General features: G+C 43.9%; 56 protein-coding genes and 1 tRNA gene (2 of these 57 running past the window's edge). 24 read left to right on the top strand and 33 right to left on the bottom strand.

What is annotated here, in order from left to right:
- From rpoB to deoC, 10 genes are all read right to left on the bottom strand, one after another.
- Window positions 1–635 carry the 5' portion of a DNA-directed RNA polymerase subunit beta gene (rpoB, locus tag CTT31_RS01630; RefSeq protein ID WP_010607819.1) on the bottom strand. The gene continues 3,391 nt to the left of window position 1, outside the view, so the window shows 635 of its 4,026 coding nt (coding positions 1–635); the start codon lies at window positions 633–635; its stop codon lies off the left edge, out of view.
- A 350-nt stretch (window positions 636–985) separates the two neighbouring features.
- The gene (gene rplL / locus CTT31_RS01625) at window positions 986–1,348 is read right to left on the bottom strand and encodes a 50S ribosomal protein L7/L12 (RefSeq protein ID WP_070982798.1); all 363 of its coding nucleotides are present in this window, start codon (window positions 1,346–1,348) and stop codon (window positions 986–988) included.
- Between the two features lie 71 nt (window positions 1,349–1,419).
- Window positions 1,420–1,914, bottom strand: a complete 495-nt coding sequence (gene rplJ, locus CTT31_RS01620) for a 50S ribosomal protein L10 (protein ID WP_010376227.1) — start codon at window positions 1,912–1,914, stop codon at window positions 1,420–1,422.
- A 337-nt stretch (window positions 1,915–2,251) separates the two neighbouring features.
- A complete protein-coding gene (rplA, locus tag CTT31_RS01615; RefSeq protein ID WP_010376228.1) occupies window positions 2,252–2,956 on the bottom strand; it encodes a 50S ribosomal protein L1 in 705 nt (234 codons plus the stop codon).
- A gap of 6 nt (window positions 2,957–2,962) precedes the next feature.
- Entirely contained in the window at window positions 2,963–3,391 is a 429-nt protein-coding gene (gene rplK / locus CTT31_RS01610; protein ID WP_010376229.1) for a 50S ribosomal protein L11, read from the bottom strand.
- A gap of 167 nt (window positions 3,392–3,558) precedes the next feature.
- The gene (gene nusG / locus CTT31_RS01605) at window positions 3,559–4,116 is read right to left on the bottom strand and encodes a transcription termination/antitermination protein NusG (RefSeq protein ID WP_010376230.1); all 558 of its coding nucleotides are present in this window, start codon (window positions 4,114–4,116) and stop codon (window positions 3,559–3,561) included.
- A gap of 4 nt (window positions 4,117–4,120) precedes the next feature.
- Window positions 4,121–4,498 (bottom strand): preprotein translocase subunit SecE, encoded by a 378-nt coding sequence (secE, locus tag CTT31_RS01600; RefSeq protein WP_260491830.1) that lies wholly within the window; start codon window positions 4,496–4,498, stop codon window positions 4,121–4,123.
- Between the two features lie 133 nt (window positions 4,499–4,631).
- Window positions 4,632–4,708: transfer RNA gene (locus tag CTT31_RS01595), tRNA-Trp, on the bottom strand.
- Between the two features lie 96 nt (window positions 4,709–4,804).
- Window positions 4,805–5,305 carry a hypothetical protein gene (locus tag CTT31_RS01590; RefSeq protein ID WP_017219218.1) on the bottom strand — a complete coding sequence of 167 codons (501 nt, stop codon included), beginning with the start codon at window positions 5,303–5,305 and terminating at the stop codon, window positions 4,805–4,807.
- Window positions 5,289–6,038 (bottom strand): deoxyribose-phosphate aldolase, encoded by a 750-nt coding sequence (gene deoC, locus CTT31_RS01585; RefSeq protein WP_253106443.1) that lies wholly within the window; start codon window positions 6,036–6,038, stop codon window positions 5,289–5,291. Before deoC ends, CTT31_RS01590 begins: the two co-directional genes overlap by 17 nt.
- Before the next feature lie 401 nt (window positions 6,039–6,439).
- Here deoC and cysG point away from each other — a divergent pair, with 401 nt between their 5' ends.
- The 6 genes from cysG to cysQ are packed head-to-tail and all read left to right on the top strand — an operon-like array spanning window position 6,440 to window position 13,358.
- Window positions 6,440–7,861, top strand: a complete 1,422-nt coding sequence (cysG, locus tag CTT31_RS01580; RefSeq protein ID WP_260491829.1) for a siroheme synthase CysG — start codon at window positions 6,440–6,442, stop codon at window positions 7,859–7,861.
- 42 nt (window positions 7,862–7,903) lie between these two features.
- Window positions 7,904–8,803, top strand: coding sequence for a sulfate adenylyltransferase subunit CysD (gene cysD, locus CTT31_RS01575; protein ID WP_010376235.1), 900 nt, complete (start codon window positions 7,904–7,906; stop codon window positions 8,801–8,803).
- Entirely contained in the window at window positions 8,803–10,218 is a 1,416-nt protein-coding gene (gene cysN / locus CTT31_RS01570) for a sulfate adenylyltransferase subunit CysN (RefSeq protein ID WP_211859096.1), read from the top strand. The genes cysD and cysN overlap by 1 nt, the downstream gene beginning before the upstream one ends.
- 33 nt (window positions 10,219–10,251) lie before the next feature.
- Window positions 10,252–11,979 (top strand): SLC13 family permease, encoded by a 1,728-nt coding sequence (locus CTT31_RS01565; RefSeq protein ID WP_260492391.1) that lies wholly within the window; start codon window positions 10,252–10,254, stop codon window positions 11,977–11,979.
- An 8-nt stretch (window positions 11,980–11,987) separates the two neighbouring features.
- Complete coding sequence (gene cysC / locus CTT31_RS01560) at window positions 11,988–12,584, top strand: adenylyl-sulfate kinase (RefSeq protein ID WP_010607813.1); 597 nt, start codon at window positions 11,988–11,990, stop codon at window positions 12,582–12,584.
- Window positions 12,585–12,587: 3 nt separating this feature from the next.
- Entirely contained in the window at window positions 12,588–13,358 is a 771-nt protein-coding gene (cysQ, locus tag CTT31_RS01555; RefSeq protein ID WP_260491828.1) for a 3'(2'),5'-bisphosphate nucleotidase CysQ, read from the top strand.
- 48 nt (window positions 13,359–13,406) lie between these two features.
- On the opposite strand, the gene CTT31_RS01550 is transcribed toward cysQ, so the two are convergent.
- Both CTT31_RS01550 and CTT31_RS01545 read right to left on the bottom strand, forming a co-directional pair.
- The gene (locus CTT31_RS01550) at window positions 13,407–14,237 is read right to left on the bottom strand and encodes an arylamine N-acetyltransferase family protein (RefSeq protein WP_130125753.1); all 831 of its coding nucleotides are present in this window, start codon (window positions 14,235–14,237) and stop codon (window positions 13,407–13,409) included.
- Between the two features lie 133 nt (window positions 14,238–14,370).
- Window positions 14,371–17,028, bottom strand: coding sequence for a putative bifunctional diguanylate cyclase/phosphodiesterase (locus CTT31_RS01545; RefSeq protein WP_260491827.1), 2,658 nt, complete (start codon window positions 17,026–17,028; stop codon window positions 14,371–14,373).
- Window positions 17,029–17,184: 156 nt separating this feature from the next.
- On the opposite strand from CTT31_RS01545, the gene CTT31_RS01540 reads away from it, so the two are divergent.
- Window positions 17,185–18,165 (top strand): extracellular solute-binding protein, encoded by a 981-nt coding sequence (locus tag CTT31_RS01540; protein WP_260491826.1) that lies wholly within the window; start codon window positions 17,185–17,187, stop codon window positions 18,163–18,165.
- Here the strand turns inward: CTT31_RS01540 and CTT31_RS01535 are convergent.
- Window positions 18,142–18,804, bottom strand: a complete 663-nt coding sequence (locus CTT31_RS01535) for a hypothetical protein (RefSeq protein ID WP_260491825.1) — start codon at window positions 18,802–18,804, stop codon at window positions 18,142–18,144. The genes CTT31_RS01540 and CTT31_RS01535 overlap by 24 nt on opposite strands.
- Window positions 18,805–18,888: 84 nt before the next feature.
- Entirely contained in the window at window positions 18,889–19,158 is a 270-nt protein-coding gene (locus CTT31_RS01530) for a hypothetical protein (protein ID WP_010376248.1), read from the bottom strand.
- Window positions 19,159–19,356: 198 nt separating this feature from the next.
- Between CTT31_RS01530 and CTT31_RS01525 the strand changes: the two genes are divergently transcribed.
- Window positions 19,357–19,725: an RNA-binding S4 domain-containing protein gene (locus CTT31_RS01525; protein ID WP_088529661.1), complete on the top strand. Its 369-nt coding sequence runs from the start codon at window positions 19,357–19,359 to the stop codon at window positions 19,723–19,725.
- A 267-nt stretch (window positions 19,726–19,992) separates the two neighbouring features.
- Window positions 19,993–22,728: an aconitate hydratase AcnA gene (acnA, locus tag CTT31_RS01520; protein ID WP_260491824.1), complete on the top strand. Its 2,736-nt coding sequence runs from the start codon at window positions 19,993–19,995 to the stop codon at window positions 22,726–22,728.
- Window positions 22,729–22,777: 49 nt separating this feature from the next.
- Here the strand turns inward: acnA and CTT31_RS01515 are convergent, their stop codons facing one another.
- Window positions 22,778–23,539 (bottom strand): hypothetical protein, encoded by a 762-nt coding sequence (locus CTT31_RS01515; protein WP_260491823.1) that lies wholly within the window; start codon window positions 23,537–23,539, stop codon window positions 22,778–22,780.
- Window positions 23,540–23,634: 95 nt separating this feature from the next.
- Here CTT31_RS01515 and CTT31_RS01510 point away from each other — a divergent pair, with 95 nt between their 5' ends.
- The 3 genes from CTT31_RS01510 to CTT31_RS01500 all read left to right on the top strand — a co-directional run bounded on the left by CTT31_RS01510 (window position 23,635) and on the right by CTT31_RS01500 (window position 25,525).
- A complete protein-coding gene (locus CTT31_RS01510) occupies window positions 23,635–24,072 on the top strand; it encodes a PaaI family thioesterase (RefSeq protein ID WP_010376255.1) in 438 nt (145 codons plus the stop codon).
- A 77-nt stretch (window positions 24,073–24,149) separates the two neighbouring features.
- Window positions 24,150–24,368, top strand: coding sequence for a hypothetical protein (locus tag CTT31_RS01505; RefSeq protein ID WP_039494584.1), 219 nt, complete (start codon window positions 24,150–24,152; stop codon window positions 24,366–24,368).
- A gap of 71 nt (window positions 24,369–24,439) precedes the next feature.
- On the top strand, window positions 24,440–25,525 hold the full coding sequence (locus CTT31_RS01500; RefSeq protein ID WP_260491822.1) for an NAD(P)/FAD-dependent oxidoreductase: 1,086 nt from the start codon (window positions 24,440–24,442) through the stop codon (window positions 25,523–25,525).
- On the opposite strand, the gene CTT31_RS01495 is transcribed toward CTT31_RS01500, so the two are convergent.
- The 5 genes from CTT31_RS01495 to CTT31_RS01475 form a co-directional block, all read right to left on the bottom strand.
- The gene (locus CTT31_RS01495) at window positions 25,522–26,061 is read right to left on the bottom strand and encodes a DUF4124 domain-containing protein (protein ID WP_039494586.1); all 540 of its coding nucleotides are present in this window, start codon (window positions 26,059–26,061) and stop codon (window positions 25,522–25,524) included. The genes CTT31_RS01500 and CTT31_RS01495 overlap by 4 nt on opposite strands.
- Window positions 26,062–26,074: 13 nt before the next feature.
- Window positions 26,075–26,842, bottom strand: coding sequence for an amino acid ABC transporter substrate-binding protein (locus CTT31_RS01490; RefSeq protein WP_240701580.1), 768 nt, complete (start codon window positions 26,840–26,842; stop codon window positions 26,075–26,077).
- A 104-nt stretch (window positions 26,843–26,946) separates the two neighbouring features.
- On the bottom strand, window positions 26,947–27,687 hold the full coding sequence (locus CTT31_RS01485; RefSeq protein WP_260491821.1) for a phosphoadenylyl-sulfate reductase: 741 nt from the start codon (window positions 27,685–27,687) through the stop codon (window positions 26,947–26,949).
- A 38-nt stretch (window positions 27,688–27,725) separates the two neighbouring features.
- Window positions 27,726–29,447, bottom strand: a complete 1,722-nt coding sequence (gene cysI / locus CTT31_RS01480; protein WP_211859089.1) for an assimilatory sulfite reductase (NADPH) hemoprotein subunit — start codon at window positions 29,445–29,447, stop codon at window positions 27,726–27,728.
- A gap of 44 nt (window positions 29,448–29,491) precedes the next feature.
- On the bottom strand, window positions 29,492–31,309 hold the full coding sequence (locus CTT31_RS01475; protein ID WP_260492390.1) for an assimilatory sulfite reductase (NADPH) flavoprotein subunit: 1,818 nt from the start codon (window positions 31,307–31,309) through the stop codon (window positions 29,492–29,494).
- A 300-nt stretch (window positions 31,310–31,609) separates the two neighbouring features.
- On the opposite strand from CTT31_RS01475, the gene CTT31_RS01470 reads away from it, so the two are divergent.
- Window positions 31,610–33,220: an endonuclease gene (locus tag CTT31_RS01470; protein ID WP_045990439.1), complete on the top strand. Its 1,611-nt coding sequence runs from the start codon at window positions 31,610–31,612 to the stop codon at window positions 33,218–33,220.
- 58 nt (window positions 33,221–33,278) lie between these two features.
- On the opposite strand, the gene CTT31_RS01465 is transcribed toward CTT31_RS01470, so the two are convergent.
- Window positions 33,279–34,448: a DUF3103 domain-containing protein gene (locus tag CTT31_RS01465; protein ID WP_260491820.1), complete on the bottom strand. Its 1,170-nt coding sequence runs from the start codon at window positions 34,446–34,448 to the stop codon at window positions 33,279–33,281.
- Window positions 34,449–34,566: 118 nt separating this feature from the next.
- Window positions 34,567–34,947, bottom strand: a complete 381-nt coding sequence (locus CTT31_RS01460) for a hypothetical protein (RefSeq protein ID WP_010376275.1) — start codon at window positions 34,945–34,947, stop codon at window positions 34,567–34,569.
- Window positions 34,948–35,102: 155 nt separating this feature from the next.
- Here CTT31_RS01460 and CTT31_RS01455 point away from each other — a divergent pair, with 155 nt between their 5' ends.
- The 4 genes from CTT31_RS01455 to CTT31_RS01440 all read left to right on the top strand — a co-directional run bounded on the left by CTT31_RS01455 (window position 35,103) and on the right by CTT31_RS01440 (window position 38,561).
- A complete protein-coding gene (locus CTT31_RS01455) occupies window positions 35,103–35,813 on the top strand; it encodes a hypothetical protein (RefSeq protein ID WP_260492389.1) in 711 nt (236 codons plus the stop codon).
- 85 nt (window positions 35,814–35,898) lie between these two features.
- Window positions 35,899–36,519, top strand: a complete 621-nt coding sequence (locus tag CTT31_RS01450; protein ID WP_260491819.1) for an endonuclease — start codon at window positions 35,899–35,901, stop codon at window positions 36,517–36,519.
- Window positions 36,520–36,582: 63 nt separating this feature from the next.
- Window positions 36,583–38,175, top strand: a complete 1,593-nt coding sequence (locus tag CTT31_RS01445; RefSeq protein ID WP_260491818.1) for a S41 family peptidase — start codon at window positions 36,583–36,585, stop codon at window positions 38,173–38,175.
- The gene (locus tag CTT31_RS01440) at window positions 38,175–38,561 is read left to right on the top strand and encodes a hypothetical protein (RefSeq protein ID WP_211859084.1); all 387 of its coding nucleotides are present in this window, start codon (window positions 38,175–38,177) and stop codon (window positions 38,559–38,561) included. The genes CTT31_RS01445 and CTT31_RS01440 overlap by 1 nt, the downstream gene beginning before the upstream one ends.
- 23 nt (window positions 38,562–38,584) lie before the next feature.
- On the opposite strand, the gene CTT31_RS01435 is transcribed toward CTT31_RS01440, so the two are convergent.
- Window positions 38,585–39,472 carry a LysR family transcriptional regulator gene (locus CTT31_RS01435; protein ID WP_010376285.1) on the bottom strand — a complete coding sequence of 296 codons (888 nt, stop codon included), beginning with the start codon at window positions 39,470–39,472 and terminating at the stop codon, window positions 38,585–38,587.
- A 107-nt stretch (window positions 39,473–39,579) separates the two neighbouring features.
- On the opposite strand from CTT31_RS01435, the gene CTT31_RS01430 reads away from it, so the two are divergent.
- On the top strand, window positions 39,580–40,146 hold the full coding sequence (locus CTT31_RS01430; protein ID WP_010607787.1) for an NADPH-dependent FMN reductase: 567 nt from the start codon (window positions 39,580–39,582) through the stop codon (window positions 40,144–40,146).
- A 121-nt stretch (window positions 40,147–40,267) separates the two neighbouring features.
- Entirely contained in the window at window positions 40,268–40,954 is a 687-nt protein-coding gene (locus tag CTT31_RS01425) for a 4'-phosphopantetheinyl transferase family protein (protein WP_260491817.1), read from the top strand.
- 157 nt (window positions 40,955–41,111) lie between these two features.
- Here CTT31_RS01425 and CTT31_RS01420 read toward each other — a convergent pair whose 3' ends face one another.
- The 4 genes from CTT31_RS01420 to CTT31_RS01405 form a co-directional block, all read right to left on the bottom strand.
- Window positions 41,112–41,627, bottom strand: coding sequence for a DUF2489 domain-containing protein (locus CTT31_RS01420; protein ID WP_010376294.1), 516 nt, complete (start codon window positions 41,625–41,627; stop codon window positions 41,112–41,114).
- Window positions 41,627–42,214 carry a Der GTPase-activating protein YihI gene (yihI, locus tag CTT31_RS01415; RefSeq protein WP_260491816.1) on the bottom strand — a complete coding sequence of 196 codons (588 nt, stop codon included), beginning with the start codon at window positions 42,212–42,214 and terminating at the stop codon, window positions 41,627–41,629. Before yihI ends, CTT31_RS01420 begins: the two co-directional genes overlap by 1 nt.
- Before the next feature lie 24 nt (window positions 42,215–42,238).
- Window positions 42,239–42,892 (bottom strand): class I SAM-dependent methyltransferase, encoded by a 654-nt coding sequence (locus CTT31_RS01410; RefSeq protein WP_260491815.1) that lies wholly within the window; start codon window positions 42,890–42,892, stop codon window positions 42,239–42,241.
- 636 nt (window positions 42,893–43,528) lie between these two features.
- A complete protein-coding gene (locus tag CTT31_RS01405) occupies window positions 43,529–44,161 on the bottom strand; it encodes a c-type cytochrome (RefSeq protein ID WP_039494612.1) in 633 nt (210 codons plus the stop codon).
- A gap of 453 nt (window positions 44,162–44,614) precedes the next feature.
- Here CTT31_RS01405 and yihA point away from each other — a divergent pair, with 453 nt between their 5' ends.
- Window positions 44,615–45,253, top strand: coding sequence for a ribosome biogenesis GTP-binding protein YihA/YsxC (gene yihA, locus CTT31_RS01400; RefSeq protein WP_260491814.1), 639 nt, complete (start codon window positions 44,615–44,617; stop codon window positions 45,251–45,253).
- A 26-nt stretch (window positions 45,254–45,279) separates the two neighbouring features.
- Here yihA and CTT31_RS01395 read toward each other — a convergent pair whose 3' ends face one another.
- From CTT31_RS01395 to polA, 3 genes are all read right to left on the bottom strand, one after another.
- Complete coding sequence (locus tag CTT31_RS01395) at window positions 45,280–45,810, bottom strand: DUF1285 domain-containing protein (protein WP_253106409.1); 531 nt, start codon at window positions 45,808–45,810, stop codon at window positions 45,280–45,282.
- Window positions 45,797–46,366, bottom strand: coding sequence for a YceI family protein (locus CTT31_RS01390; protein ID WP_069018828.1), 570 nt, complete (start codon window positions 46,364–46,366; stop codon window positions 45,797–45,799). The genes CTT31_RS01395 and CTT31_RS01390 overlap by 14 nt, the downstream gene beginning before the upstream one ends.
- Window positions 46,367–46,981: 615 nt before the next feature.
- On the bottom strand, window positions 46,982–49,738 hold the full coding sequence (gene polA, locus CTT31_RS01385; protein ID WP_260491813.1) for a DNA polymerase I: 2,757 nt from the start codon (window positions 49,736–49,738) through the stop codon (window positions 46,982–46,984).
- A 432-nt stretch (window positions 49,739–50,170) separates the two neighbouring features.
- On the opposite strand from polA, the gene elbB reads away from it, so the two are divergent.
- From elbB to CTT31_RS01370, 3 genes are all read left to right on the top strand, one after another.
- The gene (gene elbB / locus CTT31_RS01380; protein ID WP_239979682.1) at window positions 50,171–50,821 is read left to right on the top strand and encodes an isoprenoid biosynthesis glyoxalase ElbB; all 651 of its coding nucleotides are present in this window, start codon (window positions 50,171–50,173) and stop codon (window positions 50,819–50,821) included.
- A gap of 245 nt (window positions 50,822–51,066) precedes the next feature.
- The gene (locus CTT31_RS01375; RefSeq protein WP_088529636.1) at window positions 51,067–51,459 is read left to right on the top strand and encodes a c-type cytochrome; all 393 of its coding nucleotides are present in this window, start codon (window positions 51,067–51,069) and stop codon (window positions 51,457–51,459) included.
- A gap of 221 nt (window positions 51,460–51,680) precedes the next feature.
- Window positions 51,681–54,251 (top strand): sensor domain-containing diguanylate cyclase, encoded by a 2,571-nt coding sequence (locus tag CTT31_RS01370; RefSeq protein ID WP_260491812.1) that lies wholly within the window; start codon window positions 51,681–51,683, stop codon window positions 54,249–54,251.
- Here the strand turns inward: CTT31_RS01370 and rep are convergent.
- Window positions 54,237–56,252 carry a DNA helicase Rep gene (gene rep, locus CTT31_RS01365; protein WP_010607774.1) on the bottom strand — a complete coding sequence of 672 codons (2,016 nt, stop codon included), beginning with the start codon at window positions 56,250–56,252 and terminating at the stop codon, window positions 54,237–54,239. The genes CTT31_RS01370 and rep overlap by 15 nt on opposite strands.
- Window positions 56,253–56,446: 194 nt before the next feature.
- Between rep and ubiK the strand changes: the two genes are divergently transcribed.
- Complete coding sequence (gene ubiK, locus CTT31_RS01360; protein WP_010376312.1) at window positions 56,447–56,716, top strand: ubiquinone biosynthesis accessory factor UbiK; 270 nt, start codon at window positions 56,447–56,449, stop codon at window positions 56,714–56,716.
- A gap of 66 nt (window positions 56,717–56,782) precedes the next feature.
- Here the strand turns inward: ubiK and can are convergent, their stop codons facing one another.
- Together can and CTT31_RS01350 are read right to left on the bottom strand one after the other, a co-directional pair.
- On the bottom strand, window positions 56,783–57,451 hold the full coding sequence (gene can, locus CTT31_RS01355; RefSeq protein WP_010607772.1) for a carbonate dehydratase: 669 nt from the start codon (window positions 57,449–57,451) through the stop codon (window positions 56,783–56,785).
- A protein-coding gene (locus CTT31_RS01350; protein ID WP_260491811.1) for an SAM-dependent methyltransferase crosses the window boundary here: on the bottom strand, window positions 57,451–57,671 show its 3' end. The gene runs 976 nt beyond the window's last position; 221 of the gene's 1,197 nt are visible here — the last part of the coding sequence; its start codon lies off the right edge, out of view — the gene reads right to left on this strand; its stop codon occupies window positions 57,451–57,453. Before CTT31_RS01350 ends, can begins: the two co-directional genes overlap by 1 nt.

Raw genomic sequence — 57,671 nt, 5'->3', positions numbered from 1 at the left:
AGCGCACGTAAGATGATAGATGCTGGTAGTTTACGGCGACGGTCAATACGAACGTAAAGGTTATCTTTAACGTCGAATTCAAAGTCAAGCCATGAACCACGGTAAGGGATCACACGTGCGTTATATAACACTTTACCAGATGAGTGTGATTTACCACGGTCGTTATCAAAGAATACACCAGGTGAACGGTGTAGCTGAGAAACGATAACACGCTCAGTACCATTGATTACAAAAGTACCGGTGTCTGTCATGAGCGGGATTTCGCCCATGTAAACTTCTTGCTCTTTTATGTCTTTGACTGTGCCAGGTGCATCTTTGTCCATTAGCACAAGACGTAGTTTAACGCGAAGTGGAGCAGAATATGTCACACCGCGAATTTGACATTCTTTAACGTCAAATACTGGCTCGCCAATACGATAACTGACGTATTGAAGTTCAGAGTTGCCCGAGTAGCTCTTGATAGGGAATACAGAACGGAAAGCAGCTTCCAATCCAGTATCGCCATCGGCATCAGGCGCAATGAACTTATCGAACGATTCCAACTGCATTTGCAGTAGGAAAGGTATGTCCAAAACCTGTGGACGTTTACCAAAATCCTTACGGATACGTTTCTTTTCAGAATAAGAGTAAGCCATGGGGTTCCTCAGCTTGCTGATCTTTGACCCAACCTGTCCAAAATTGAACAGACTTCACTGGCATCTAAGCCATGATAACAACATCTAAATTGTCACACTAACTTGCTTAACTAACGGCTTAAATGAGCACAATTCAGGCTATATTCAAATCGTTAATGTTACCAAATTAGTGTTACTTCAAATGCCATTGCGATTTTCAACAAAAACTTCTAAGTTATTGAAAATTACAGTGAAATTCGAAGATTTATGCACGATAGAAATGTATATCTCTATAGCGCAAAAGGGCCGGTGATTAAATAATCACCAGCCCTTGCCTGATTTCTCAGGCAGCGAACCTAGCGGGAGCTAGATTACTTGATCTCAACTTCAGCACCAGCTTCTTCAAGATCTTTCTTAAGCGCTTCAGCTTCTTCCTTAGATACACCTTCTTTGATAGGTGCAGGAGCAGACTCAACTAGCGCTTTAGCTTCTTTAAGGCCTAGACCTGTTGCGCCACGTACCGCTTTGATTGCAGCAACTTTGTTACCGCCAGCAGCAGCTAGGATTACGTCGAACTCAGTCTTTTCTTCAGCAGCTTCAGCAGGACCAGCAGCAACAACAGCAGCAGCAGCAGTTACACCGAACTTCTCTTCCATAGCTTCAACTAGTTCAACAACTTCCATTACTGACATTTCAGCAATAGCGTCAAGGATTTGGTCTTTAGTTACAGACATTTCAAATTTCCTAATTATTTACGAACCCATGCGGTTCAAAAAATTTATTAAAGAAAGGAGCGTTGCTTAAATTAAGCAGCTTGCTCAGCTTTCTGTACACGTACCGCTTCAATTGTTTTACACAATTTGCCAGCAGACGCTTCTTTCATAGCGCTCATTAAGCGTGCAACAGCTTCGTCGTAAGTAGGTAGCTTAGCAAGCATATCTACGTCAACGATTTTGCCTTCGAATGCAGCAGTTTTAAGCTCAAATGCTTCGTTCTTTTTCGCGAAATCTGCAAAGATACGCGCAGCAGCACCAGGGTGCTCTGAAGAGAAAGCGATTAGGCTTGGACCAACTAGTGATTCATTAAGGCATTCGTAATCAGTGCCTTCAACCGCACGTCTAGCTAGGGTGTTACGAACAACTTTCATCCATACACCAGCTTCACGAGCTTCTTTACGAAGAGCAGTGATTGCACCTACTGTTACACCACGAGAATCAGCAACAACTGCTGAAAGAGCACCTTTGGCAGCTTCGTTGACTTCAGCAACAATTGCTTTTTTGTCTTGAAGATTTAAAGCCATGGGTGTTACTCCTGGTTTATAGAAAAACAAACATGTTTTTCAGTTCTACTCTACCCTGCTAAAAACTTTAGCAGAGATGCTTTTTACGGCGAGAGCCAGAAGATTAGGAAAATCTAGCTGGGATTCACACCGTCTACGTAGGACGATTAAGGCCGAGGCCACCTACGGTCTTGGACGGAAGCGCAATTTATCGATTCATTGTAGACCATGATGGAAACAATTTTCGAAATTATGCGCTTCAACCCGAATTCTTTGCTTTGTAAAGAAGTACACTTCTCTACAAAATGGCGCAAAATTATAGTCTAATTTTTACGCCATGTAAACGCTAAACTCTAAATTATACTACTTGAGTATTTAGAGTAGCTTGGTCTAAAGCAACACCAGCACCCATCGTAGTAGAGATGCTAACTTTCTTCACGAAAGTACCTTTTGCAGTAGAAGGCTTAGCCTTCTTAAGCGCGATGATTAGCGCTTCAAGGTTTTCTTGAAGTTGGTTAGCGTCAAAGTCTACTTTACCGATAGTAGTGTGGATGATACCGTTCTTATCGTTACGGTAACGAACCTGACCAGCTTTAGCGTTCTTAACAGCTTCTGCAACGTTAGGCGTTACAGTACCTGTCTTAGGGTTAGGCATAAGACCACGTGGACCTAGGATTTGACCTAGTTGACCAACAACGCGCATTGCATCTGGAGAAGCAACAACAACGTCAAAGTTCATTTCGCCTTTCTTAACTTGCTCTGCAAGGTCTTCCATACCTACTAAATCAGCACCTGCTTCTTTAGCAGCTTCAGCATTTGCACCTTGAGTGAATACCGCTACGCGTACATCACGACCAGTACCGTGAGGTAGTACAGTTGCACCACGTACGTTTTGGTCAGATTTACGAGCATCGATACCTAGGTTTACAGCAACGTCAACACTTTCAACGAACTTAGCAGTAGCAAGTTCTTTTAGAAGAGCAACAGCTTCGTTGATTTCGTACTCTTTAGTCGCATCCACTTTCTCGCGGATAGTACGCATACGCTTAGTTAATTTAGCCATTCTCAATTACTCCTCTACGTTCAAGCCCATTGCACGTGCAGAACCTGCAATCGTGCGTACAGCTGCGTCCATATCAGCAGCAGTAAGATCTGGACGTTTCGTCTCAACGATCTCTTCAAGTTGAGCACGAGTAACTGTACCAACTTTTTCAGTGTTAGGACGACCAGAACCAGACTTGATACCAGCAGCCTTCTTAAGAAGGTATGCCGCAGGTGGAGTCTTCATTTCAAAAGTGAAAGAACGGTCACTGTAAACAGAAATAACAACAGGAACAGGTGCGCCTTTTTCGATAGACTCTGTACGTGCGTTGAACGCTTTACAGAATTCCATGATGTTTACACCGTGTTGACCTAGTGCAGGACCTACTGGAGGACTAGGGTTAGCCATACCAGCAGCAACTTGTAGCTTGATTAGAGCTTCAACTTTCTTAGCCATGATAATACCTCAATTGTGGGTCTTTGCCTCGTGCGCGCGAGGACGCGTACTCAAACGGCTTCCCAGTTAAAAAATTCAGTCTTTTTGCCGCATATTTTTGCGTACAACAAAAAGGCCGCTGATTATAGATTAATCAGCGGCCTTTGACAACTTTTTCAAGTTAGAATTTATTTGTCTTTCTCAACCTGACCAAATTCTAGGTCTACAGGCGTTGAACGACCGAAAATAAGTACCGAAACTTTCAGGCGACTCTTTTCGTAATCCACTTCTTCAACCACACCGTTGAAGTCAGCAAATGGACCATCTGTAACACGAACCACTTCACCCGGCTCAAATAAAGTAGCAGGTTTCGGTGCTTCAGCATTCTCTTGCAGACGGTTAAGAATACGATCCGCTTCTTTTTGACTGATTGGTGCAGGACGGTCTGACGTACCACCAACAAAGCCCATTACACGCGGAGTACTATTCACCAAGTGCCAAGACGCATCGTCCATTACCATTTGAACTAATACATAGCCTGGGAAGAATTTACGCTCAGATTTACGTTTCTGACCTGCACGCATTTCAACCACTTCTTCAGTCGGCACAAGGATCTCACCGAATAGGTCTTCTAACCCTTCGATTTTAATATGCTCGATAATGGTTTGTGCTACGCGTTTTTCAAAACCTGAAAACGCTTGGATCACGTACCAACGTAATTTCTTTTCTTTGTTCTCATCCGACATGGGATCAGATCTCCAATCCAGTTAAAAAGCCTACTGCACGGAAAAGTATACCATCTAATCCCCATAGGATTAATGCCATAATCACCGTTGCAATGATCACGATGAAAGTAGTGTGAGTCGCTTCCTGACGCGTTGGCCAGATAACTTTACGTACTTCAATACGTGATTCTTTAGCAAAAGCGATAAAGGTACGGCCTTTTTCAGTCGTTACCAAAATGCCCAAAGCCGCAGCGATAGCTGCAACCACGCCAACAGCGCGTACTAAAACAGATAAATCGGCATATAGATAATTACCAACTACGGCACCAGTTAGAAGTGCAATAGCAGTTAGCCACTTTACCGTGTCCATCGAGCTCGACGAGTTTTCAACATTAGTGCTCATAATCAATTTTACCTTAAATACAGACACAACAACCCTGCATAGAACAGGGTAAATCCATTCAATCCAAATTTACAAATAAGCGACTTAAGTGGTTTTGGGTCACGTTATTTTAAATGTGGACTTGTTGCTGAATTGGCAGGGGCGGCAGGACTCGAACCCGCAACCATCGGTTTTGGAGACCGCTGTTCTACCAATTGGAACTACGCCCCTGCAAAGTGGATGCCCATTATACTGACGAAGCAAACGAAAACAAGTGTAAAAGATATGCAAAGTAACATTTAATCTAAACTTAGTTTTGCGACGTCTTCAGAAAAGACGCAATAAATCTCCGTGATAAAAATCACAAAGCACCCAAACTTGTTCAAATGGGTGACAATCAGGGATCTCCCAAGTGGCTTTTAAGCGCTTAAAATCGTCAAGATGATAAATGGGGCTAGCATTTCGAATTAACAACCAAACGCGTTGTGAATCATAGTGTTTTTTGGCTTTTTGATTGAGCAACCGCTGTAAACCGATACTCAGTTGATCGGAGTCAGCGGCTTGACTCATTGCTGCCAGCTCTCTTTGCGTGGAGAGAGACAGCGGACGCCCAAGCACAGCCATCGCTTCTTTCTCACTGGCATAAAAATGGGCTATTTCTATATCGAGCTGTGTTTTTCCTTGATAACAACTGACGTCCGGTTTATTGGGCTCATTGTGCCAAATATGGCGCATATGCACTGCAAACTGCTTTTCATAACTGCGTAAAAACAGTTTAGCCGCGTCATGCTCAAGTTTTATCTTTTCTGCTTCACTCGCTCTGTCCATTCACAACCACTGCTACATCACTCAATAGGCTTGAAGCACCGAATCTAAAATTCTTGGCATTGAGCCACTCGGCCCCCATAATTTCTTCGGCCAATCGTAAATATCGTTGCGCTTCTACTACTGACTTTACTCCACCGGCCGCTTTAAATCCAACCGATTTACCACTGCTTTTGATTGTCTTAAGGATAACTTCAGCCGCTTCAGGTGTAGCATTGACAGCAACCTTTCCTGTACTTGTTTTAACAAAGTCCGCGCCCGCCATAATGGCAAGCTGCGCGGCTTCCGCAATGAGCTTTGGCTTAGCCAATACGCCACTTTCGATGATGACCTTGAGCTTTGCTTTACCTTGACAAGCAAGCTTGCTTGAATGGACATATTGCCAAGGTGTATCTGGGTCACCCGCCATCAGCTGCTGATAAGGAAGCACGAGATCAATTTCGTCAGCACCATCTGCGATTGCTGAATGAGTTTGTGCAACGACCTGCTGGAGCTTTTGCTCTCCAGATGGGAAGTTGGTCACCGTTGCTACTTTTATCTGCGACCACTCACGCTTTTCCAACTCTTCTTTTACTAACGTCACAAACTGCGGATACACACAAATAGCCGCTGGTAGTCCAATATCAGGGTTAATGCTATTCAATAACGCGAGAATACTTGCCGGCGTATCGTCCTCTTTCAAAGAGGTCAAATCCATTAAACTCAGCGACAACCGAGCATCAGATTGTAAAGTCATTACCGTGTTCCTTTTCATTCTATGTAATAAGCCGAGGGCCTGTTCATCTTTCAAGTTTGTTTTTGCAGCAAAGGTCAACAGACCCTAGTTAAATGCATACAGCAGCACCAGCAATAGGACAAATGTCCGCATACAATTACCTGTCGGATACGGTTTTTACTATTGTTCATTAAATGAATATCTCATAACCAAACACTATAATCGTCAAATCACAGCAAAAACTTAAGCTAACCCAATGAAATAAATAGAAAATTAGATTTACCCACTTTCTTTATAACTTTTGGTTATATTGAGTCGGTTTAAATTATTTTTTCCCACATTTGCAACTCTATATGCTGCGCTCTATTACCGATATCAATCAATATTGATATCAACCGTCGTGATGTTTAGCAGAGGTTATCGTGCAATACTTGCCAATTTTTACCAAACTAGAAAATAAACCTGTATTGATTGTAGGTGGTGGTGAGGTTGCGCTGAGAAAGTGCCGCGCCTTTTTAAAAGCCAATGCAGCAGTCACTTTGGTTTCACCTGAGTTTTGCACTGAGCTTTTATCACTAGCAGCGGATGCAAGCGTTGCACTTCGACATAAGCCATTTGATGCATCAGACCTAGACAATACCATGTTAGTCGTTGCGGCAACGGATATTGAAGCCGTAAATGCAGAAGTGGCAGAGCTTGCTGAAGCGCGCAACCTTTTCGTTAACGTAGTCGATGACCAACCAAAGTGTAATTTTATTTTTCCTTCAATCGTGGATAGAAACCCTATAACGATTGCCATATCTAGTGCTGGAACTGCGCCCGTCCTTGCAAGACGATTACGAGAGAAGTTAGAAACCCTTATTCCACAGCATATTGGTCCGCTGGCAACGCTTGTTGGTCAATTCAGACATAAAGTGAAAGCGCGCTTTAAACACTTTGCTGACCGCCGACAGTTTTGGGAATCTGTCTTTGATTCAAATGTGGTAAGTGAAGTACAAGCTGGTAACAATGAAAATGCACAAATTCAACTTGAAGCCATGCTAAAAAGCACTCCCTCCCCTGAAGGCGAGGTTTATGTCGTCGGTGCCGGCCCTGGCGACCCAGAGCTACTGACACTTAAGGCATTACAACTAATGCAACAAGCCGATGTGGTAGTGTATGATTATCTGGTATCTGACGAAATCATGGATCTTGTACGTCGTGACGCTGATTTAATCTGCGTGGGCAAAAAAGCCGGTAATCATAGTGTTAAACAAGAACAAACCAACGAGATTTTGGTTGATTTAGCCAAACAAGGTAAAAAGGTTTGTAGAATAAAAGGCGGCGACCCATTTATTTACGGTCGCGGTGGCGAAGAAGTGCAAGTATTGGCCGAAAATAACGTGAAATATCAAATTGTTCCTGGTATTACTGCTGCTGCAGGATGTAGCGCATACGCTGGTATTCCACTAACTCATAGAGATCATGCTCAAGCCATTCAATTCGTTACGGGACATTGTAAGCAGGATGGACAGGAACTCGACTGGGAAGGCTTAGCTAAGACGAATCAAACGCTTGCCGTATACATGGGAGTGATTAAATCGCCGCATATTCAGGCGCAATTACTCGCTCATGGTCGCTCGCCGAATACACCTGTGGCAATTGTTGAAAATGGCACGCGCAAATCTCAGCGTGTCGTAAGAACACAATTAGATCAACTTGCACAGACTATTACTGCGCATGATATTCAGTCGCCAGCACTATTGATTATTGGTGAAGTAGCAGCATTACATGAGCAATTAGCTTGGTTTAATAAGAACAATCAAATCAGTAGCTTTGCTCAACCCATTACGCAAGTCGCGTAATTAAAGTACAAGATAGTTAAATTTATAAGTAGGACATTAATCATGGCTTTAACCCATCTCCAGCAACTCGAAGCTGAGAGCATAAAGATCATCCGAGAGGTTGCCGCAGAGTTTGAAAACCCGGTAATGCTGTATTCGATAGGTAAAGACTCGTCGGTACTGCTTCACCTTGCTCGTAAGGCTTTCTACCCAGCGAAAATTCCTTTTCCTCTACTCCACGTTGATACCAATTGGAAATTTAGAGAAATGATCGAGTTTCGCGATAGATTAGCAAAAGAGTACGGGTTTGAACTGCTTGTGCACAAAAACCCAGAAGGACTAGAGATGAACATCAGTCCATTTGTTCATGGTTCATCTAAGCATACTGATATCATGAAAACACAAGGCCTGAAGCAAGCGCTAGATCAATATGGCTTTGATGCGGCCTTTGGTGGTGCCCGCCGTGATGAAGAAAAATCTCGCGCAAAAGAACGGGTTTATTCATTTAGAGATAAGCACCACCGCTGGGATCCTAAAAACCAACGTCCGGAGTTATGGAATACGTATAACGGTCAAGTGAACCCTGGCGAAAGCATTCGTGTTTTCCCATTATCAAACTGGACAGAGCTCGATATTTGGCAATATATCTACCAAGAAGGTATTGAGATAGTGCCACTTTACCTCTCGAAGCCAAGACCGGTTGTTGAGCGTAACGGGACGTTAATTATGGTCGATGACGACCGCATGCCACTTGCTGAAGGTGAAGTGCCAGAAATGAAATCAGTACGCTTCAGAACGCTTGGCTGTTACCCACTAACGGGTGCAGTTGAATCAGAAGCCGATACGCTCACTGGAATTATCGAAGAAATGTTGTTATCTACGTCGTCAGAACGTGAAGGACGAGTGATTGATCATGATTCATCAGGATCAATGGAGAAGAAAAAGCGCGAGGGGTATTTCTAATGTCAACAGCAAATGAAGTGAAAGAATTAGGCATTGAAACCTACTTAGCGCGTCAGCAAGACAAGAGCTTGTTGCGTATGATGACCTGCGGCAGCGTAGATGACGGTAAATCAACGCTGATCGGCCGTCTCCTGCACGATAGCCATCAAATCTATGAAGACCAATTAGCTGCACTACACAAAGACAATGAAAAAGTCGGCAATGCGGGTGAAGATCTAGATTTAGCGTTACTTGTTGATGGCTTACAGGCAGAGCGTGAGCAAGGCATTACCATTGATGTGGCTTACCGCTATTTCTCAACTGCGAAGCGTAAATTTATTATTGCCGATACGCCGGGACACGAGCAATACACACGTAATATGGTTACAGGTGCTTCGACCAGCGATTTGGCGATTATCCTTGTCGATGCCCGTTATGGTGTACAAGTTCAGACTAAACGCCATAGCTTTATCTGTGATTCACTGGGTATCAAACAGTTCGTTGTCGCGATAAACAAGATGGATATTGTTGACTTTGATGAGGCCGTATTTGAGCGCATAAAGGCCGACTACTTGAAGTTTGCTGAGCAACTGAATGTACAAGATATTCGCTTTGTGCCAATGTCAGCACTTAAAGGCGACAATGTTGTAAACCGCTCAGAAAAAACGCCTTATTATCAAGACAAACCATTGCTGGAACTGCTGGAAGATTCTCCAGCAGCAGAGCCTAACCATGGTTTTGAAGCGCGCTTCCCGGTGCAATATGTTGTGCGTCCTAACCTAGATTTTCGTGGTTTCCAAGGCACATTAACCTCTGGTAGCTTAAGCGTTGGCCAAGCGGTTAAAGTATTGCCATCAGGTAAGACTTCAACCATTAAAGAACTCGTGACTTTTGATGGCAATCTAACCCAAGTGGAAACCGGACAAGCATTCACTATCACCCTAGCAGATGAAGTCGATGTGAGTCGTGGCGATGTGATTGTGCCTGCAGAGTCGACTGCTCAGGTGACGAATCAGATCACTGCTAAGCTGGTATGGATGCACGAAACACCACTACAATTGGGTAAAAGTTATAACCTTAAATTGGGTAGCAAGAAAACCGCGGCAATCGTGAAAAATATCGAGCATACTATTGATGTGAATACACTTGAGCACGGTCAAGCCGATTCATTGTCATTAAATGAAATTGCTATCGTGACCATCGAGCTGACAGAAAATGTCGTTGCGGATGAGTATTTAAATAATCGTGAAACTGGCTCGTTTATCTTAATTGATCGCCTATCAAACCTAACCATAGGTGCGGGTATGGTGGAAACGGTTGAAGCAGCAACAGCAACGTCCTCAAGTCAGTTTAGTGAATTTGAGATTGAGTTTAATGCATTAGTTCGCAAGCACTTCCCTCATTGGCAAGCGCTTGATATTTCGAAGCTAAAATAATGCAATTTGGCCTGTTAGTCGAGGTATGACGTCATTATGGAACAAGTCATTTTAACAGGCATTATGCTAGCGTTAGTCGTGTGTCTTTTTGCCACACGCATTAACGCTGCATGGCTATTCACAGGCGCAATCGCCACCAGTTATTTGACTGGCCTTATCGATCTTGAATCGATGTTGGTGAATTATGCAAACCCGTCTTTAATCACGCTTGTGCTACTTATTCTAGTTTCTATTGCGATTGAAAAAACAACCTTAGTCAAAAAACTCGCCCACTCAATGGCGCAAGGTAGTCTCGCAAAAGCGGTGATTAAACTGGGTTTATCCACTGCCTTTTTGTCTTCTTTTACCAATAACACGGCGGTGGTTGCTTCGCTGATCACCACCGTTAAAGAGAGCAAAACACATGCGCCTTCTAAGCTGCTATTACCGCTTTCTTATACCGCTATTTTAGGTGGTACGTTAACGCTGATAGGTACTTCTACCAATCTTATTGTTAATGGCTTTGCCGTAGAAGCAGGGATGGCGCCGCTGGGCTTTTTTGACTTTACCTTAGTTGGTCTCGCCGTCCTGAGTGTTGGTTTATTGACCATCACGGTTATGCTCAAATATTTGCCCGACAACGGCAAAAATAATGATGAGGTCGTGCCGTTTTATTTAGAAGGGAAAGTTGAGCCAAGCTCCAAACTAGTTGGTCGCACGGTTGAAGAAAACGGCCTGCGCGACCTCAAAGACTTATTCCTTGCTGAAATCATTCGTGGTGAACGACGGATCTGCGCCGTAACGCCACAACAAGAAATTCTTGCTGGTGATGTTCTGCTATTTGTGGGCGACATCAACTCAGTGCCACTGTTACAGCGTTTCGATGGATTAAAGATAGTCCATGATAAGCACGAGAAAGACGTTGAGCACTTAGTGGAAGTGGTCGTCAGTCAGTCTTCCCGTTTTCTTGGAAAAACCATTAAAGAGATCCGTTTTAGGGAGCAGTTTCATGCCGCTATTATTGCGATCCGTCGTGGTCATGACCGCCTACAAGGTGGGATCGGTCAGGTCGAATTACAAGCGGGCGACTCTTTAATACTAGCACCAAGCAGCGATTTTTATGCACTCCCCAATCTCAAACGCGAATTTGTGTATATCTCGGGCCTAGATTTACAAACACATCTATCTCGTAATAAGTCCAACACCGTACTTGCAAGTTTTGCGACAGTGGTTGGCCTTAGCATCTTTGGGGTTGTACCGTTGGTCAAAGGGTTAATTGTGTTACTCGCCGCCCTTGTGGTGCTCGGTACAATCAAAGTCCCTGAGATGAAACGTCGCTTTCCTATTGAGCTTGTCGCTATTGTTGGCAGTGCGATAGGGCTGGCTAAGTTAATGATTGAAACCGGACTAGCGGCAGAGATTTCCTCGAGCTTATTGTGGTTGTTAGGGGATTTTGGTCCTTACGGCGCATTTATCGCCATTTTTGTGATGACTGTGATATTTACCGAGCTCATCACTAACAATGCCGCGGCAGCACTTTCATTCCCAGTAGCTTATGCGCTGGCGAGTGGCTTTGATGTAAGTCCATTACCATTTGTAATGGCGGTAGCCTTTGGTGCATCCGCGAGCTTTATCTCACCTTTTGGCTATCAAACTAACCTCATGGTGTATAGCGCAGGCAACTATCGAATTCGTGATTACGTCACCATGGGACTGCCCTTGTCGTTGATTTATTCAGCGACGGTACTGACTGTTATTCCATTTGTCTTTCCATTTCAATAGAGCAAAGTATGGACGAAAATATTGTTTGGCATAACTATGCCGTAGATAAAACAAAACGTAGCGAATTAAAAGGTCATAAGCCTTGCGTGCTTTGGTTTACAGGCTTTTCAGGCTCAGGTAAAAGCACCGTAGCCAATGCACTTGAGCATGCACTGCAAGCAAAAGGCATACATACCTACCTCCTTGATGGGGATAATGTCAGGCATGGACTGTGTAAAGACTTAGGGTTCAGCGATGAAGACCGCGTCGAAAACATTCGTCGAGTGGGTGAACTCAGCAAACTCATGGTCGATGCGGGACTAATGGTACTCACCGCTTTTATCTCTCCTTTTCAAGCAGAACGAGACATGGTGCGTAACTTAGTCGCAAGCGGCGAGTTTATTGAAGTATATCTAGATACGCCGCTTGCAGTTTGCGAGCAACGAGACCCTAAAGGTTTGTATAAAAAAGCGCGTGCTGGAGAAATAAAACATTTTACTGGCATAGATTCGGCGTATGAGCCCCCAATTAGTCCAGAAATATGTTTAAATACTTCCGAGCAGTCGCTGGAAGAATCTGTCCAGCAGCTAATACACTATCTACTGTCAAAAAATTTAATAGGGTAAGTCATGAATCATACGGATCTGCTGGAAGAAGTATTAAATCTGAGTATTCGCGCTGGTGAAGCGATTATGGAGATTTATGCCAAGGACTTTAATGTTGAATATAAAGAAGATGAAAGTCCCGTCACTGAGGCAGATCTCGCTGCACATCAAATTATTGTTGCAGGCCTTAAAACCCTCACTCCCGAAATGCCGATATTAAGCGAAGAAAGCGCAGGAATAGATTGGCAAGAGCGCCAACAATGGCAAGAGTATTGGCTGGTTGACCCCATTGATGGCACCAAGGAATTCATCAAGAAAAATGGCGAATTTACGGTAAATATTGCACTTATTAATAACGGTGAACCCATTCTTGGTGTTGTTCATGCTCCAGCACTTAATGAAAGCTACCTTGCAGAAAAAAGTATTGGCGCGTTCAAGCAAACGGGTGAAGCTCGCATAGAGCTCAAAGTCACCACCAAGCCCAATCAGGGTTTAATCAAAGTAGTTGGCTCGCGCTCACACCCTTCACCAGATTTAGCCGAGTACCTTACCCGCTTCGAGCAAGTCGACATGGTGCCTAAAGGCAGTTCACTTAAGTTATGCTTAGTGGCCGAAAGTAAAGCCGATGTTTACCCTCGTCTTGGCCCAACTTCAGAGTGGGATACCGGAGCAGGACACGCGGTGGCAAGTATCGCAGGGGCAAAGGTCAACCAAGTGAATGGAGAGCCTCTGCGCTACAATCAAAAAGCCGAGTATCTTAACCCCTATTTTGTGGTTTCTAGGTTGGAAGACTAAGCTAGAAGGTGGTAATACCGTAAACTAATTCACGTACAACCAGTCGAATTAACGTTCGACTGGTTTATTTGCGGCGCGAGTTAGGACTTTATCGTATACGCTTTTTAAAACTGCTCTTGGCGTTTCAAGCAAAAATGTCTCTTTTACTAACTGCTCTAGCTGAGCAAAGCTCTCCACTTTAGTTTCAGTAACACTGCCATCACATTCATGCCATTCGAAATAACTCTGATTACGCAGTAAATAACGGTGGCAATCTGTAATTCGAGAGACCACTAAGTTATTCACAAACGCCGCTTCGGGATGTTGATGGGAATAAAAGTGTGCCACTTCACAATCGGATTCGAACACTTCAGCAAGATCGACATGATATAAAGTGAGCGGTGCTTCTCCTTCCTCTAACAGAGTCACTTTGACTGTGTCTGCTGTTTTTTGTACTTGATAAGTCTGCCGACCTTGGATAGTTAAGGCCTGATTGATGTTAATCGGTACACGAGGCGACTTCACTCCAAAGCCTACATCAACCAAGTACTGCTCACCATCCAAATTAAGCAATGTCATCCGGTGAGAACGAGGATTGGAGGAGCTACCATTTAGCATTACTCTCGCAAGAACCGGCCTTACTGTAAACCCAAGCTGTTGCAGCGCTAAAAATGCCACCTTGTTATGCTCAAAGCAGTAGCCACCTTGTTTGTTGGTCACTAAACGGCTAAATAGTGGTAATGGGTCAAGCAACAGACGCTCACCATACATGGCATTAATACTTGAGAAGGCGTAGCGAGAAAGGTGTTTTTGTTGTAACTCGGTGACCAGCTCAACCCCAGCAAAGTGCTGTAACGATAAGCTGCTAAGATATTGATTGATATTCGCTTCTAATTCCATGACTGACTCCTAAAGTTGATGGAGGCAGGTTAAAACCTCAACCCATGTTAAGGTCAATAGGTATTTTCACTTTTTCAGCCATTATTTCTATCACCTAATGAGATGTCACTTTGTTATCCAAACCTCAGGTTAACTAGGCAAATAACTGATGCACTTTTTTGTTCGGCAAAGCGAGGTGTTTAGCTTCTGCCACAACCAGCGGCTTCGACATAAAATAGCCTTGCGTTTGATGACAATAAAGCCTTGATAACGTATCAAGCTGCGCTGCCGTTTCAATACCCTCGGCTGTCACGACAAGGTTAAAGCTGTGCGCAATCGCACAAATCGCTTCAATGAGTTGCGTCGCCTTACCGCCCAGCTCAATGCCGGACATAAAAGCCCTATCTATTTTAATGCCATCCACGGGAAGATGATTGAGCCGGGCAAGGCTGCTATAACCTGTGCCAAAGTCATCAATATAGATGCCAAATCCCGCTTGATGAAGTTGTTCCAGCGGCCCTATAAGCATGTTTTCCTCTGCCATCATGGCGGATTCTGTCAACTCAAGCTTAATTTGTTTCATCGCAACATTTTCGTCCTCACAGCGAGACACTAACCAATCGATAAATTCCTGCGACTGGAGTTGCAACGGAGAAACATTAACAGCAACAAAAAGGGTGCTGTCTCCTACGGCATTGATAAAATTGAGCGCCTGATCAAATACCCAGCGACCAAGCTCTGAAATCTTCGCGCATTGTTCTGCGATGGGAATAAATTCCGCAGGACTTACTTCTCCAAGTGTTGGGCTATTCCAGCGTAGTAGCGCTTCGAACCCTTTTAAATTCTGCCCTTTTTGACAATAAACGGGCTGCAAATTCAGGCTTAGTTCGCGAGACATGACTATTGCCTGTAGCGCTTGCTCAATCTGGATCTTTCGACCTGCTTCGCATGCGATAGCATTAGTGAATATATGATAAGTGTTCTTGCCTCGCTTCTTTGCCTCATACATTGCAATATCGGCATCATGTAGTAGCTTCTCAGCATCGCAATGTAGACACGGAACGGTAAAGTGGCGTACGCCAACGCTACCACTAACACAGTGGCTGTTACCCTGATACAGAAATGGCGCTCGGATCCGCGCAAGAATATCTTCAAGCACCCCCTCAATTGGTTCATGTAGATGCTCATCGTAAATAAGGACGGCGAATTCATCACCGCCAAGCCGAGCAATATCGGCATAGCTACTAAGCAGCATACGCATTCTTGTTGCAAATTCGATAAGTAGCTTATCGCCGGCTTGATGGCCTAAGGTATCGTTTATTAGCTTAAAGCGGTCTAAGTCAATATATAGCAAAGTAAACTTGGCGCGTTTTCGCTCACGGAGCTTATCAACCAAAGACACGAAGCTCTGACGATTTAGCAGATCGGTCAAGCTGTCATGTTGCGCTTTATATCGCAATTGTTCTTGGAACAGTTTAGCCTGAGTAATGTCCGTCACTCTCCCCTCATACAGACAACTATCCGGTTGATACAGCCAATGCCCAGAATGTCTAAGCCAGATATGCTCTCCTGATTCTGCTTTTGCTAACCACTCCATTTCTTGGTGAGCTTGCTTAGTGGCAACAATCTGGTTCCACTGCTCATGACACTCAGAGTCTTGCATAAGTGCACTAAAGTCTGTGTTTGGCGAAGGAATACGCCCACCAAAAAGTAACGCATTGAAAGCGGGGTTGGAGTCAATGATGTAGCCCCGGCGGTCTAGTACAAATAAGCCTTCATGGCTATTAACGAATAAACTTTTATATTTACGCTCTGCAGCGACCTGTTGCTGCAAAGCCCCTAACCGTTTATTAGATTCGACTTGTAACCTGTGCTTAGACACCTCTAGGCTTTTAGTTCTTTCAACAACTAAATTATTGACGGTGTCATTGCGATTTTTCAGTTGTCTTAGCTGGAGCCACACCAATAAAATACAGGCGGCCAGAATACCTAAAAAGAGTACAATCAGTACGCTATGGTTATTTAACCAACTTGGATGTAAACACGCCTCATCATACAACTGCATGGTAATGGGCAAACCATAAAAATTAATGGTGTGCACCGCACTTGGCGTTAAACTCTGAAGGTCGAAGCGCTTCTGCCAATCGGAGCTATAAATAATTTCTTTTTTTGAAGAGACCAATAAGTGTTGTTTGCGCTGCTGATATAATTGGCCAAATAATGAATCCAATAAAAAAGGTAACTCAAAACTTAATCCCAGTAGCGTTTTAAACTCTCCAAAACGCGGTTGCTCAATCAATACACTGAGTTTTTGCCTATTTGGCCAGACATAGGTCGTTAAGTCATTCTCATCCCGCTCTGCAAAAATATCTCTCTCAAGCACCTCCGCCTGCCCGACGGTCTGACCAACTTCAGACACAGGTGCAGCACGCGTAACCACCAACCATTGGTTAGCCTGTTTATCTAGATTGCCTCTAATTTTAAAGTCAAAATAGCCTCTTTCTCGCTGCACTTTCTCTAATATGGAGAATTGATCAGGTGAAACCACTGCGTATGTTTCCATACTCAACCCTAAGTTCGCCGTGGTAAGCTGTGATTGCGCTATCTCATAAAAGTCTGCATCTTGATGGGTATTGAGGTAGGCGTCTATCGAATACAGTAGGTGAGCAACGTGTTGCAACTTACTATCCAGTAAGTATTCTAATCGTGTCAACTCCTGCGCACTTTTGCTTTCTGATTGGTTTTGGTAGTAAACATTCGCTATCAAGCCAACATATATCAAACAGGCGAACAGCAAGATGAACCCCAGCACAGGAAGCCTTCGCTTAAAAACCTGTTGAGTACTCTGGAGAATGGCATTTGTAAAAACGCGTCGTTTAATTCTGGACATCTTCATCGAACATTGTATGCTACACCCATTCGATAATAATTCTTATTTGCAATGAATAAAAGTAAACTTTTCCTTTTTTTGCTCTTTTGGGTACATTTTGGTCAAGCGGTTGCAAAGCAGCCCCACACCTCGCAAGTAAACGTCTATTCATTTAGAAAATATGAATTAATTCAACCTGTCCTCCAGGCATTTGAAAAAGAGACTGGGATCACCGTAAACCTAGTAAATGGTAAATCAGCACAACTGCTTGAGCGTCTCAAAAGCGATGGCGCCGACTCAAAGGCCGATGTGTTGCTCACCTCCGATCTAATTCAGTTGCATGATTACAAAACACTACTGCGTCCTATCGACAAGATCACAAATTGGCAAGCAGTAAATCATGAACTCAAGGATGATGATAAGCGGTGGATCAGTGTTTCGATAAGGACACGCGCATTATTCCGTAAAAAAGGCGTTTCTACACCCTTGCCCGAGCACTTTTCGGATTTAGATAAAGCGCTTTATCAGGGTAAGTTTTGCATTCGCCAGTGGTCTCATAGTTATAACTTGACGTTAGCATCGAGCCTCTATGCTTCTTCAAATAGCAATGACTCCTCATGGCTCAACCACGCTAATACGCTATTAGCAAAACGCCCAGTGGGAGGAGATAGAGATCAACTGCGAGCGCTTGCACAAGGTCAATGTGAATTTGCGCTGGCGAATCACTATTACTGGAGCATGATGCAGCACTCCGAAAATAAGCGCGATAAGGCACTTGCCGAACAGCTAGAGATCCACTTTCTGAAAATGCACTCGGGAAAAACGCCTATTTCTACCACCACGGTTGCGATAGCAAAGCACTCACCCAATGTACACAATGCCGAGCTATTTATTGATTTCTTGCTGAAACCGAGTACTCAGTCCATGTATGCTAATTTGCTTCATGAATATCCTGTGATTCAGAGCTCACAAACGGCTCCGGCTCCGTTTGCCCCCGCCACGAAACTGGTGAAACTCGGCCTGCAGCAAGTGTCACGAGCCCAGCGAGTTATCAACTCACTCAGCAAAGATCACTTGTAAGTCACAGTTAAATACAGGCACTGGTCCATCGAAAAGCTGCTGGCGGGTAAATGTTTTTGCAGGCTTGGGCCCCTGTAATGTCTGCACTGTATGTTCGCGCTCAGCATACACTTGCTGGTAGCGGTGCTGCTCGGATTTCTCATGCCACGTGAGCGTAAGAGAATTACTTTTATAGATCCAACGCCCCCGATACTCAGTGCCAACCTGCTGCCAATGACCATTGGGTTTCAGCTGCAATTGGATAGAATCATCTTTACATTGGTGGGCAAACAATAGATCTGGCAATGCTTGAGCAGCTCTGTTTTGCACCAGATACAACCCCGCGTTATTCGGAGTATAACGGTGCCCTTCCATATTAAATTCTGAAATTGTCAGCGTATCAAAACCAATCTTTTTCACCACATATTCGATATCCCTAAGCCACTTGTCGCCTGAAGTCATCGGTGGAATATTTAATTGTGCGCTCTCATATTGTAGCGGTACGGGAAGCTCGGTAAAACGATAATGAATATCTCGCCTTTCTAGCGCTTGAACTAAGTTAGCTCTAGTACCTTCATCAAGACCGGATTCAAAGATATGTAGGGTTTGGGTGCTGCAGCCACTCAATAATAAAGTAGCAATTGCGAAAATACGTTGCATTGTCATCCTTGGTGTTACGCCTCAGTTTGAAATGCACCTAATCAGGGAAGTACACTTCAACCTCAGTCTTATTAATACTTCAAATTAACACCTAGACAACCAATTTTCAACAGACGCTTTTGGGTAGAGAATATCTTTAAACAATCGATGCTGTTGATGACGTAGATGCCGCTCCTGACTTGGCAGCCCGGCTTGCACCTGGCTATGATGCTCATTAAATCGAGAGATGACAGAGAGCTTATCCTTGGCTTGCGTGAGAGACTCATTGACATAGTGACGTACATCATCCGCGGTCATTAGATCTGTCTTATCAACGTTCATAAGCTCTTTTCTTAATGCTGTGCGAATACCCATCGTTGCCTCCAAAAAATACTGATAAAAACAAATCGCGTGGTCGGCCTGCAAGATACACACCAAATGCTTCAATAATGTTAAAGACCCCGGATTTAACGAAAAAGTTTCGTCATTCACCGCAGTAATTTTATATACTGTCGTATAAGGCAATAAGACACTGGCTGTGTTAGGTAAATACGGCATGTTGAGGTTATAAAAATGCAAGATGGGTTTATTGAAATTGAGCTCGAAGAAGAGCCGATAGAATTGTGTAACCTTTTGAAAGTGCTCGACTTAGCAGAAACTGGCGGACATGCTAAGTTATTGATCACTGAAGGTTATGTAGCAGTCAACGATGAAATATGTACGCAAAAACGTAAAAAGATTTATTCAGGCGATATTCTGCATTTTGATGGTGATGAATTTCATTTAACCTTAGCACCTGATGCAACGCCGCAACCGCGAGCAGTCGCCACTCCACGCGCCGAAACGGCACCAATGCCGAGTAAGAAAAAACGACAAAAGTCAGGAAAATCTTACACACAAGTGGACAAAAATACAGGCCGAAAACCCATCTCCTTCGGCTAGCAATCCCAGACGCTGACGTATTTAATTACAAAAATGCTCACCTTTTTAGTGCACTGATGCCTCGCGAAAGTGCACTTCCCCCTTGAAAAAGTCCCCAATCAACACTAGGACTATAGCAGTACAAAAAAACGGCAAGTCTGCAACTGGTACATTCTATGCACCTTGTTTTGCATTTTTAGAACAAACCAATTCACTTAATTGGATGCTCTACTTCCCTCTTATATAGAGCAAATCTTAAGTGCAGTTGGTATAAGGAAAGGGTCAAGCATGAATAATTCATATAACACCCTGACTCAGCTTACCGTCGGCGAGCGTCAGGTCCATATTCACTCACTTCCAGCTTTAAGCGATAGAGCAAGAAGATTACCGTTTTCGCTTAAAATTTTATTAGAAAATTTACTGCGCCATGAAGATGGCAAAAACGTGACTGCACAAGACATCGATGCCTTACTCAACTGGAAGCCGGAAGATAAACCAAGTAAAGAAGTTGCTTTCACGCCCGCGCGCGTCGTGATGCAAGATTTTACAGGCGTACCAGCCATCGTGGATCTTGCTGCAATGCGTGACGCTATGGCAAAACTCGGTGGCGATCCAAATAAAATCAACCCTTTATCACCCGCTGAAATGGTCATAGACCACTCTGTACAAGTAGACGAATATGGCCACGATGGCGCCTTTGATCTTAATGCTAAGTTAGAGTACCAACGCAACAAAGAGCGCTATGAATTTTTGCGCTGGGGGCAAGGCGCGTTTGACAATCTAAAAGTGGTGCCACCCGCAACTGGGATCGTGCACCAAGTTAACCTAGAGTATTTAGCACGTGTCGTATTCGAAAAAGAAATCGACGGTATGCCATTCGCCTACCCTGATACGTTAGTGGGAACCGACTCTCATACCACAATGATCAACGGCCTTGGCATTTTAGGTTGGGGCGTAGGCGGCATTGAGGCCGAAGCCGCCATGCTGGGTCAGCCAATCTCACTGCTCATTCCTCAGGTCGTTGGTTTTAAACTGGAAGGACAGTTGCCTGAAGGCACAACCGCAACCGATCTGGTACTCACCGTGACACAAATGCTACGTGAACACGGCGTAGTGGGTAAGTTTGTCGAGTTCTTTGGCGATGGTTTAGCAGACTTACCACTTGCCGATCGTGCCACCATCGCCAACATGGCACCTGAATATGGGGCAACCTGCGGTATTTTCCCCATTGATAACGAGACCTTGGAATATCTACGACTAACCAATCGTGATGAAGAAAAAATTGCATTAATTGAAGGTTATGCCAAGCATCAAGGCATGTGGCGAGAACCTGGAGATGAACCACTTTACACCGACGTACTGACACTAGACTTAGCGACAGTGGTTCCGAGCCTTGCAGGTCCGAAGCGCCCACAAGATAGAATTCCTCTCAATGACGCAGGCAAAACAATTCAAGCCCATTTGGGTGAATTCCAGCATGAGCGCAGTGAAAAAAATGCCGTGTCAGATCAAGATGAAGCCCGCACTGTTGGTGAAGGCGGGACTTCTCGAGTTGATCAAGATGAGCCCGCAACGCTTGGCGTCGGTAAGGTTAGATTTAAAGATCAAGAGTTTGAGTTGGTCGATGGCGCCTGTGTTATTGCCGCCATCACAAGTTGCACAAACACCTCTAATCCAAGTGTTATTCTTGCCGCAGGCCTTGTTGCACAAAAAGCAAAGGCACTTGGCTTAAAACCTAAGCCTTGGGTGAAAACCTCATTGGCTCCTGGCTCAAAAGTAGTTACCGACTACCTCAAACAAGCCGACCTATTGGAACCACTTGCTAAACTAGGCTTTGATTTAGTGGGCTATGGTTGTACGACTTGTATCGGCAACTCAGGCCCTTTACCAAAAGAAATTAACGAAGCCATCGTTAAACATCAGCTTGTTGTCAGTTCCATCTTATCAGGAAACCGCAACTTTGAGGGGCGGATCCACCAAGATGTAAAAATGAACTTCCTTGCCTCGCCGCCACTTGTCGTTGCGTATGCACTTGCAGGTCGCACAGATATCGATGTCTACAATGAGCCATTGTGCCAAACCGATGATGGCCAAGATGTGTTCTTAAAAGACATTTGGCCATCGGTCTCTGAAGTCAGTGAACTTGTATCTCAGACAGTCACACAAGCTATGTTTGAGAAGAATTATGCAGACGTTTACCAAGGCGACCAACATTGGCAACAAATCGCGGTAAATCAGAGTGAGCGCTATGATTGGCAAGATAGCTCTACTTATATTCGAAAAGCCCCTTTCTTTGATGATATGAGTAAAGAGCCACCAGGGATCCCAAGAATCAAAGGCGCACGCTGTCTCGCTAAACTGGGCGACTCAGTGACGACTGACCACATTTCTCCAGCAGGTAATATTAAAGCTTCGGCACCAGCTGGGGAGTATTTACAAGCGCAAGGAGTGAAGCAAGCTGATTTTAACTCTTATGGTTCGCGTCGTGGTAACCACGAAATCATGATGCGAGGTACGTTTGCAAACGTACGCTTACGCAATCAATTGGCTCCAGGTACCGAGGGTGGTATTACTCGCCTGTTACCTGAGGGCGAACTTATGAGTATTTTCGATGCGGCAGAGCAATATCAGCAGCGCAATACGCCACTCGTTGTACTCGCGGGCAGTGAGTACGGCACGGGTTCATCACGAGACTGGGCTGCTAAAGGGTCTCTACTACTTGGGATTAAAGCCGTACTTGCTAAAAGCTACGAACGTATTCACCGTTCGAACCTCATTGGTATGGGAGTGTTGCCGCTACAATTTAAACCGGATGATGGCCACGAAGAGCTGGGATTAACTGGCGAAGAAGAGTTTGAAATTGAAGGGATATACGACACATCAACCGAAGTGATAGTCACGGCAACAAATGCAGATGGCAAAGAAATCAAGTTTTCGGCGGATATCCGGATCGATACCCCTAAAGAGTGGGAGTACTACCAACACGGCGGTATTTTGCAGTATGTATTGAGGCAAATGTTATAGGTCTCTTTTGGTAATACTTTAATGGAAAAGACGGCACCGGCCGTCTTTTTTAAAACCTGCGAGTGTAAATCAGCGTAATGGTATTGATACCACCATCATCAAACGCACTGCCAATACCAAACTTCAGCGCCGATTGTGAACTAAACCAATAATCGGTCTGTAATTCCACTACGGATTGGTCAAAATCATCTTCACGTAATCGAGCTGATGCAGAGATCTGCCAATTCTTAGCCAAATAATAGCCAGCATGGATCTGCCAAAAGTCGATATCTGCTGCGACTTTTTGCATTTTTACATCCCATCCAACGCCATTATCAATCTCTGTATAACGAAAAAATGGCGCTATTGCCGTTTCTGTATCTCGTTCATCCACTCCGTAGTTATCAAATTCTGAACGCTCACCGATGAACGTAACCCCAAGCTGCATGTTCTCACTAACAAAACGTCCCACTTGTACCAGCGCTATCGTATCTCGCGTCGCAGTAAAAAGTGCAGAGTCATCTCTAAATTGAGTTACATCTACAGCAACTCGCCAGTCTCGTCCAATAAAGAATTCCGCATCAGCTTGGTAAAGATGCCAATCATCATTTTTAAAACCACCTACAGAGAAGTTGTTACTTTTTTGCAGGTACCCCTGTAAACCATAGGGTGTGCCATCATTCTTTAACTCAGTAAGATAGTGTCGATACTGAACACCTAAGAATCCATCCTCAATCTCTAAAAACTCTCCGAAGCCAACACTTACTTCGTGAGAGTTAGCTATACTGAAGCCTGAATAAAATAACAGTCCTATCAGCGATAATGCTTTCATACTTTCCCCTTTATGTTAATGAAACGATTGTAACTATGAAAAAAAATCGCCATAGTAAAAAAATGTAAGCATATGTATTCAAAAGAGAGACAAGTATGGCAATCTGGTTCAAACCCGTAAGTGTAGAGTTATGCAAAAAGCTGGAAGATGGCATGACGGGTAAAGGTACGCTCATGAAAACGTTAGGAATAGAAATCAGCGAGGTGGGTGACGATTACTTGGTTGCGACTATGCCTGCCATTCCTGAGCACCATAATCCCATGGGTATGGTCCATGGCGGCGCAAACGTTGCTTTAGCGGAAACCGTTGCTAGTTACGCAGCAAACTTTGTTGTAGATACTGAACAATTCTACTGTGTTGGGCAAGAGATCAATGCGAATCACTTAAAAGCATCAAGAACAGGCATACTCACAGCCATTGCTAAGCCTGTACATCTCGGTAAACGTTCATCTGTTTGGGAGATCCGCATCACTAACAGTCGCAATGAACTATGCTGCATTTCCAGAATGACCGCCGCCGTAGTATCACGCTAAAACTTGATCTATCACAACTACAAAAAACCAAACCCACCTCATTATTATTGCAACACACAAAATAGTGAGGTGGTACTGTGTCAACTCAAAAGCTTTGGCCTCTGCATATGCTCATTGTGGTGGGATTGATTTTAATTTTCACAGGCCACACCATGTTAACGAGCGACTGGCTGAATGATCTTGGTCCGAGCGGTTTTATAATTGGTGCGAGCTGTGTCGCGCTCGGCCTTATTTGTTCTTTACCAACTAAAATATATCTGACCATTTTACTAATGCGTCGAGAGCACCGAGATTAACGCATACCAGCTTGATATTGGGTTGATTTTACTGCACCCTGAGCGTCTAGGTTTATGAAGGTACTTAGTTTGTGGAAAAGGTCGACACCCTAATTATTGGCGCTGGCGTTGTAGGCTTAGCGATAGCAGCAAAACTCAGCCAGAGCCGCAGCGTTATTGTTATCGATAAAGAATCTCGTGTAGGTGAGCATACGAGTAGCCGTAATAGTGAAGTGATCCATGCCGGCATTTACTACCCTTATGGTAGCTTAAAGCACCAGCTCTGCGTGCGAGGAAAAGCACTCCTTTACACACACTGTGAACAGCTAAACATCCCCTTTCAGCGACTCGGTAAATTCATTGTTGCGACAACCGAAGAGGAAGCGCAAAGCCTAGAACAAATTAAGACGCGTGCCCATGCTAACTCAGTCACGGATCTTGACTTTGCTTCATCCAAGACTATCAAGCAACAGCTCAGCTATTTGAAAATACATAGCGCACTATTCTCTCCCTCCACCGGCATTGTAGACAGCCACCAATTTATGCTGTCACTCATCGCTGAGGTAGAAAGTAATGGGGGGATTGTTGCGACGCAAAGTGAGTTTATGCACGCACAGCAATTAGGCAGTGATTTTATTGTTGCGTTGCGCTGCGATGGCGAGCAGTTCGAAATGGGCTGTAGCCAGCTGATAAACAGCGCTGGGCTGAACGCCCCCGATGTACTCAATAAAATTACCGGTGATAGCGACAAAGCCATCGCCTATTATTGTCGCGGCCGTTACTATCGCTATCAAGGTAAGCACCCTTTTCAACAGCTCATCTATCCTCTACCTAACACGCATGGATTGGGCGTACACGCGACATTAGATTTAGCAGGGCAACTCAAGTTTGGCCCTGATACCGACTATATTGAAAACATTGATTATCAGTTTGATGACTCCCAAAAAGCGCGCTTTGTCACCGCAATAAAGCGATACTGGCCGACTCTGGATGAGAATAGACTGACAGCGGATTACACTGGGATAAGACCCAAATTAAGCAAAGAAAAGCAAAGTGACTTTGTAATTCAGTTCGAGGCAACCCATGGAATATCAGGCTTTGTTAACTTAATGGCGATTGAGTCACCGGGATTGACCGCAAGTCTCGCCATTGCAGAATATATTGAACAACGACTTTAGCGCTGGTTTTCCTCCAGTGCCTTTTCAAGCTGTTTCGTTCTATCATCCATCAGCTGCTGAATGTTTTTCGCATCTTCCATCACCTGTTTTACCGCTTTTGGATTTAATGCCGTTGGTAATGCCGAAGCAGCTTCTTTACTTACGGCTTGCTCTGGCTGTTTATTCAGAATGCTTGTGTCTTCGGCTGCTATCACGGTAATTTTGCGCTCGTCTAATTGATAGTGCTGCGACTCGCCGTTTGGATTGGGTTTATCAGAGTAATGCCATTGTCCTTTGGCGTCCTGCCAACGATACACTTGCACCCCAGATGTAGATTGCTGAGTGTCGTCACTCACAAGCTCCTTCGTGTGGGTTTTCACTTTATCAAGCGCTGTCACACCTTGAACCGTTAATTCTGTTACCTGCTGCTCAACCTTGTTGGTCAACGAATTTACATTTAACCATGGCTTGCCATCAGGACGCTTCAATACAAACAAACTGGCTAACGCCACCAGCATTATCATAATCATCAAGTAACTTGCGGCTTTCATCTTCATACTCTGACTTTCCTTAGAGCCCATACTTTAACAGTATCTGCTTAAATTGCTCCGTTTTTTTAAAGTCAGCATAAAAGTGATTGAAGTCATCACACAATTTTTTCGCTCTTTGAGTGCGACCAAACTGCAATTGTAACGGCGCCACATCCGAAACGCCGCGCACGCTGATAGTACTTTTTAATACTGGATATTTCAGCTGTAACCAACGCAGTGTTGGTTCGCCAACAATAGAAAAAGCGAGACTTTTGTCACTTCCGCCTGCAAGCACGGATAAGATATCAAACTCTGAGTAGTAGTCTTTGCGCTGCAGCAAATTACTGTCAAAATACGGCTCTAACTGAGGATAGGTGTAACCAAATCGACCTAAAAATAGATGCTCATTTAAGCCGTTGACATCAAATTGTTCAGCCTGCTTGTGTGTAACAAAGACATCTTCAATTGTGTAAATTGGCGCGCTCCAACACATTTGCATTGTGCCACGATACCAATGTTCAGACTCCATCCGCACATCAACATTTCCTCGCTCGATTTCTACAGACGAACGCTTTTCTGGATACACAGGGTAATTTGGTTGGTAATGATATTGTGCTGCAAACAGCTCGAAAATATCGATAAGCACACCCTGCTCTTGGGCATGTTCGATAATAAAGGGAGGATAATACTGCACTGCAAAGTTGATAAACGTTTTGCTTTCTTCCGCGGTTTTAGCGTAGCCAGCAAGAGACAAGGTACAACAAAGTAGCAATAATAACATCGTCTTTGGAAAGTAGATCAAAGCCACCTCCAAGACCTTGAACAAATAATAGACTAAGTATGACCGATCGCTGGGAATTTCCAAGTCAAAAAACCAGCCACACTCAAATCTACTAAATATACATTGCGGATCTAAATACCATCACCATCAATATGCAACCCACACTCACGATTTAGACCGAAGAAACGTGTTTCTTCCTCTGTCATGCCAGGTTCAAGCTTACGAGTAGTGTGAACATCCCCCATAGAAACATAGCCTTGCTCCCAGAGCGGGTGATAAGGCAAATCAAACTTTGTAAGATATTGATAAACACCACGATTATGCCAGTCAATAATAGGGTAAAACTTGACCGTGCCGCGACTGAGCTCAACGATTGGCTTATCCGCACGCGTTGAAGACTGTTGGCGACGTAAGCCACTGAACCAAGTGCCTGCGCTAAGTTCACGTAACGCTTGAGTCATCGGCTCAACTTTGTTTAGCGTATTGTATTTTTTAATCCCTTCTTCGCCTTGCTCCCATAACTTACCATACACCGCCTCTTGCCAAGCAGGACTCTGCTTAGCACGATATATCTTAAGATTGAGTGCCAAACGCTCTGACAGTGATTCTATAAATTGATACGTCTCAGGAAACAAATAGCCCGTATCAGTAAGTACCACGGGAATATCAGGCTGCTGCTGAGTCAAAAGATGTAACATAACCGCAGCTTGAATACCGAAACTAGAAGACAAAAAGTGAGTATCCGGTAAGTTTTCCAGTGCCCAAGCCACTCTCTGCTCGGCAGTTTTATCACTCAGTAGGGCATTAGCATCCGCGAGTAGCATCTGCTGAGTTGCACTGTCCAGAGTCAATATTTGCTTAAAATCACTCATTTTCTCATCCAATGGGCAGCGTAGCTGCCCGTTCTAAATCAAGCGTGGAAATCAGTTTTTGACACTTTTACTTCCGCAACGATTTCTTTGCGGATGACATAGTCACCAAAACATTCACCTTCGTTGCGCTCACCGACCCACTGACCAATCAACTCATCTAGCGCTGGCAGGAAGACGTCTTCGCCAACATTCTCCAAGTACAGCTTAGGAATGCGAGTACCAGCACGGTTACCACCTAAATACATATTGTATTTACCTGGTCCTTTACCCACGAATCCAACCTCAGCTAGCATCGCTCGGCCACAGCCGTTAGGGCAGCCAACTACACGAAGGATAATATTCTCTTCAGCAACCTCATGCTTGGCGAGCAGCTCTTCTACCTTTGTCACAAGCTCAGGTAAATAGCGCTCCGCCTCAGCCATCGCAAGTGGACACGTCGGTAGCGATACACACGCCATCGAGTTTTTGCGCTGTTCTGAATGTTTGCTATCTATCAAACCATGCTCGCGGGCAATTTGTTCGATTTGCGCTTTATCCTCAGCTGCAACTCCAGCAATAATTAAGTTTTGGTTTGCAGTCATGCGGAAATCCCCTTTGTGGATCTCTGCAATTTTGCGACAACCTGTTTTAAGTGGTTTATCTGGGAAATCTAAAATACGGCCATTTTCGATAAACACCGTTAAGTGATGCTTACCATCAATACCTTCAACCCAACCAAAGCGGTCGCCACGGTGAGTGAATTCATAAGGACGGCTTGGCTCAAACGTCATACCGGCACGGTTTTCAACTTCCGCTTTAAACGCCTCAGTGCCAAATGTATCTAGCGTATATTTAGTTTTTGCATTTTTACGGTTTACTCGGTTACCCCAGTCACGTTGCACAGAAACCACATGCTCAGCAACGGCAAGTGTATGCTCAAGCGGAATAAAGCCAAGGTCATCTGCTTTACGTGGATAGGTATTAACGTCACCATGGGTCATCGCCAAACCACCACCCACAAGCACGTTAAAGCCAACTAGCTTGCCTTCATCTGCGATAGCAACAAAGTTAAGGTCATTGGCATGCACATCGACTTCATTGTTTGGCGGAATAGTAACGGTGGTTTTGAACTTACGTGGTAAATACGTATCGCCCAAAATCGGCTCTGCCGTTGTCTCGGTTTTTTCACCGTTCAACCAGATTTCAGCGTAAGCTTTGGTTTTGGGTAGCAAGTGCTCTGAAATTTTAGCCGCCCACTCGTATGCTTCTTGGTGTAACTCGGATTCAACCGGGTTAGTTGTACACAACACGTTGCGGTTTACATCACCCGCCGTCGCAATAGAATCGATACCTACGCTATTCAGCAGCTGGTGCATCCCTTTGATGTTTGGCTTCAATACACCGTGGAACTGGAAAGTTTGACGCGTTGTCAGACGAATGCTGCCATACATGGTTTTATCCGCTGCAAACTCATCAATCGCCAACCACTGATGTGGTTTTATGATACCGCCAGGCATACGAGCTCGAAGCATCACGTTATGCAGTGGCTCAAGGCGTTGCTTAGTACGCTCTGGGCGGATATCGCGGTCATCTTGCTGATACATACCGTGGAAACGGATCAATTGGAAGTTATCCGCAGTAAAGCCACCGGTTAGTTGATCGGTCAGATCCGTTGAAATTGTGCCACGTAAGTGGGCACTTTGTGACTTCAAACGCTCATTATCAGAAAACTTTGCGTTTGCATCGAGCTTACTATTCGGTTTGATTTCAGAGTTGCTCATTGTCTTTCCTACATTAAAATTGGCTGACGGTATAACAAGACGCGTTAGTAAACGTCTTTCTGATAACGGTTTGCGCTACGCAATGCTTTAAGATATTGCTCAGCTTGTTCATCATCTTTCCCTCCATGGGTTTTAATGATGTCGATAAGTGCTTGGTGTACATCTTTGGCCATTCTGCTAGCGTCACCACAGACATAAAAATGAGCGCCCTTTTCAAGCCATGCAAATACAGCTTCGCCCTTCTCGCGCAGTCTATCTTGCACGTAAATCTTTTCTGCCTGATCACGGCTAAATGCCAAATCTACATGTGTTAATAAACCCGACTTTACATACTTTTGAATTTCTACTTGATAAAGGAAATCTTCCGTAAAGTGTGGATTACCAAAGAACAGCCAGTTTTCACCCTCAGCGTCACGCGCCTCACGTTCTTGCAAGAAGGCTCTGAACGGTGCGATACCTGTACCTGGACCAACCATGATCACAGGTGTGGCATTGTCGACAGGTAATCTAAAGTTATCGTTGTGCTCACTGAATACTTTCACTTTCGTGCCTTCTTCAGCACGATTCGCTAAATAACCTGAGCAGCCGCCAAAATGCTTTTCACCAAAGGTATCAAATTCAACTAAACCTACGGTTAAATGCACCTCTTCTTCCACCTCAGCTTGGCTTGACGCGATAGAGTACAGGCGCGCTTGTAATTTGCGGCAGCAATCAACTAGTGCTTGCGCCTCAATGTTGGCAGGGTTTTGCTTTATCACATCGAAGATTTGGCGTTCTTCAATATAAGCACGCAATGCCGCTTTATCGTTTGCAAGTGCGCTTAGTTCCTCATTCCCAGTTGCAATCGCATACTTTTCAACAAAGCCAGGATACGACTGTGTTAGTTCAAGATGTTCAATTAACGCCGTTTCTAATGAAACCGAGAGTTCACCTATTTTTACAGTTTGTGCTTTGTCGAGTTTTAAGACATCGATCACCGCCGCCACTTCTTGTGGGTCATTTAAGAAATACAAGCCAAGTGAATCACCCGGCTGATAAGTGATATCAGAGCCTTCAAGGGAAATTTCAATGTGACGCACATCTTTACTTGAGTTTCTGCCAGTGATCTTTTGTACCACACTCAGCTCAGCCGCAAATGGGTTTTGCTTTGTATATTGGCTCGCTGCGGCCTGAGGAGCACCAAACGGCATGCTGATAACATTACCACCACCCGCTTGCTGCTGAGCTTTAAGCGCAGGCTCCAACGCATCTAGCGCCAGTGCGATCCACGCCTCGGCTTCAGCTTCATAATCCACATCTAAGTCAGCACGCGGCACAGCAATTTCAGCGCCAAGGGCAGCCAACCGCGCTTCAAAATCCTTTGCTGTTTGGCAGAAGAATTCATAACTTGAATCACCAAGGCCAATCACAGCTTGCTTTACACCTTCCAGTTTAGGCGCCTTCTTACCAGCTAAGAATTCATGCAATGCTTCTGCATCTTCTGGTGGCTCACCCTCACCGTAAGTAGAGACAGCAATCACTAAGAACTTCTCTTTCTTCAGGTTGGCAGGTTTGTAGTCAGCCATATTGACCAACTTAGTCGTCAAGCCACGCGCTTCCGCCTGAGCTTTAATTTGGTTTGCAACCCCTTTTGCGTTACCAGTTTGTGAACCAAATAAAATAGTCAGAGGTGCAGACTCGTCAGCGCCCGCTGTTGCTTGTCCAGCAATACCTGATAATGCAGCTGAATTTGCGGTTGCAGCTAAATAGCCACTTACCCATGCCTGTTGGATTGGATTTAACTCTCCAACTAAGCCTTGTAGTTTTTGCAGTTGTTCATGTGTCAGCGGACTTGCTGCAGCATTAAGTTGACTTAACAACATCATGGATCCCCGTACCCAAAAGGTTTTGCTTGCTCATTGCATAACTGGCTCGCACAGAGCGTAGCCTACTTTTATTAGCGTGAAGCATACGTGGCAAATTGAGAGATCAAAAAGAATAGAATCTGCTTTTATATTCCTTTTAGTTATTGAAGATTGAAAAGTCCAAAGAAAACAGATTAAAAGAAGTTCGATATTTAACCGTTAAAAAGTTTAACATTGCCGTAACAGTTTTGATGCAAAATCAAACTGTCATACACAGACAAATCAATAATACAGATAATCATAATAATGAGACTAAAAATGAAACACGGGAAATATATAAACCTAATACTCAGTTCTTATTGCTCAATACTCAGCTTAAGCGCTGCTGCAGAAGTTACAAATGGCAGTTTCGAGAGCTGGAGCGGTCAAGTCCCTAGTGGATGGACGACGATAGACTCGGGCATCACACTTAGCTCGGTTACGACACCAATAAAAGACGGTAATCTTGCCGCTGCGGTGCAGGTAACTACTGCAACACAAAGTAGCACAGACTTACAACAGCAAGTAAACGTTGAAGCAGGTAAAAGCTATCAATTTAGCACTTGGGTCTATCACACGGAAGGTGGCGTCAAAGCACGATTAGTGGTGGACGGCTATCATGGTTATTCAGATCAGTTCAATGTCGGGCAGTGGCAACAACTTAGCTATACCTATACCGCAACTGCAACCACTGCGATTAATGTTGGCTTACGTTTTTACGATGGCAGTGGTTTTGACGGTAATGAAACTGTCTACGTTGACGGCTTTGGTCCAACTTCTACCACACCAGAGCCGCCTCAGAGCTGTCAAAATAATAGTGTCACTCTCGCTTTGATGACCGATAATTATGGTAGCGAAACGAGCTGGCAAATCACTAATACAGCAAACACAACAGTTGCTAGTGGTAGTGGCTATAGCAATAATCAATCGGTAAATGAAAACTTATGTCTTAACGACGGTAGTTATACCTTTACGATTTTAGACAGCTATGGCGACGGAATTTGTTGCACCAATGGTAATGGCCAGTATACCTTAACGCACGCTGGTACAACGCTCGCTTCCGGCGGCCAGTTCAGCAATCGTCAAGATCATACCTTTACGCTTGGCACAACCACGCCTCCCCCTTCAGGTGATGGTTACTATGCCTCTGCTGCTGGACTGAGCGGTTATGCACTGAAAACAGAATTACACCAGATTATTCGTAACCACCAATCACAAGGATATTCTGCTATTTGGAGCTTTATCGATCAGAACGAGCGCGACCGCTATTTTGAAAAAGATAACAGTATATTAGATCGCTACTCTGAAAAGCCAACGGCAAATGATAGTGTTACTTATGTCTCTACCGGATCACAATGCGGCAGTTACAGCGGCGAGGGCGATTGCTATAATCGTGAACACTCATTCCCTAAATCTTGGTTTGGTGGCCAAGTAGAACCGATGAATTCAGATATCCATCATATTTTTGCTTCCGATGGTTATGTAAATTCTAAGCGCAGTAACTATCCATTTGGTGAAGTAGGGAGCGCTTCTTATACCTCAAGTAATGGTAGTCGCTTAGGTTCAGCATCTGGTATTAACTACAGCGGTACCGTATTTGAGCCTATTGATAGTTTCAAAGGAGATTTTGCTCGTGCCTACTTCTATATGGCAACGCGTTATCAAGATGTGATTGCAAATTGGCAAAATAATACCAGCTACAGCAATGCGGTACTCAATGGCACACAACAGCAAGTCTTCGAAACTTGGGTCGTCAACATGCTAAAAAGATGGCATAACGAAGATCCTGTCGATGCCCTAGAGCAAGCGCGCAACCAAGCGGCTTATGAATTTCAGGGTAACCGAAATCCATTTGTAGACCATCCAGAGTTTGTCGAAGCAATTTGGTAACTATAAATAAAAAAGGCCAATAACTGGCCTTTTTCAATAACATCATTTTGGCTAATATTTAGCGAGGGTTAATTGTAAGTGGCTCAATCGTCACTTTCGCATTACCACTTGCGCCCATATGCCCGTTGTAAGTTTGTCCTTCAAACAAGGTGTAAAACACATCAACGTAGTCATCATCGTTAGTAAACCAATGGCTTGGCATCGCTTTGATCAATTGATTCGTCAGTTGCGGGATAATCGCATAGCCTTGAACATTAGGATCAGGAATAGCGCGCATCACTTGCGTCACAATATCCAAAAGTGTTGTTGCTAATTCTTGATAGTTAGTATTGTCGTCTTGCTCCATCAGCAATAAATCTGCCGCTTGCCAACGATATCGCTCCCAGTGAATGATAATTTGATTAGGCGTATAGTCCGTACCATCGTGGTCCAAATATGGCATGTCCACAATATCTAAAACGGGCTCATCTCGGGATGGGTTGACGCCTGTTACAATGCCGTAAACTTCCGCAGCCCCAGATACCCAAGGCTCTTCATCGTCATTTAGTCTGATTTTCTTCAATACACTGGTTGAGATCGGCTCAGCATCATCGTTGCTCTGCACAGCGGTTGATGGCATTGCTAAGCCTTGCTTGGCAAACACTTGCTTCATTACCTGAATGCCTTCTTGTTTTACCTTATCACTATCAAGTTCAACGATTAGCACGGGTCGCTCTGGCATTGTATGTGCGTCAAGTAAATGCAATTGACCTTGCTCATCAAAGGCCTCGACATATTGCCAGTGCTTATCATCACCTTTAGGCGCAAAAGCAATTAATGGCGCTTCACCTTGTTGCCACTTTGTTAGCATTTCGCTAGAAGCAATACGCAGCTGATATAGATTAGAGCTATAGTCAGTCAGGCCTTTTAACGAGCGAGTGTACTGGCTCGCTTCTGTCATGAGCTGCTTAGTTGACCCCTGAACTTGTAGCTGCTCCAGTGAAACTGCATCCTGATACTGGCTAAGTTGAGTTTGAACTTGGGGGCCTACGTGATTAAGTGATAGCGCTAATTTTTTCGCAATTTGCTTCTTTATATCAGTAACTTGAACTGGTGCAGCGTTAAATTTATCAAGCTGCTTAAGTGAACTGTAGGTATTAAGATTAACCTTGCCTGCCGCAGAACTTGCGAAAGACATTCCGCCGAGCATGGCTATCATTAGGGTAGAGAGGGTTACATGTTGTTTCATCTTGCGTTCCTAGAAATAATCCGTGTTATGGAATAAACAAGATAAAACAACAAAAACAAATTATCAATACATTAACATAGTTAACATATAAAACAATTTAATCTAGCTTTTAGAGTTTTTATTCTTCTACTGGGTAGATAGTAATTTCTATACCGGCACCTATTGCAGAGATCCTAAGCAACGTATCGGCCTGTAGTGCTTGCGAAAAGCACTTGGGTGACTTGCCTGAGTTAAAGCCAATATCAAAAGTTCGCTTAGTACAACCTAGCCATTGCTTAAGTGCCGCTTTAGAGCAAGACTCAATTAACTCACACAGTTGGTTAATCGCTTTGTCAGGGGTTAATTCATTGGTATTTGCTTCGATGCGAGCCAATTGACGATAGTCATCTTGATCGTAATGCAGCACGATAGCATTTTTCTTTAAATCCGAAACTAGCGCACTAATATCCTGCTTTGACTCCAGTTCCAAATCGACATTTAAAAATTGAATTTCAGACATGTATTAAAAGCTACCTTGTAAAGCTAAATCGAGTAATGACTTATTTATCAGTGTGATAAGGACATTACTTATTGGACAATGCGACAATTTGTCACATTCTAAGCACCGTGCGTTATAGTTATCATACTCACGAACAACTAGAATAACATATTGTGATGATTAAAAAACTGCTAAAACCCGCACGTAAACTCCACAAGTACCTTGGCTATTTGCTGTTTTTACAGATCTTTGCTTGGCTATTAGGCGGGTTAGTCATGAGCGCGATCCCATTGGAAAAGATCCATGGTAAACACTTAGCGCATAGAAGCTTAGACAACCCCTTTCCCACTACCGCGTACCAAGCTGATCTCAATCAGTTAGTACAAAGCACGGTGCAAGTGCGCCAAATCCAGTTCGGCCATTTTCTCGATACTCCCATCATCAAACTTAACCAAGATGAGCAGCTTATTTTCAACGGGATAACAGGCGCACCTTTTACCACTCCAAATCAACAGCAAATAATACAGCAGGCCAACCAACACCTATTAATTGCAGCGGATGTGAGCGAAATTGAACGACTTGCCAAAGCCCCCAGAGAAGCAGGTTACAAGGAAGATGTTTGGCGAGTCGAGTATAACGATATCTTCTCCACTACCCTGTATCTTAGCGCAACCAGCGGTGAAGTTGTGACGGTTCGTAGCACGCTGTGGCGCATCTTTGATTTTTTTTGGATGTTACACATTATGGATTACGACGAACGTGAGGATTTTAATAACCCCTTGCTCATTTCCTTCGCCGCTACGAGTGTGCTCTTTTGTCTAACAGGGATATTGTTATTATTGCAATCTCCACCTTGGCGAAAACGTCGCCCTACACTGAATAAATAAAGGGGTTTACCGTATACGCTTGTTGGTATTGATGATTTTTTTGATATAGTGACATTCCCTGTATTCCACCATTTGGTGAGAGGTTATGTCACGATATTGCTATATCTTAGCGCTTAGCTTATTTGTATTAACAGCTAACGCTCAAGAATTCACGTCTTTCTCAAAAGCAAAGAAATATTTATCACAACAAGTTACCGACAATACCCGTACGCTTTATTGTAATTGTAATATCAAAAAGCAAGGCAAAAAGCTGGTCCCAGATCCCGCAAGTTGTGGTTATACCCCGAGGTTACCTTACACTCGCAACGGCAAAGAAAACGCCCGTGCTCAGCGCATTGAGTGGGAGCATATCGTGCCCGCGTGGGAATTTGGACATCAGTTGCAGTGCTGGCAAGATGGGGGCAGAAAGCACTGCCGTAAAGTCAGTGAACAATTTAGGAGAATGGAAGCAGATATTCACAATCTTGCTCCAGCGATTGGTGAAATCAATGGGGATCGGTCTAATTTCCGTTTTGGCATGTTACCTAGTACTGAAGCAAATTATGGTGCATGTCCAGTCAAGATAGACTTTAAATTACGCCGAATTGAACCTCCAGAATATGCAAGAAAACGCATCGCTGAGGCGTATTTTTATATGGAAAAAACCTACGGGCTAAATATCTCCTCACAGCAGCGGAAATTATTCACGGCTTGGCAGAAACAGTGATTGCGAGATAACCCAAGCAGTGCTAGTTTTTAGTCATACAACTAAAACAGGAACGTGAATACGATGCAACGTATTACTCTAGTTTTCGCATCAACAGCAATGACCTTGTTATTAACCGCTTGTGGTGGCGGTGGCAGCGATTCATTAGGCACCGACAACCCTGGTAATAACACGGGACAAACCGAGCCGCCAACTTGGACGTTTAATCAATTTCCTGCGTCAAGTCAGTTTATTAACTATTGCGCCTCGCCAAGAACGGGTACTGACAAATATAACAACAACCAACCTTATCCCGATAAGGTTGGTACGGCGATGCATGAAAAAATGTGGCTCCGCTCTTTTACTAACGAAACCTACCTTTGGTACGACGAAGTACTAGATAACGACCCAACACAATTCGATACCGTTATTGATTACTTCGAGCAATTAAAAACAAACCAAACGACGGCGTCGGGTAATGCCAAAGATCAATTTCATTTCTACGAATCTTATGAAAGCTTCCAAAAAGAAGCGCAATCGGGTGTTACAACCGGTTATGGCATTCGTTGGGCGGCCATATCCACATCACCACCACGTAATTTTACTGTCGCCGCAGTAGAGCCTAATTCACCAGCCGCGAATGCAGGGATCGTACGTGGAGATAAGATCCTCTCGATAGATGGCGTCGACTTTATCTCAAGTGATAATACCGCTGCACTGAATGCTGGCCTATCACCAGAGCAAAGCGAGCCCCATCATTTTGTATTTGAAGATAAAGCTGGTAACGACAAATCAGTCACCCTGACTTCAGTCGATATTGAAACCTCACCGGTGCAAAATGCTAAAGTCATTAGCTATGGCGGCAAGCAGGTTGGGTATGTGCAGTTCAATCAATTTATTCCAACAGCGCAAGAAGGATTAATTGAAGCCTTTAATCTATTTAAAACACAACAAATAGACGACTTGGTACTCGACATGCGTTACAACGGTGGTGGTCGCGTCATTATGGCAGCGCAACTAGGCTATATGGTTGCGGGCAACAGCAGCCTAAACAAAACCTTCACTTATAGCACCTTAAATGACAAGCGTACTGCTGAAGAAGAACGAACAGAGTTTGAGTCTAGAGCGATTAACTGGGCTGAAAACAAGTTTACAACCACCTCTTTACCTACGGTAACTTTACCTAGAGTTTATATCCTCTCAACACGAGGCACGGCCTCTGCCAGTGAAAATGTAATTAATGGCCTGCGCGGCATTGATGTTGAAGTCTTTTTGATCGGTGGTACCACTCGAGGCAAGCCCTACGGCTTCGTGCCCGCGCAAAACTGCGGCACGGTTTACTATACCATCCAATTTGGTTCAGAAAATGCGAAGGGCTTTGATGCATATGCCGATGGCTTTACCCCTTCAGGAGCGTCAAGCAGCGGTGAAATTGGCCTAAGTGCACAAGTGCCAGGTTGTATTGTCGCTGATGACTTCTCAGCACCGCTTGGCAGTCAGGAGGAAGATCTTTTCGCCGCAGCACTGACACATATAGATACCGGTCGTTGCCCAAATGTAGCGCAATTTGCGCCTACCGCTCAGCCACAGTATCAAAATAAGGAGCATGCGGTTACGCTCCCAGTCTATCCACTACGGGAAAATGCAATTTTAATGAAGCCTAAGGAGCCGCAATAATGGCGCTGCTAAAAGCGGTGAAAATCACCGCTTTGGCTTTATTGCTGCAAGCGTGCAATAGCGCGCCTGCAGCAACTTCGGTTAATGAAGCTGTACTCTCGGCTTCTTCGCCCGAAGTGTTATCACAACTCAAGCAAGCCATAGTAAAACTCAAAGGCGGTGTACCACCGACGCTCGCAAGTACCGTTTTTCTACGTAGTCCAACACTACTGCTTGAGCATGGGCAAAGCCTTGATGGTAATGGCAGTCCAATTTTAGGCGCCCATAATCTCGCTTATGAAAGTTTCATCTTGCAGCTTCGTGACACCCAGTGTGTGCTCTACTATCCGAAAAAAGATACTTATGTCGTGCTCAGTAAAGTTAGCTGCAAAAAGCTGGAAAAATAACGCCAGCCGTAATTCTCTTAACCTCAGTTCAGGTTAGCAAAATGGCGCTTTAACACGTCACATAATGCCTGTACTTTGGCCGTTCGGTGAACCAGTACATGGGTAACTAGCCAAACTTGGCTTAACCATTTTAACTCATCACGCAACACTGGCTGTAAATCTGGGTAACGCTTTGCTACATCGTGCTGTAGCCCACCAATACCTAAACCATTAACAATGGCACGTGACGCATCTGACGTTTCAGATACCCTAAGCGTCACTTGTGTCTCAGGGATATGTTCATCTACCCAAGCGAAATATGGCACTCTTGCATTAAATCCGGCCACACCAGAGACAAAGTAATGCGCCTGTAACGCTTCAAGTGTTTTAGGGATCCCCATACGCTTGATATAGCTTGAAGACGCATACAAACCTGCTTCTAAAGTATTTAGATGCTGCACTATGTAGTCGGGCTCATCGGGCTTTGGTCCTGCCCTCACCGCAACATGCGCCTGTCCGTGATCTAAGCGTAAACGCTTTTGGTCGAGAATGACTTCAAGTTGGACCTGTGGGTGTAATTGCTGAAAAGTCAAACAAGGCTCCGACAGCATATCCATAAAACCACTGACCGTTGTCACCAAAAGCTTACCTCTAAGCTGGCTGTCCGAAGCAACAATAGAAGTACTCAACTCCATCAAGCGCTCGTCTATTTGACTCGCCGTCGCAAGTAACTTTTCTCCTGCCTGTGTTACCTGATAACCTCGGGCATGACGGTGAAATAACCGCGTTCCCAGTGCTTCTTCTAAGCTATTTATTCGCCTAAGTACCGTGCTGTGGTGGATCTCTAAATGCTCTGCTGCCGCTGATAAGGTACCAAGCTTGGCAACCGTATAAGCGACCTTAAGATCCTGCCAATCTGTGAATTTATCCATAACTACCTCTGTGCATATATGCACACAAGCTTTGCGTTTATTTCGGTTTTGTGCAAGTAAAATTTTGCTACTATCACTTTAACGAAACAAAATAAGGTATCAGCAAGATGACTACAGCAAAAATTATCGCACTAGCAGGCAGTTTAAGAAAAGACAGCTACAACCAATTACTCATCCAAGCCGCAGCAAACTTTGCACTAGAAAGTGGCGCAGAAGTAGAAGTGATCAAGTTACAAGATTTAGATATTCCAATGTTCGATGAGGATCTTGAAGCACAAGGCACACCAAAAGGTGCTCAACTTTTAAAAGACAAGCTACGCGATGCCGATGGTATTCTATTAGCAAGTCCAGAATACAACGGCTCCTTCACTGCGGTGCTCAAGAACGCAATAGATTGGGCATCTAGAACAGAACAAGGTGCAGTGCCAGCATTTAGAAACAAAGTAGTGGCACTCTATGCAGCCTCACCAGGCGGCTTAGGTGGATTACGTGGCCTAAACCATGTCCGCGATGTGCTATCTGGCATTGGCAGTTTAGTACTCGCAGACCAATTGGCTGTACCTAGCGCATTTAATGTATTTGATGATCAAGGTAAAATTAAAGACCCAGAACTTGCTGAAAAAGTATCAAGCCTCGCTCTGCAACTGGTGTCAGTTGCAAGTAAGCTAAAATAACTTTCAATCTCTCGTTCATATCTTGCTATGGACGCTTAGCTCATGCACACTAAGCGTCCAAAGCGAATTAGAGGCGCAATATCAGCCTTGTAATAATGGATACGAATAACGGGAGTCAGCTTTGCAAAGCACTCAGAGTCACCTATTTACCCCCTACCTCTCACACCATTTTCATTGCATTCAGTTTGATCCTGACAGCTTTGGCGCGCTTTCCTTTGAACAGCAAAATATCCTCCAGCCCGCTTCTCTTGATAAAGCGGTAGCGAAAAGGCGAGCCGAGTTTTTAGCAGGACGGATATGTGCCAAGGCTTGCCTAGCGCAATTTGGACAAGGTGACTTTACACTGCGTAACGGCTCCGATCGGGCGCCTATCTGGCCTGCAAATATTGTTGCCAGTATCACGCATACTCGAGGGATCGCGGCTGCGATTGCTACTGATGATATCGCCGTGAAAGGCTTAGGCATTGATATCGAAAGAGATATGAAACCGAAGCAGGAAGTCGAACTACAACGGCAAATCTTACATCCTGAAGAAGCTGAAATTTTTGCGCTTTTTGGCGAGCAAGTGCACTGTCCGTTGACCGTTATTTTCTCGGCCAAAGAAAGCATATTTAAGGCACTTTATAGCACGGTGCAAAAGTTCTTTGGCTTTGATGCCGTCAAGCTGACTCAGTTTGATGACAAGAAACTTATTTTCACTTTGATGGAAACGCTACACAAGGATTTAGGCGAAGGAAAACAAGTGGAAGTATATTACCAATGTAAAGACGCTTTAGTGCTGACCGAATGTGAATACATCACACAGTAAACTCATGCCTATTTGACTTAATACTTACTCAACTTGAAGGAGTAAACCTGACCCTAACTGGGTTAAAAACTTCTCATTTAGAACTAAAAAACGCCCACTTGGGGCGTTTAATCTGAAGTTTGGATAAAGATTCACTTAGCCGTTTTCCAAAGCCAACTTACTGAAACACAACATTTTCACTGCCAGCAGCCGCTTTAAAGCGCGCTATCAGCTTTTCACAGTCCTGTAAGATCTCTGCTTCTAGGCGCTCTTCAGCACGCCAACGCTGGCTATCCATTTTGAAAATCTCTTTTTTAGAATACTTCTTACGCGCGTCATGAGTTGGCATTTCTTTGACTTCATCATACATCTGATAAACACCTGGATAACTCTGTTGTAAGTCAACTTCCTCGTCAAAGCTATATTGCGAGATGAGTACCCAAACTCGTAAACACCCTTCAGAATATTCACATTGTTTTTCCTTCATCGCACGCGCGATCAAGTTAACGCTATCCGCAATTTTTCCATTGCGCTGCTGCCGTGACTTTTCAAGCTCAGCAGCCTTTTGCTCGCGATGTTTGGCAATCTGCTCTTTTTGCACCTTCAGTTGCCATAGTAATTTACCCGCGTAAAACGCCAGTCCAGCAATAATCAGGGCACCAATAATGATTGCGATGATCCATGCAGTATTCATTACTTATCATCTTCCTCAAAGTCGTCGTCTAGCCATTCATTTGCTAGATCATTACTCATAAACTGATCCATTGGATCATCTTCTAGCATATCGCCTTCTTCAAACTCATCATCAATTCCTAAGATCTCACATAGCTCCTGATGACGTGCAATTCCGCGATTGAAGTATTTCGCATCTTTACCTGTTAGCAGTTCACCGCGTTCATGGCGTTCAAGTAGCGCCATCAAGCGTTCATCATTTTCTAACTGCTCAAGCTCTTGCTCTGGAGTTAACGTCTCTACGGCTGTAGTTAACTTAACTTGCGGCTGTAGATGGCGCTTCATCTCTGGCTGTGTATTCGACTTAGTCGGTTGTGGCTCAGCAACCAAAGAAATGGGCTTTTTGCTACCAACACGCGGATCTTTATTGGTCGTCGTGTTTGATTGCTCTTTCACTAGGATCTCTGGTGCATTTCTAGAACCCGGCTTTTTACCCTTGGTTTTTTTGCTACGCTGCTCTTTGAGTGCACGTAATGCTTGGAGCTTTTCTTTACTCAGCCTTGGTGTTCCATTGGCTGCAACTTTACGTGTCTTTTTCTTTCTGCTCATAATTGGTTATCCAAAATTCTCGCGTTAACTACGCTTGGTGAGAATGATGACATCATTCCCAATAAATTCTAATTCACAATCCTGCTGCGCGGCAAAATACACAAAGCTTTCCCGGCTAAAAAATGAAATATGCGTTAGGTCATTTTTATAGTGCCAATTCGCAAAGCGTGCTTTATCAATGACGAGCTTAGTCATCAATGCCAGCGGCTTTCCCACATTTAAGCATGCTAACAATTGCGTTAATACTTTTGCAGGTTCTGCTAAATGTTCCACCACTTCTGTACTGACGATAAAGTCGTACTGACGAGTAAGTACACTGGCATCATTAGCATAGTACAGGTCAAACAAAGCCACCTGATGCCCTGCTTCCTCAAGCATTTTCGCAAGCAGCGGGCCAGGCCCACAGCCAAAATCTAAGCCATGGCTTGGTGTCGCCAAACGTGCCAACAGTGGAGCCGCCACTCGTGCTAGAAAGCGACGATAGCCTTCATCGGCCAGATCGTTTTCATGGCTATCATAAATGGCCTTTTCTTGAGCTGGTGTTAATCTCGACTTGGGATCAACCATCACCAACTGGCAGGTTTGACATTGCCAGTACAGTCGATACTTGTCTTGATGGTAGGCTTCAAGCTGATTACCTTGGCACAGGCCACAACTGAATAGAGTTGAATCTTGCAATGGTCAACAGTGATTGCTTAATAAGGCGGCTATTGTATCAGGTATAATAGAGGCAACCAAATAAAAAGGCGGCAGAGATCACTCTCTACCGCCTACTAATCTGAGCGTCACAACTGGACACTTCTCCCTTCGACTTTTAAGTCTTATTATTATTCTTTTTATTTTATTGTCGTCCGTATTGTTTTTATTTTAGACTTCCGTGACACTTTCCATATTGTTTTTATTATGAGACTTCCGTGATTTTCTTATTCTCGGTCTTCCTGACGCTTTCTTGATAGTCCTTCGTATCCAACTAGATACATAACTTTGCCACCTACGCTTCCGTATCGAATTGTCCCTTTTTTTGTATTGCTTGGCGACAACGAATAATCTACGCTCCTGAGCTTGAGTTACAACTGTTTAATAACAAATTTCTTACCTTAATTTTTTTAATTAAACAGAAAAAAGATGAATTACATAAACTTACACTGAACAAAAACTTAAAAATAAGCTAAAACTCACATATTGAACGAGCAAATATCTCACATAAAAAGTGAGATATATCTCACAACCTCAACAACAAAAAAAGGCAGCCTATGCTGCCCTTTTTTCAATAGTAAGAGTTTACACTGAGAGAGGTAAACTCACTATACGACTTTAGTGTAGACCACCTAAGTACTTAGATAATACTTCGATGTCTTTGTCTGTAAGCTTCTGCGCGATATCACGCATCATACCATTCATGTCGTTGTTACGAGTGCCATCACGGAACTTCTCAAGCTGTGATTTGATGTACTCAGGGTGCTGGAATGATACTTTAGGGAACTTAGCTAAAGAAGTACCGTTACCACGAGGACCGTGACACGCAGCGCAAGCTGGAATACCACGCTCAGCATCACCGGCTTTATATAGCTTCTGACCTACAGCAACAACATCTTCCGGCGTTGAACCCGCAGACATAGATAAAGAAGAGAAATAGGCGGCTAAATCCTTCATATCTTGATCTGACAGCGGCATAGCCATACCACTCATCACAGGATCCATACGCCCTTCTTTACCACCAGACGTCATACCTAGCTTAAACTCTTGTAGCTGCTTATAGATATAATCTGCATGCTGACCTGCGATTTTAGGATACATAGTCACAGGGGCATTGCCATCTGGACCGTGACATGCTGCACACGTTGCAGACTTTGCTTTACCTGCTTCCGCGTCACCATCGAATGCCGATGCGTTGCTTGCTGACAACGTACCAAGCAACATTGTTAAAGTTAATGCTATTTTTTTCATGGTAAATTCTCTGTTTCCGACCCTGTAATTTGTACCCTCGCAAATAAAGTCGCTCTCTTTATTGCTCGGGCAAATAATACCAATCAGTACTAATTAGGTTGTTATGTTAATCAGATGAATCATACATGCAAACTTAGCAAATATAACGCCAAACAGCACCGATCCATCTAAATACGCCTTGCTCAGTAGTGACTACTGATAGGTATACACTTTAGATTGACATTGCAATTTCTACATTCTACACGATATTACTTTCTCTGGCACGTTTTCTGCCCATATTAAGCTTATAATTTATAGGGACTTGACCTAGATTAATTAATATTGGGACGACGCTTCGGCCAATTAGCAACAAAAGCGGCATTTAGAACAAACCTCACAATGCTTTTGGTTTCCGTCATACTGTTATAAAATACGCAATTCCATCCGCGAAAGTTTAATCAGTTAGGAGTCAGCGTGCTAAAATCTCGCGTTAAATACAATCAGGCACAATTTATCACAAGTGCCCCAGATATCAGTAAACTGCCACCAGACACTGGAATTGAAGTTGCTTTTGCGGGTCGTTCTAACGCTGGTAAGTCGAGCGCGCTCAATACGCTTACAGACCAAAAGCTGGCACGCACCAGTAAAACACCTGGCCGGACTCAGCTTATTAATACTTTTTCTCTAGGTGAAGATCAGCGTTTGATTGATTTACCTGGCTATGGCTTTGCAAAAGTCCCATTAGAGATGAAAAAGAAGTGGCAAAAAGCATTAGGTGAATATTTACAACGCCGCAAATGTCTTAAAGGGATTGTGGTATTAATGGATATTCGTCACCCTCTTAAAGATCTCGATATGGATCTCATCAACTGGGCGACTGGCAGCAATATACCGGTATTGGCGTTGTTGACTAAAGCCGATAAGCTAAAACAAGGTAAGCGCAAAGCAGAAGTACTACAAGTACGTCGTGCGCTATCTGAAATAAACGGTGATATCACAGTTCACGCGTTTTCTTCTTTGAAAGGCATTGGATTAAACGAATTAGCGTGGAAACTGGATGATTGGTACTTAGGTCCGTTTGTCAAAGAAGCTCAAGGGGAAGCAAGCGAGTAATACCAATTCGCTAACGTAGGGCGCGCTTAGCTAAGATAAAAGCGCGTCTTTGCCGACATCAGATAAAAGCCTTTTTCATCTTCCTCAAGCAATTCAGCCCACTGATAATAGACATTTCGTGAAATTCTAGCGGTTAAACCATAATTGAGTGTGAGAAATGGAATATCTCCTCCATTAACATGCTCAAGCGCTAATGGAAACACATCACAAATGGGCCATTCACGGCCTAAATTATCTATCGCGATAATACACGGTGATAACTCCAAAGCTGATGCTTCATCACAATAACGCCATTGCTCGATGATAAAAGGATGAGCAAGCACCTCTATCTCACAACTTTCTGCAGGTGTTTTTAACCAATACTGTTGACCATCAAAGGTTAAAACACTAGCAAACAAGGCAACTAGCGATTGCCGTTTAATTTCACGCCCTTGATGAAACCAACGACCATCCGCTGCAATTTTTATGTCAGAAAAACCGCACGACGGCGCCGACCAATTTTCGGTCGGCGCATGAGTCGTAACATACTGTTTGATTAACGCATCAATTTTGTTCATCAAAAACCAAGTTGAAGCTAACAGGCACGCTAGTCGCGATAGTCTTCAGACCCGCGATTTCTCGTAGCGCTTCAATTCCTTTATCTAACCCAAACTGCTTAGAATCGAGAATAAATGCATTTACCGGTGTAACCACCAAGCCATTTGCACTTTTCGTTATCAATAAGTCTAGGCTGATCTTTTGGATCTGACCATGCAGTGTCAATGTTGCTGTTACATCATTGATTTTTTGTGTACCAGCTTTAAGTTTAGCAAGCACTTCAGAAACATCAGCGTTAACTTTCGCCTTTGGGTGTTGCGCTACATTGAACAGCATCTTTTGCATGCGTTCATTACGGATCGGGATCATCGTTTCAACGCTTGCCAGGTCAATATTAACCTCAAGCTCGCCTTTAGCAGATAATGTACCATCTATCGTTTTAAAATGATGTACTTCTGCAACGCTAGTCTGTTTCACAGACACAAAACTAACATCGCTTTGTTGTTGATTAAATTGCCAAGCTGCGAACGCCTGAGAAGAAATAAGTGCACTACCTAAAAGAAGGTACTTTAGCATGACGACTTCCTTATGAAATGAGAGTGAATTGCATTTGAGCGCTCAGTGTAAAACGCAGTGCAAATTAAATAAACCTTTAATCATAAACTCGTCGTTATGTTGGAATACTTTTACGCCCATCGTATTCACTTTATAGCGAGAAAATAGCTTTAGTAGCCAAGCAAAAATGTTGTGATTTAGCTGCCCTAAACGATAAATTTTTAACTAAGTTAATAGGGGTTTCACCTGCACATTGATTGGGGAGTTACATCAATTGGTATCATCTTTGAAAAGAGAAGAAAAAGACGGCCCGTAAAAGTTACGAGCCGCTATAGCAATCTGGGGAGAAGCTATCAATACACTGTATCCTCTTTCGAGAGATACATCATCAACAGGATGTCCTACAGGATGAGGACGGCGCGAACTCTAACAAATAGACGTCCAGAAATAAACACCAAAAAGCAAAACTTGAGCCAATTTGATAAACTTTCAACGTTAATTTGTTTTTTGTTACTAGGGATTAACAGAAGCTACAAAATTAAGACGCTATGCTGCTAGTGTATACTTGCAAACAAAGATGAATGAAGTTGCACTAGTCTAATCGAATAGTGCAACTCGGATAGATTTTAATATCAACTAGTGTGCTTGTTCCCAGTTGTCACCACTGTCGGCTTCAACTAGTAACGGTACATCAAGTGCTGCCGCAGCGCTCATCAACTCACAGATCTTTTCACTGTATTCAGCAACTTTATCACTGTGTACTTCAAACACTAATTCATCGTGCACTTGCATGAGCAACTGGATATCATTGCTATCACAGCTTTGTAGCCATTCATCCACTTTAATCATCGCTTTTTTGATGATGTCCGCCGCAGTGCCCTGCATCGGTGCGTTGATGGCTGCACGTTCTGCTGCTTTTCTGCGAGCGCCATTACGCGCATTGATATCCGGTAGATACAAGCGGCGACCGAATAAGGTTTCTACATACCCTTTATCAGCAGCCTCTTCACGCGTGCGCTCCATATACTCTAATACACCAGGGAAGCGTTCAAAGTACATATCCATATAATGTTGCGCTTCATTTCTTGGAATATCTAACTGACGTGACAGACCAAACGCACTCATGCCATAGATCAGACCAAAGTTAACTGCTTTGGCTTTTCGGCGCATATCAGAAGTCACTTCCTCAAGCAGCACGGAAAACACTTCAGACGCTGTTGCACTGTGTACATCTTTACCTTCAGCAAAGGCACTCAACAACCCTTTGTCTTGTGACAAATGTGCCATGATCCTAAGCTCGATTTGGCTGTAATCCGCCGCGACGATTTGTTTATTATTGTCGGCAACAAATGCCTGACGAATACGACGTCCCGCTTCATTACGGATCGGAATATTTTGCAAGTTAGGATCGCTTGAGCTTAGACGGCCCGTTGCAGTAACGGCTTGATGATAAGAAGTGTGCACGCGACCGGTATCCGCATTAACCAATTTTGGTAATTTGTCGGTATAGGTTGATTTCAGCTTAGCCAAGCCACGGTGCTCAATAATAAGTTTTGGCAGTGGATAATCATGCGCCAACTCTTGTAGTACTTCTTCGGCCGTTGAAGGCGCGCCTTTTGGCGTTTTCTTAATCACTGGTAGCGCAAGTTTGTCGAACAATATCGCTTGTAGTTGCTTTGTTGAACTCAGGTTGAACTCCTCACCTGCAATTTCAAAAGCTTGTTGTTCAAGCTCACCTAAGCGTTTTTCAATCTCGATACTTTGCTTCGCTAGCATATCGCCATCGATGTGCACACCAGTACGTTCAATGCGAGAAAGTACGCTCAGTAGCGGTAATTCAATCTCTGTAAATACCTGCTTAAGGCGATTTTCTTTTTCAATGAGCGGCCAGAGGTGTTGATGCAATCTCAGCGTAATATCAGCGTCTTCCGCTGCATAAGGTGCCGCCTTTTCTAGCTCAATTTGGTTAAAGGTCAGTTGGTTTTTACCTTTGCCTGCAATGTCTTCAAAGCTAATGGTTTTATGGCCTAAATATTTTAGCGCCAAGGAGTCCATATCGTGGCGAGTTCCTACGCTGTTAAATACGTAAGACTCCAACATGGTATCAAAAGCGATCCCCTGCAGTTCAAGCCCTGCACGAGCAAGCACACTTTGATCATATTTTAAATTTTGACCCACTTTTTTGATCTGAGGATCTGCAAGTAGTGGTGCCATGATCTCAAACACTATCTCTTGAGAAAGCTGCTCAGGTGCTCCCACATAATCGTGATTGATTGGTAAGTAAGCCGCTTCGCCCGGTGCAACCGCAAAGCTCATTCCAACTAGATCCGCCTGCATATAGTTAACACTGGTGGTTTCAGTATCAAAAGCAATGAGCTCGGCTGCTTTTAACTTGGTTACCCAGTCATCAAGCTGTGCTTTTGTCAAAATGGTCTCATACTGGGTGTCGACCTGCGCCGCCGCAGGCGCCGACCCTTCAGCCTCCACATCAACGATGTCAGCTTGTGACTGACCATCCAGCAATTCAGCTAACCAACGCTTAAATTCACACTGACCATATAGCTCGATTAGGCGATCTTTATCCATCTCGGCTATCTTAAATTGCTCTAAGTCTTGCTCTACTTCACAATCCAGCTTGATAGTGGCTAATTCATACGACAATTTTAGCTGCGCTTGGTGTTCCTCTAGTTTTTTCGCCATGGTTTTTGAGCCACGAAAACCTAAATCAGCAATTTTGTCTAAGTTTTCGTAGAGCGAATCGATAGAGCCTAACCCCTGAAGCATCGCCAATGCCGTTTTTTCACCAACGCCTGGTACGCCCGGAATATTATCGACCTTATCTCCCATTAACGCGAGATAGTCGATGATCAAGTCAGGACCAATACCAAACTTATCCACTACCCCTTCAGGGCCTAAGATCGTATTCGTCATTGTGTTGATCAACGTGACATGTTCATTGACCAATTGCGCCATATCCTTATCACCAGTGCTGATTAGCACATGGCGACTTTGCTCTGACGCTATTTTAGAGAATGTACCGATCACGTCATCGGCCTCAACACCACTTATACTTACCAGTGGCAGGCCCATCGCTTTAATTATTTCATGGATTGGCTCAATTTGCGTTCTCAGATCATCCGGCATAGGCGGGCGATGCGCTTTATACTCACTATACATTTCGTTGCGGAAAGTTGGCCCTTTAGCGTCAAAGACTACTACCATATGACTTGGTTGATATTGCTTAAGCAAACTCTTAAGCATATTGATCACACCGTAGATCGCACCAGTTGCTTCACCTTTTGAATTTGTTAAATGTGGTGGCGCATGATAAGCACGAAATAAATAGGAAGAACCATCAACCAAGATCAACGGATTTTGAGGGATCTGAGACATAAATATTGGATCCTAAATTAGTCTTTTGTGGAGTAGAATGTAAGGATGCCACAAGGCACAAGATAAAACGAGTTTCGCGTTATCTCATCATTTAGATAAATCGTGCTGCACCTGTGGATAACTTTGTAGACAAACACGAAAAATCGCTCCGAAACTTTGTTTTAAAAGTCAGAGTGTAAATTAAAACTTTGATTTACTTGCGCTTTTTGTGCCTTTTTTATTGTTATTATCTTTACCGCTTTGTGGATAAAGAATTTTTTTAGTCACGCTTAACAATCTGGGTGAGTAAAAAATAGCCTGATTTTCTCAAGCGGAGGAGTATACTAACACAATTGATCAAAGATCATAGAAGATCCTTTATAATTTTTTAATTCGTGCATAATTCTTTTTATGCATATAGCGCGCATGATGTGACATTGAAGGGAGAAATGAATGAAAAAAGTAGCGGTAATTTTAAGTGGCTGTGGAGTATTCGACGGTGCCGAGATCCACGAGTCAGTATTAACACTACTCAATCTTGAAAAAGCAGGGGCAAGCTATCAGTGCTTTGCACCTAATATTGATCAATTCCATGTGATCAATCACATCACCGGTGAAGAACAAGATGAACGTCGTAATGTTCTTGTTGAAGCCGCCCGCATTGCACGCGGAGAAATTGCAGATCTGGAAACATTAAGTGCTGACGAATTCGATGCTTTGGTATTACCAGGAGGTTTTGGTGTAGCAAAGAATCTTTCTGATTTTGCTTTTAAAGGCGCAGACTCTACGATTCTTGAAAGCGTAAAGCGCGTATGTCGTGAGTTCAATCACCAGCAAAAACCTATCGCTTATTTGTGCATTGCGCCAGCACTCATCGCCCATATCCATACACCGGGTACACTCGCGACCATAGGTAATGATGTTGATACCGCAGCGGCAGTTAATACGCTTGGTGCAAAGCACGTGGATTGTGAAGTGACCGAGATCGTCGTTGATGACAATGAAAAAGTGATTAGTACACCGGCATATATGCTGGCGTCATCCATCCTTGAAGCCGCGACAGGTATCGAAAAGGCAGTGACTAGACTAATCGAAATGGCATAGAGGCGATCGCTTCCCCCCATCCATTCGTATTAGTAAAGGAAAACGCCAAGGCCGAACAACTCGCTTTTCGGCCTTGAGCGATTGCAAATTTAGGCAGAAAAGCTTGCCCTAACGCAATAAATTAATGGTTTTAACCATTTATACTCAAGTTTACGTTTTATAAATGAACAGGTGACGTTATAATCCCAATAATTCCGTCATCCATTATCGTGATTGAACACGTTCAAACGAAGTGAGCAAGGTAAATGAAAAAACTTTCAGCAGCACTTTTATTGCTATCAACAGCCGCAGTTGCGCAACCATACGACAATTCTTTAACTGAAGAAGCGATTAAGAAACGTCTTCAGCCTATCGGCTCAGTATATTTAGCTGGTGCTGAAAGTGCTGCAGAAGCCGAGCCATCAGGACCTCGTTCAGGTGAGCAAGTTTATCAAGCAGCATGTTTTGCTTGTCACGGCACTGGCGCATTAGGCGCACCAAAAACAGCTGACGATTGGGCACCGCGCCTAGCGAAAGGTTCAGACGTACTATTAGACCACGCAATTAACGGTTTTAACGCAATGCCTCCTCGTGGTACTTGTATGAACTGCTCGGATGATGAGATTGCAGCAGCAATCGATTTCATGACAAGCAAATAAGTATTTCAACTTCTCTATTTAGGGTAGAAAGACTTATTGGACAGTGCAGCGTTTATCGCTGCATTTTCGTCTCAATATAGTGCCATAAAAGCCGTGATTAACGCTGGCTTGATATTACTTTATAAAGCGAGCAGGAATGAGAAATTTACACTTGACCGCCTCGGCTAAAAGTGAAACTATTAAGCTCAATAATTAAACAACAATAAGAACTGGTTTCGTCATTGGAAGAGCCACAACAGCAGGTTAGGAGACTATCTCGGCGAACCGCCAGATTAGAGTCTTTACTCAAAAAATATAAAAGAAAGTCTCAACTTCAATACACATTAATTCAGTTATCAGAACAGGCTAGCACTGTTGCTGAGCTTACCCTGTTGTATCCCGCAATCCACAATATTCTATCTCAATATTTACCTAGCAAAAGCTTTTACGTTGTCCTGCAAAATCGCTTTACTCAAGCGCTTGAGCTATCGTATTTTGTTGATGAGAAAGACGGTATTTCTGTCCCACTTCATGAAGCGCATCACTTTAAAGATGGTGTGACTGGTTTTGTATTTAAAACCGGCGAAACCGTTTATCTCACCAAAGATGACATGCTGTCGCGAGCCAATGCTGGCGAGTTTAAGATAATGGGCAGTCAAGCAGAGCATTGGGTGGGTGTACCTATCTACCGCGACGGCGCAATTATTGGCGTTATGGTATCGCAAAGCTACGAAGCCGAGCAATCCTACAGCGATCATCAAGTTGAATTGCTTGAAGTAATGTCACTGTATCTGGCCACAGCGATCGAACGCGTTAAAAAACGTGAGTTACTAGAGTCTGAAGTGAAAATTCGCACGCGGGCACTAATGCAAAGTAATGAAGCACTTAATAAAGAGATAGAAAACCGCAAGCGTGCGCTAGAAAGACAGCAAATCTTATTCAAGATTTCTGAATTAGCAACCCAGTTCTCCGATATTGACGATGTTTACCAACAAGTTCACGACATTATTCGCTCAATTACTTTTGCCGACAACCTCTATATAGCGCTTTACGATAAAGAGACGAATTGGCTTACCTTCCCGTATAGCGTTGATGAAAAAACCAATTATAACCCTCGTCCATTTGCAAAAGGGTATAGTGAGCTGGTCATTCGTACTGAGCAAAGCCAGTTAATAGACAGTACCCGCGCCAAAGCCTTAGCACTCGAGGGCACAGTAGAACGCCCTGCAGGCTATAACCACAAGCTTGCTGCAACCAGTTGGCTTGGTGCACCATTAAAAACCGCTACTGGCGTCATCGGCCTGATCGCATGTCAGGCTTATGAGCACAAACACGAATTTAATTATGATGATGTTGAGCTGATCTCTTTTGTATCTAATCAGATTGCCTCTGTCTTACAAACACATCTAGCGAACCAAGCGCTTAAGATCAGTCACCAGCAGTTAGAACATCGAGTTGCGGAAAAAACCAAAGAGCTACAGCAGGCCAATTTACACCTGCAAATGCAGATGGAAGAGCGCAAAAAGATTGAGCAACAGCTTTATCATGATGCTCATCATGATTCACTCACGGGTCTTCCAAACCGTAGTTTGTTTTTAACTCAGCTTGAAAAGACGCTGAAGAAACATCATCGTTATCCCGAAGATAACTTTGCTGTTCTTTTTATTGATTTAGATAAATTTAAAGACATTAATGATGAATTAGGTCATCAGGCAGGTGATCAATTTTTGGTGTGGGTGGCGCAGTCATTCTTAGAGTGTATTCGTGAACACGATTTATTAGCTCGACTTGCTGGTGATGAATTCGTGATCTTACTTGATCACCTAACCGATCGTCAGCAAGCGGAAGATGTCGCCAAACGTATTATCAAAGTCATGCAGCAACCTTTCTGTTTGAAGGGGGTATGCATGCAAAGCGGTGCCAGCATAGGGATCACCTACAGTAATAAGCTATACCGTAACACCGATGAAATCATCAGAGATGCCGATGCGGCAATGTACTATGCCAAAAATGCTGGCCGTGGTCGCTATGAATTTTATCATCCATTGCTAACCGCAAGCTCAAATGCTCAAAAGCAGCAAGAGCAGCATCACTTAGATAAGCTCCCTACCCACTTCCGCTGTACTGAAATCGTGAACTGGTCTGATAACGCCCAACCAATTGGCTTTTTGGAAGCCTTTGGCGAGCATCCAGTGTTAGGCAGCACCAGTTTTGATATTCTGAAAAAGTTTGCCGCAGAAAAATCTCAACTGCTTGAAATTGAATTGCACCTACTTAACAAAGCGCAAGAAATTGCCCTTAGCCGCGATGAAGATATGCTATTTGGTTGCTCTGCAATGTTACTAGAAAGCGCACATTTTGACGCGCTAAAGCAGCAGCTTAAGCGGCAAGACAAAACACTTTGTTTGCTCTTCGAAGAAAGCGAAATTCGCTTTGCTTCTAGTCAGCAGGTATTAAATCTCAGAGCCTTGGCCGATATGGGGATCCCAATTGGGCTGAATAATTTTGGTAAAGATCGCTGCGATCTAACCCTAATTAGCCAAGTTGACTTTACCTATGTCTTATTAAGCTCAACGTTTAGTAAACGCGTCTTACAGCAAACGAGTTATGAGGTTCAATTACAAGGTATTTTAGCCGTTACTAAGGTGAAGAATATTAAGGTTATCGCCCGAGGTCCTGCGATTTTAAACTTTAGAAGCTTGCTGGAAAAGCATGGCTTGCAGCTGTTTTTTGGCAAACAGCAAATGCTGGATAAGGGCAACGAACGTGTAGCCTTTATCCAGAGTTTTGATAACGAATCAGTCCCGTCTTAGCATTGCCCGTAAATTTGCAACGTTAGACTTACCTTTTTCCATTCGTTCTGCCTGTGTCGCCACAGGCTTTTTCCCTTCAATTTGTAAATCATCTTGCGGCAATTCTTGTACAAAGCGACTCAGCTCAGGGGTGATCTGCTCGCCAAATTGACGACGACTCTTGGTATAAGTCAATGTTAAGGTTTGCTGAGCTCGAGTTATACCTACGTAGGCCAAACGCCTTTCCTCTTCGACATTATCTTCATCAATACTCGTTTGGTGAGGTAGTAAGCCTTCTTCCATCCCCACCATAAATACGTGTGGATATTCCAAACCTTTGGACGCATGCAGCGTTAATAACTGCACCGCATCTGAGTCATCTTCCTCTTCATTGCGCTCAAGCATATCTCTTAACGTCAATTTGCTTACCACTTCTGGCAGTGTCATGGCGGGGTTATCAGCATCCCCCGTGAGCATATCACTTATCCAACGGTATAATTCTGATACGTTTTTCATCCGCATTTCCGCCGCTTTAGCGCTGGGAGATGACTCGTAAAGATACGCTTCGTAATTAATTTCACGGATCATATCTTTTACCGCTTCCAAGGTATCTCCGCGAGTTGCTCGGTCGGAAAGCTCAACCACCCAGCGCGCAAATCCCATCAATGCATTTAAGCCACGACCCGCCAAGCGATCCGCGAGCTCTGACTCAAAACACGCAGCAAATAGACTAATATGGCGCTCGTTGGCAAAGCTACCTAGCTTTTCTAATGTCACCGGACCAATCTCGCGTCGTGGGGTATTGACGATACGTAAAAATGCGTTGTCATCATCTTGATTCACTAAGAACCGTAAATAAGCCATGATGTCTTTGATTTCACTGCGTGCAAAGAACGACATACCGCCACTAATTTTGTATGGAATACGGTTGGTCATGAGTGCCTTTTCAAACACTCGAGCTTGGTGATTACCGCGATAGAGCAATGCATAGTCGCGATAGCTGGTACGTTTCATAAATTTGTGTGAAATGATCTCCGCGACCACACGCTCCGCTTCATGTTCTTCGTCACGAGTCGCTATCACACGGATCGGGTCGCCGTACCCCAGTTCACTAAACAGTTGTTTATCAAATTCATGGGGATTGTTGGCGATAAGAATATTCGCGGCCTTTAGGATCCGCCCAGCACTACGGTAGTTTTGCTCCAACTTGATAAGTCTTAGGCCCGGAAAATCTTTGCTCAACAGCACCAAGTTTTGCGGTTTAGCGCCACGCCATGAATAGATAGACTGATCATCGTCACCAACCACAGTAAAACGTGCGCGCTCACCAACGAGCAGTTTCACTAACTGATACTGGCTGGTATTGGTATCTTGATACTCATCCACCAGCAAATAGCGGAATCGCTGCTGCCAGCGCTCTCTTACATCAACCGACTGATTTAAAAGCAAAGTTGGGATCATAATAAGATCATCAAAGTCTAACGCATTGTAAGCACGCAGCTGTGTTTGATAACGCGCATAAAGCTGAGCGAATAGCGCTTTTTGTGGCTCTCGCGCTTCTCGAATAGCGCGCTCTGGCAAAATAAGCTCATTCTTCCAATTACCAATCTGCATCTTCAGCAAGTTGAGTAAGTCTTTATCACGCTCAAGCTCTTTTTCAGTGAGTTCACTTAACAACTGATTGGTGTCTTGATCATCAAACAAGGAAAAGCCAGGTTTGTAGCCTAAGGTCTTGACCTCTTTTTTAATGATTTCCAGCCCTAATGTATGGAATGTCGACACCCACAAACCCTTAGCTTCTTGCTTGCCCAAAGTTTGTGCCACCCGTTCACGCATTTCTTTCGCCGCTTTGTTGGTAAAGGTGACCGCAGCGATATTCTTGGCTTTGTATTCACACTGCTGCACTAGGTAGGCAATTTTATTGGTAATAACCCGGGTTTTACCTGAGCCCGCGCCCGCCAATACAAGGCATGGACCACTGATATATTTTACCGCTTCGTCTTGTTTTGGGTTGAGCTTCATGCAACTAATCCGGTTATCTTCTCGCTTGGCACAATGTTGGCAACAACTGTCAGTGCTGAGGGGTTGAGGAATTCTTATAAACTAAGCATGCTAGTTTACCGTATCCATGTAAAACTATGAAGCGAACCTTTTCCGTCTGCGGCGCATAAGGTAAGATGGACTTTGTATACTGACTCGCAAGCTAAGGTAAGAAGATGATTAATCCAGCCAAAATTGAAGAAATTGCTAAGCAAATTTCCAGTAACATGCCACAGGGCGTAAAAAATCTTGCTGAAACATTTGAAGCAAGAACGAAACAGGCGATCCAGAGCAAATTATCAGAAATGGATTTTGTTAGCAGAGAAGAGTTTGATATTCAAAGCAAAGTGCTGATCCGCACGCGTGAAAAATTGGTTGAACTTGAAGAAAAAGTGGCGCAGTTAGAAGCACAACTTGCCAGCCAAGCATCCGACTCACAGGAATAAGCAACCACAGCTTCGGATAGTAAAGCGTGCGCTTGTGGCGCACGCAATCTCTAAACTCTGTTGACCCTAGCAATAGCGCTGGTTCACACCAAGCAGAGACTTTTCATAGCAAAGCGACAGTTGCTCCATATTTTCTACGGCGTTCACCACCTCATTTAAGAGGCCATCAGCAAGGCCATAAACCCACCCGTGTACCGTCAAAGCTTGACCTCGCTGCCAAGCATCTTGAACGATATTGCTCTGACACACGTTACGCACCTGTTCTATCACATTTAACTCGCAAAGCGCCGCACACTGCTTTTCTTTGCTCACTTGTTCAATAATCGCTTGGTGTTTCTCTTTCACATCAGCGACATGACGCAGCCAGTTATCGATAAGGCCAAACTTAGCATTATCGAGCACCGCTTGCACTCCGCCACAACCGTAGTGACCGACCACCATGATGTGATCCACTTTGAGCACCTCAACCGCATACTGCATGACCGACAAACAGTTGTGATCAGTATGCACCACGACATTGGCAACATTGCGGTGAACAAACAATTCTCCAGGCATTAAATCAACAATCTCGTTGGCAGGCACACGAGAGTCAGAGCAGCCGATCCATAGATAATCTGGATTCTGTTGTTGCGACAGTTTTTTGAAAAACTCAGGATCACTGGCATTGGTGCGATCTGCCCACTGTTTATTATTATCGAGTAAGTGACTCAGTGGACTTGGGCTCGTATTACACATTAATGGTTCTCCGACTGACGTTCAGCCTGTATCAAAATATTCCTTGGGGTGAGCGACTTTTCGCAAAAAGTACTAAGGGTGACATCATACCCAGCTGCTTGCAGATATAAAACCCTATCCAGGACCAACCAGATCTCAATCGCACGACGAAACACGTGTCGTACTAGCTCAATTCTGTCCGTTACTTGCTTTCGTTCACGCCCAATACGTTCATATTGGT

It is taken from the genome of Pseudoalteromonas maricaloris (genome assembly GCF_024746855.1).
GTDB classification, from domain to species: Bacteria; Pseudomonadota; Gammaproteobacteria; order Enterobacterales; family Alteromonadaceae; genus Pseudoalteromonas; species Pseudoalteromonas maricaloris.
This window is presented reverse-complemented; position numbering and strand designations above follow the sequence as displayed.

Coding starts and splice junctions, on each gene's coding strand:
- rplL (WP_070982798.1), bottom strand. CDS start 1,348: ATGTCTGTAACTAAAGACCAAATCCTTGACGCTATTGCTGAAATGTCA.
- rplJ (WP_010376227.1), bottom strand. CDS start 1,914: ATGGCTTTAAATCTTCAAGACAAAAAAGCAATTGTTGCTGAAGTCAAC.
- rplA (WP_010376228.1), bottom strand. CDS start 2,956: ATGGCTAAATTAACTAAGCGTATGCGTACTATCCGCGAGAAAGTGGAT.
- rplK (WP_010376229.1), bottom strand. CDS start 3,391: ATGGCTAAGAAAGTTGAAGCTCTAATCAAGCTACAAGTTGCTGCTGGT.
- nusG (WP_010376230.1), bottom strand. CDS start 4,116: ATGTCGGATGAGAACAAAGAAAAGAAATTACGTTGGTACGTGATCCAA.
- secE (WP_260491830.1), bottom strand. CDS start 4,498: ATGAGCACTAATGTTGAAAACTCGTCGAGCTCGATGGACACGGTAAAG.
- CTT31_RS01590 (WP_017219218.1), bottom strand. CDS start 5,305: ATGGACAGAGCGAGTGAAGCAGAAAAGATAAAACTTGAGCATGACGCG.
- deoC (WP_253106443.1), bottom strand. CDS start 6,038: ATGACTTTACAATCTGATGCTCGGTTGTCGCTGAGTTTAATGGATTTG.
- cysD (WP_010376235.1), top strand. CDS start 7,904: ATGGCTTTAACCCATCTCCAGCAACTCGAAGCTGAGAGCATAAAGATC.
- cysN (WP_211859096.1), top strand. CDS start 8,803: ATGTCAACAGCAAATGAAGTGAAAGAATTAGGCATTGAAACCTACTTA.
- cysC (WP_010607813.1), top strand. CDS start 11,988: ATGGACGAAAATATTGTTTGGCATAACTATGCCGTAGATAAAACAAAA.
- cysQ (WP_260491828.1), top strand. CDS start 12,588: ATGAATCATACGGATCTGCTGGAAGAAGTATTAAATCTGAGTATTCGC.
- CTT31_RS01550 (WP_130125753.1), bottom strand. CDS start 14,237: ATGGAATTAGAAGCGAATATCAATCAATATCTTAGCAGCTTATCGTTA.
- CTT31_RS01535 (WP_260491825.1), bottom strand. CDS start 18,804: ATGCAACGTATTTTCGCAATTGCTACTTTATTATTGAGTGGCTGCAGC.
- CTT31_RS01530 (WP_010376248.1), bottom strand. CDS start 19,158: ATGGGTATTCGCACAGCATTAAGAAAAGAGCTTATGAACGTTGATAAG.
- CTT31_RS01525 (WP_088529661.1), top strand. CDS start 19,357: ATGCAAGATGGGTTTATTGAAATTGAGCTCGAAGAAGAGCCGATAGAA.
- acnA (WP_260491824.1), top strand. CDS start 19,993: ATGAATAATTCATATAACACCCTGACTCAGCTTACCGTCGGCGAGCGT.
- CTT31_RS01515 (WP_260491823.1), bottom strand. CDS start 23,539: ATGAAAGCATTATCGCTGATAGGACTGTTATTTTATTCAGGCTTCAGT.
- CTT31_RS01510 (WP_010376255.1), top strand. CDS start 23,635: ATGGCAATCTGGTTCAAACCCGTAAGTGTAGAGTTATGCAAAAAGCTG.
- CTT31_RS01495 (WP_039494586.1), bottom strand. CDS start 26,061: ATGAAGATGAAAGCCGCAAGTTACTTGATGATTATGATAATGCTGGTG.
- CTT31_RS01485 (WP_260491821.1), bottom strand. CDS start 27,687: ATGAGTGATTTTAAGCAAATATTGACTCTGGACAGTGCAACTCAGCAG.
- cysI (WP_211859089.1), bottom strand. CDS start 29,447: ATGAGCAACTCTGAAATCAAACCGAATAGTAAGCTCGATGCAAACGCA.
- CTT31_RS01475 (WP_260492390.1), bottom strand. CDS start 31,309: ATGTTGTTAAGTCAACTTAATGCTGCAGCAAGTCCGCTGACACATGAA.
- CTT31_RS01470 (WP_045990439.1), top strand. CDS start 31,610: ATGAAACACGGGAAATATATAAACCTAATACTCAGTTCTTATTGCTCA.
- CTT31_RS01465 (WP_260491820.1), bottom strand. CDS start 34,448: ATGAAACAACATGTAACCCTCTCTACCCTAATGATAGCCATGCTCGGC.
- CTT31_RS01460 (WP_010376275.1), bottom strand. CDS start 34,947: ATGTCTGAAATTCAATTTTTAAATGTCGATTTGGAACTGGAGTCAAAG.
- CTT31_RS01455 (WP_260492389.1), top strand. CDS start 35,103: ATGATTAAAAAACTGCTAAAACCCGCACGTAAACTCCACAAGTACCTT.
- CTT31_RS01450 (WP_260491819.1), top strand. CDS start 35,899: ATGTCACGATATTGCTATATCTTAGCGCTTAGCTTATTTGTATTAACA.
- CTT31_RS01445 (WP_260491818.1), top strand. CDS start 36,583: ATGCAACGTATTACTCTAGTTTTCGCATCAACAGCAATGACCTTGTTA.
- CTT31_RS01440 (WP_211859084.1), top strand. CDS start 38,175: ATGGCGCTGCTAAAAGCGGTGAAAATCACCGCTTTGGCTTTATTGCTG.
- CTT31_RS01435 (WP_010376285.1), bottom strand. CDS start 39,472: ATGGATAAATTCACAGATTGGCAGGATCTTAAGGTCGCTTATACGGTT.
- CTT31_RS01430 (WP_010607787.1), top strand. CDS start 39,580: ATGACTACAGCAAAAATTATCGCACTAGCAGGCAGTTTAAGAAAAGAC.
- CTT31_RS01420 (WP_010376294.1), bottom strand. CDS start 41,627: ATGAATACTGCATGGATCATCGCAATCATTATTGGTGCCCTGATTATT.
- yihI (WP_260491816.1), bottom strand. CDS start 42,214: ATGAGCAGAAAGAAAAAGACACGTAAAGTTGCAGCCAATGGAACACCA.
- CTT31_RS01405 (WP_039494612.1), bottom strand. CDS start 44,161: ATGAAAAAAATAGCATTAACTTTAACAATGTTGCTTGGTACGTTGTCA.
- CTT31_RS01395 (WP_253106409.1), bottom strand. CDS start 45,810: ATGAACAAAATTGATGCGTTAATCAAACAGTATGTTACGACTCATGCG.
- CTT31_RS01390 (WP_069018828.1), bottom strand. CDS start 46,366: ATGCTAAAGTACCTTCTTTTAGGTAGTGCACTTATTTCTTCTCAGGCG.
- polA (WP_260491813.1), bottom strand. CDS start 49,738: ATGTCTCAGATCCCTCAAAATCCGTTGATCTTGGTTGATGGTTCTTCC.
- elbB (WP_239979682.1), top strand. CDS start 50,171: ATGAAAAAAGTAGCGGTAATTTTAAGTGGCTGTGGAGTATTCGACGGT.
- CTT31_RS01375 (WP_088529636.1), top strand. CDS start 51,067: ATGAAAAAACTTTCAGCAGCACTTTTATTGCTATCAACAGCCGCAGTT.
- rep (WP_010607774.1), bottom strand. CDS start 56,252: ATGAAGCTCAACCCAAAACAAGACGAAGCGGTAAAATATATCAGTGGT.
- ubiK (WP_010376312.1), top strand. CDS start 56,447: ATGATTAATCCAGCCAAAATTGAAGAAATTGCTAAGCAAATTTCCAGT.
- can (WP_010607772.1), bottom strand. CDS start 57,451: ATGTGTAATACGAGCCCAAGTCCACTGAGTCACTTACTCGATAATAAT.